Source organism: Echinicola rosea (assembly GCF_005281475.1).
Lineage (GTDB): Bacteria > Bacteroidota > Bacteroidia > Cytophagales > Cyclobacteriaceae > Echinicola > Echinicola rosea.
The window spans coordinates 4,721,667-4,779,337 of record NZ_CP040106.1; the positions used below are offsets into that span (position 1 = coordinate 4,721,667).

The following is a 57,671-nucleotide window of genomic DNA, read 5'->3' on the forward strand; positions in this document are numbered from 1 at the left end:
TGAAAAAGAAACCATCGAAATAGGCGTAACCGAAGCAGAAAAAAATTACTATGCTTCCCGTGGTGATATCGATGAAATGGAAAAAGGCGTCCGCGCACTTTCCAAGCAAAAAGAAGGTATCGACACCATCATCATGGAACTGCAAAATGCCCTAAACGAGGTCAAGCTTAAGCTTTCAAGCATGAAGGAGAGGTTGAGTGTGGAATTTGAAATCGACTTGGATGCCTTAATGGAAGAAGACCCTGAAGTGGCTGAAGACTATCAAGACAAATCCACCGACCAGATACGTGAAGAAGTAAGCAAAGCGAAGCAAAAACTCGAAAAAATGGGCCCCATCAACCCAATGGCCATGGAAGCCTATGATGAGATCAAGGAACGTCATGTCTTCATCAGCAGCCAAAAAGAGGACTTGGAGAAAGCCAAAAACTCCCTGATGGACACCATTAAGGAAATCGACACCGTAGCCAAGGAAACTTTCCTTGATGCCTTTGATCAGATCAAAACCAATTTCATAAAGGTATTCCGAAGCCTCTTTACGGCCGAGGATGACTGTGACCTGAAGCTCACCGATCCCGACAATCCATTGGAAAGTACCATTGAGATCATGGCCAAACCGAAAGGTAAGCGACCGCTGACCATTAACCAGCTTTCGGGTGGAGAGAAGACCCTAACGGCCACTTCCCTACTCTTCTCCATCTATCTATTGAAGCCTGCACCCTTCTGTATCTTTGATGAGGTAGATGCCCCGCTGGATGATGCCAACATCGACAAATTTAACCAGATCATCCAAAAATTCTCTCACGAGTCCCAGTTTATCATCGTGACACACAACAAGCGCACCATGGCCAGCACAGATATCATCTACGGCATCACCATGATCGAAGCCGGTGTATCACGTGTCGTTCCGGTGGATTTGAGGGAGCTGGAGGATATTATTGAGGATTAATTTTTTTGGCAAAAAAACAACTTTGGCAACTGCCCCTCGTTTGCAACGAGGCGCATAAGAGCATGGCATTTGCAATGCCCGCATAAAACATCAAAAAACCAACAAGCCCTGCTCCCTTAAAATCTCCCAAACTTCAGATTCTACCAATTCTTCAAAATCACCCATCCTGGCCTCATAGTCCTCCCAAATCACCTGCAGGCGGTTAAGCGGCTGTTCATACGACACCCGTGCCAAAAGGCCCATGACCCACTCCCCAAACTCTAGAGGCAATTCCATGGCAAAATCTTCCTTTTTGCCTGAAAACACCAACTCCACAAACCCGTCCTCTTCTGCATCCTGAATATCCGGCTGTGCCCCTATCCAAACGATCCGCAAATGCTTCTTATAAATCAATGGAGGCTCTTCCAATAATTGTTGCTGGATGTAATTTTCGGAAACATTAGTAGAGGGAATTTCAAAATCAAACCATTGGCCCAAAGGCATATCAAAACCAACTCCATGCATATAGTTGAACAAGGATTTGCGAAGCCCCTCCGAAAAAGCTGCATGATCCACACCTAGAGGATCTTCATAATCCACCTCATTATTGGCAAAGGGAGCCAAACTCAAATCAGTACGGTGAACACCAAATGCTGCCGGATCCAGACCTACTGGACTATGGGCAGTCATGGCAAATCGATGCCAAAAACCAGACTGCAATACCCCCTCTTCAAAAAGCTGACGCACCATCTCCAAAGAATCGACCGTTTCCTGTGCCGTCTGGGTGGGATAGCCGTACATCAAATAAGCATGAACCATAATACCCGCTTGGGTGAGGTGATTGGTCACTTGGGCCACCTGTGCCACGGTCACCCCTTTCTTGATCATTCCCAGCAAACGATCCGAGGCCACTTCCAATCCTCCCGAAATGGCAATACACCCCGAAGCACGTAACAGCCTACACAGGTCAGCAGTAAAATTACTTTCAAAACGGATATTCGTCCACCAGACCACCACCAGTCCCCGCCTCAAAATCTCAAGCGCCAAATCACGCATTAAAGCAGGGGGAGCCGCTTCATCCACAAAGTGAAATCCGTTGGTTCCCGTCTTTGCCATGATCTCTTCAATGCGGTCGCAAAGCAGCGAAGCAGTAATCGGCTCATAGCGGCCTATATAATCCAGCGAAATATCACAGAAAGTACATTTTCCCCAGTAGCAACCATGGGCAAGCGTCAGTTTGTTCCATCGTCCATCACTCCATAGACGGTGCATGGGATTGGCCACCTCGATCACCGAAAGGTAATCGCCCAAGGGCAAATCGTCATAGTCTGGCGTTCCCACTTCCCGCTGTGAGACATCCTTGACAGCGGGGTGATCCATCATCTCCACTTCACCATCCTTGCGAACAAAAGTACGCTTCAGCTCCTCCATTGGTCGCAGGCCATCCAAGTGCTCCAACAACAAACGCACTGGAGCCTCTCCATCATCAAGTGTGATATAATCTACATAATCGAATATCCTTGGATCCTTCAGTGTTCGGAGTTCTGTATTCGGATAGCCTCCTCCCATCCAGATTTTGATGGTTGGATGGTGGATTTTAAGGTATTGGCCACATTTGAGGCCACCATAAAGGTTTCCCGGAAAAGGAATGGAAAAAGCTACCGACTGAGGCTGAAATTCTTGGATCTTCTCCTCCAGTATATCCAGCAATATGGAATCAATCAAGGTTTTGGGCATTCCCAAAGCTGCCTCCATCCCATCAAAAGTACTGGCCGACATCCCTAATTGCTCTGCATAACGGCTAAACCCAAAATGAGGATCAATGGCCTCGGTAACCAAATCACCAAGATCCTCCAAATATAAAGTGGACAAATAACGGGCCTTGTCCCTTAGTCCCATACTTCCAAAAGCCCAATCCACATCATCCAGCTGCGCAAAACGGCCTGCTTGCGGCAGAAAGTCCCCTTCGGAAATATGATAGGCCAATGTGGGGTTTTTATCCTGCAAAAAGTCGATCACCGTGTCGATAGTCTGCATATATGCTGCCTTCATCCTGACAATCCGCTGTACATTTTCAGAATAATCCAAGCCCTGCTCCTCTGCCAGACCAAATACCTTTGACAATCCTTCCCTGGAAAACAACCGTAACATTACCTCCAGCCCTAAATCGGCCTGATGGGAAACGATATTCAGTGTATTCAGATATCCCTTCAGGTAAGCTGTTGCCGGATAAGGGGTATTGAGTTGGGTAAATGGTGGAGTGATGAATAAAACTTTTGTGGCCAAAACGGAGCTGTTTGATTTATGGCAAAGGTAGAAATAATAGACGGAATATTCTGATCAAAAAATTCAGACCTTACCCTAAAAAATTAGCCCTCGTTTGATACGAGGGCTATACACTCTTGTGATGCTCAATTTACTTATGCGTGTTAACAATCCCCATCGACATCACATGCCGCCGCGTCACCATTTCCGCTAAGATACTGGACAGTAGGCTTATGCTCGGCATATTCCTTCCAAGAAGTTTCCAATGCTTGGGAAAAAGTCTCCTTGGGCTGTGCTCCCGACACCCCATACTTCTCATTCATCACGAAAAAGGGCACGCCCCTAACACCAAGCTGATGGGATTCGTAGATATCCTGGGTCACCAAAAGGTCCAAATCACGGGATTCAAGCGCTTCTTTTGCCTTATCGGCATCCAGCCCCACTTCCACAGCCAGTCTTGCCAACGTTTCCGGATCAGCTGTATTGGCTCCCTCCGTAAAATAAGCCTTAAACAGCCTTTCCTTCATCGCATCCCCTTTTCCTGCAGACTTGGCAAATTGTAAAAGACGATGCGCCATGCGTCCATTGGCCACGACCACTTTGTCAAAATCATAGTCAAGCCCTTCCTCTTTTGCCATTTCAGTCACTTGATCACCAGCTTCCCTGGCCTGCTCTACGGTCCACCCTTTGGTCTCTGCCAAATATTCGGCAATACTCTTATCAGGATCGGTTTTCATATCAGGATTAAGCAAAAAACTCTTCCAAATCACTTCTACTTCATCCTTATGTGGAAATTCTGCGAGCGCCGCTTCCAATCTCCGCTTTCCGATATAACAAAACGGACACATGATATCCGACCAAACTTCTATTTTCATCTTGTTTTTAATTTTAATTCATAAATCAATTGTAGCACATTTGAGTTCCCAATTTTTGCTTTCTTTTTGGTAATCTTCTCTTCAAAACACCTTCATTAACCAATAACTTACTAACTTAAAGATGGTCAATCGATATCAAAAGAAATCAATAACATAAATTAAGCTAATAACTAAAATGAAAACCAAAGAATGCCCATCATGTGCCATGGAGGTAGATGCCAAAGCCAAAATCTGCCCGATCTGCCAATTTGAATTCCCTCAACGGAGCCCAATTATTCAATGGATTGCCATATTACTGGCCATTTTATTCGTTTTACTGTACGTTTTATGATTCGCTAGACGAGTCCATCAAAAAATCAAGCTACACTGGCTAATACTCCCAATATTTCTGAATTCACTGAAGCCCTACCAACGTTACGATATAAATTAAACCACCCATAAGTGCACACCTGCGAGCCCATGCTTCATAAAAAAGGGAACTCCCAAAAGTCCCCTTTCCATTCCAAACCGCCTATACCATCTCCAAATGCTGCTGAAGGGAATCCCTTACTGCATCACCCACTAAATGATAAAACGGCACCGGATCATTATGGACCTGCACCGCTTCCAGTGCTTTGTAATAAGCCAGCCTAGATGTTTGGTCACCTTTCAGGTTAGCGATAGTATAGCCATTTCCCACCAGCACCAGATTCATAATCAAACGACTAGTACGTCCATTACCATCCACAAATGGATGAATGCTCACCAGTCGTTCATGCATCTCAGCAGCTAAGATCACTGGATGTAACACATTCTTTTGCTCCTGATAATGGACGAAATAATCTTCCATCATCTTATCCACCAGATAAGGCTGAGGAGGAACATGCTCACTGCCTGAAATCCTCACAGGAACGTTACGGTATTTCCCCGCATTTTCCCTGTCAATACCTTTCAGAATAAGATAGTGAAGCTCCAATAAGGACCGGCTATAGATATCGGCCTTTTCCCTGATCAACTCCTCCAAGTAATCTACCGCTTCAGCATGATTGATGGCCTCCAGATGCTCCCGCATGGATTTACCTCCAATCGTGATCCCCTCATTGACCACCAAATGGGTTTCCTGAAGGGTCAGGGTATTTCCTTCGATCCGGTTACTTTCGAAAGTATAGGCCACATTAAAGTACTCTTTCATCTTTTGCAGCTGAGTAGATCCCAGTGGACGTCTTTGCTGCCACTGCTCTTTAAGCTGGTCGATTTCTTCCAGCTTTTCCTGTACACTGGCAGGGATTTTATCCATCACCAGTGCTTTTTCTCCTGCCAGATATTCCACTCGACTCTCTGCCAAAGTCAAAATTTCAGCTGCCCCAACTTCATACCTCACCAAGTCCAACACTTTTTCTGCCAACCATTGTTTCTTAAGCTCAGCAAAAGAAAGTTCATAAGCTTCTGCCAAGGCCATTAAATTGGCAGCTGACGGCATTCGCTTGCCACGCTCAAATTTACTGATAAGCCCGGCATCTACCCCGCTGTGCTTCACGGCATCTTTGAGCGTAAGACCTTTTACCTCTCTGGCATCTTGTAAGATTTGTGCTAGGCTTTTCATTTTTTGACTATTTTTGTTTTGACAAATTTAGTCAATTTTTGCGGTTTTGGAAATGCTTTTTGAATATCACTCGTAAATTTCTTACGAACTACTTTATGGAAGCTATGTTTTTTTCATTATTGTCATAAAAAAAGAACTCACATAGCCAATTGGCAATCAATGAAATAAAATTTTACAAATATAAAAATCACATCAAATACCCTTCTCTGCTTATACCTAGAGACTACCTCCCAAAATAATCATCGGCTAAAAACCACTTCCATATGAATGAAAGACAACAATACCAGAAACCTCACAAACCAAATCATAACGACAAGGCTGATTATATAAAATTTATCAAAAAATATTTTGTATATTTAATTTTTAATTCGAACATTTGTACCGCATTAGAAAAATGAGCAACCTAATCAACATAGCAGCCTTTAACAGTAAAATGGACGTTCTTTCCATTAACAGCATTGCTATGCCTATTTTTTCGCCCAGGAAAAGCTTCAGGAACCTTTTTAGGGCATAGTCCCTGCGATATTATTTGACATCCTACGTGGATGTCTATCTTCAAAATTACCATCAAATTTATTTCTTAGAACATTTAGGAGTCAGTTGTTGACGATTCTGATAGGCCAGACTACCGTCAGGCAAGTTATTGGAATTAGGGGATTTGCGTCAATCAGGACTCTGTCGATAAATACCAAACATGACAAAAAGTCAATTTATCATACACACTGCGGGCGTTCAGCATTGCCAATATGCAGAAACCATCGTGGACGAAATGGCCCTTTCTGCCAAAGCAAGGGGTACTGGTATTGCCAAGCGATCCCCCGATTATATCATCCAAAAGATGATGGAAGGAAAAGCCGTGATTGCACTTTCCAAAGAAGGGGAATGGGCAGGATTCTGCTACATCGAAGCTTGGGGTCATGGCAAATTTGTAGCCAACTCTGGCCTTATCGTATCTCCAAATTTCCGTAAATCCGGCTTGGCCAGGGAAATCAAAAAAGCGGTATTCAAACTCAGCCGCACCAAATTCCCCAATGCCAAAATCTTTGGGCTGACCACTGGGGCTGCTGTCATGAAAATCAACTCAGAACTTGGCTATGTTCCGGTAAGCTACTCTGACCTTACAGATGACGAGGAATTCTGGAAGGGCTGCCAAAGCTGTGTCAACTATGAAATCTTGAAAAGCAAGAACCGTCAAAACTGCCTCTGTACCGCGATGCTTTACGTCCCTAAAGACCAAAAGAAAAAAGACGTGGCCATGAAAAAGGATTTTGGCAAAAACCTCAGCCTCTTTGAACGATTGGTGCGCATGAAGCGAGCGGTCTTCACGGGAATAAAAAAAAAGACAATAAAGACCTTTGAATTAATATAAACTACACATGAAAAAAGTTGTTTTAGCATACAGCGGTGGTTTGGACACTACTTTTTGCGCCATTCACCTATCCCAAGAAAAAGGCTATGAAGTACATGCCGTTTTGGTCAATACCGGTGGATTTATTAAAGAAGAGCTAAAAACCACCGAAGATAGGGCAGGTAAATTGGGCATTGCCTCTTTTGAGGTATTGGACGTCACCCAAACATACTATAACGAAGTGATCAAGTACCTGATCTTCGGCAATGTGCTAAAAAACCAGACTTATCCGCTTTCGGTAAGTGCCGAAAGAATCCTCCAAGCAAAGGCATTGGCCGAATATGCCAAAAAAATTGGCGCTAAGTCAATAGCCCATGGTAGTACCGGCGCAGGAAACGACCAAGTCCGTTTTGACATGATCTTCCAGACGATCCTGCCAGAAGCAGAAATCATCACTCCTATCCGTGACCTCAAGCTCAGCCGTGAAGCGGAGATCGAGTACCTGAAAAAACACGGAGTGGAAATGAATTTCGAAAAGGCAAAGTACTCCATCAACAAAGGCATCTGGGGTACCTCTGTAGGGGGCAAGGAAACGCTTACTTCTGGAGACACACTCCCTGAAGAGGCTTACCCTACCCAACTGACCAAGAAAGAGCCGACCAACATCACCCTTCAGTTTAAGGCAGGAGAATTGGCAGGCGTAAATGGAGAGAAATTCGACAATCCAGTTGATGCTATTCTAAAAGTACAGGAACTGGCAGACCCCTATGCCATTGGTCGTGATATTCACGTGGGAGACACCATTATCGGCATCAAAGGCCGTGTGGGATTCGAAGCTGCTGCCCCTTTGATCATCATCAAAGCACACCAGTTGCTGGAAAAGCACACCCTCACCAAATGGCAAACCTTCTGGAAAAATCAGCTGTCCGAGTTTTACGGAAACCACCTTCATGAAGGACATTACCTGGACCCCGTCATGAGAAACCTGGAAGCCTTCTTGGCCGACACACAGCAATTCGTCTCAGGCGAAGTAAAAGTCGCATTGAAACCATACCAATTCCAATTGATCGGGATCGATTCTCCTCACGACTTGATGTCTGCTAAATTTGGCAGCTATGGAGAAATGAACAAAGGCTACACTGCCGAGGATGTCAAAGGCTTCACCAAAATCCTGGGTAACCAAACCGCCATTTTTCACAAAGTGAACCAAACCTTAGACAATGACTAAAATCAAAACGGCCATCATTGGCGCTGCTGGATACACTGGTGGTGAATTACTGAGAATCTTGGTACATCACCCCAACTGTGAGCTTGTATATATCCATAGTAACAGCCAGAAAGGCAAAAAAATAGATGAAGTACATCCAGACCTTATCGGTGATTCAGACTTGGTCTTTACCGAAGAAGTGCGTACAGAAGGATTGGATGCAGTTTTCCTCGGATTGCCACATGGACAAGCCAAATCCTTTCTAGAAGAAAACAAATTCGATGATAACACGGTTATTATCGATCTGAGTACCGATTTTCGTAACGAGTCCAATGGCTTCCTTTACGGTCTCCCAGAAGTAAATGCTTCCAAAACCAACGGTGCCAAACGCATCGCCAACCCAGGATGCTTTGCTACTGGGATCCAATTAGCATTGGCACCGGCGATCGCAGCGGGACTGGCATCAAATGATATTCACATCACTGGTATAACCGGAAGTACAGGAGCTGGCAAAAAACTAAGCGAGACCACTCATTTCAGTCAGCGAAACCAAAATGTATCGGTATATAAGCTCTTCACACACCAACATCTCAAAGAAATCAACCAAACGTTTGGGCAGTTAAAAGCCGGGTTTGATCAAAACCTGCTGTTTGTCCCGTACAGGGGAAATTTCTCCAGAGGAATCTGGGTGACGGCCTATTTCCCTTTTGAAGGTGCGCTGGAAGAAGCCTATAAAATCTACCATGACTTCTATCAAAATGCAGCCTTTACGCATGTTTCGGAAAAAGACATTGACCTAAAACAAGTAGTCAGCACCAATAAGTGCATTGTCCACCTGAAAAAAGAAGGTGGACAACTGGTAATTTACTCGGCCATTGACAATCTCCTAAAAGGGGCAGCTGGTCAGGCGGTTCAAAATTATAACCTCTCCTTCGGATTAGATGAGAAAGAAGGACTAAGGCTTAAAAGCGTCGCTTTTTGATGCAATCTCCGATGCACGCAACGGCAACCAGCAGCCCGTTGGGCAAATGGTGATCATTCACCGATAACAGAGCAACTAAAGAACATTACAACCTAAGCCATGAAACCATTTGACGTTTACCCTCTGATCAATGTCACGCCTGTAAAAGCAGCAGGAAGCAAAATATGGGACGACCAAGACACTGAATATTTAGACCTATACGGCGGCCACGCCGTAATCAGCATCGGCCACAGCCACCCACACTATACGAAAAGAATCAAAGACCAGTTGGACAATATCGCCTTTTACTCCAACTCCGTTCAGATTCCGATCCAAAAAGAACTGGCAACCAAACTTGGGGATGTTTCCGGCTATCCCGATTACGATCTATTCCTTTGTAATTCGGGTGCAGAAGCCAACGAAAACGCCCTGAAGCTAGCCTCTTTTGAAACGGGCAAAAAAGGATTCATTGCTTTTACCAAAGGCTTTCATGGCAGGACCTCTGGAGCGGTAGCCCTCACCGATAACCCCAAAATCCTAGCACCATTCAATACCCATGAAAGCGTGCACATATTGCCTTTCAATGACTTGGAAGCAGTAGAAAAGCAATTGGCAGAAGGATCCATCGCCGGGGTGATCGTGGAAGGCATCCAAGGAGTTGGGGGGATCCAAGTTCCTGACCCTGCTTTCTTATTAGGCCTTTCGGAATTGACCAAGAAATATGGCGCAAAACTGATCCTAGACGAGGTACAGTCGGGATATGCCCGCACCGGAAAGTTCTTTGCCCACCAGTGGGTAGAAGGCCTTAAGCCCGACCTGATCACTGTGGCCAAAGGCATGGGCAATGGCTTCCCGATCGGCGGAGTCCTCATCAGCCCCGAATTCCAGGCTTCACATGGCCTGCTGGGCACCACCTTTGGCGGAAACCATTTGGCATGTGCAGCAGCATTGGCGGTGCTGGAAGTCATCGAAGAAGAAAACTTGATCGCCGCAGCAGCAGAAAGCGGAAAAGCCATTATCGCGGCTCTCGAAAAAGTAGAAGGCGTAACAGAAGTAAGAGGAAAAGGCCTGATGATCGGCTTTGACCTGGCAACAGAAGCTGCTCCCGTACGCTCGGCACTGATCCATGAACATAAAATCTTCACAGGAAGCTCCGGAGGCAAACACACCATCCGATTGCTCCCTCCGCTTAATATTGAACCAAAAGCCTTAACTTTATTCGTGGAGAAACTAGAAGAAGTACTGAAGGTCAAACAAGCTTAATTCGTCGCGTTTGCTTTCCAGTTTTTTTCAACGCCAAAGTACTCATTTTCTTATCTTTGTATAGGAGTTAAAAAATAAATAAAAACCATGAAGTATTACACCCAATTTGAAAACAAATCCCTTGCCGACCAGCTTATTCAAAAAGCTTTGGAATATAAAAAAGCGCCACTTTCTGATAACAACCTGGGCAGGGGAAAACGAATTGGACTATTATTTCTAAATCCCAGCCTGCGGACACGCGTCAGCACTCAAATCGCGGCATCTAACTTAGGCATGGAGTCCATCGTCCTGAACATGGACAAGGAGAGCTGGGCCTTGGAAATGGAAGATGGGGTTATCATGAACCAAGGCAAAGCGGAACATATCAGAGATGCCGCAGGTGTATTGGGAAGCTACTTTGACATCTTGGCATTGCGAGCATTCCCTTCGCTTACCAATAAAGACGAAGACAGTGAGGACTTCATTCTCCATCAATTTGCAAAGCACAGTGGTTTGCCCCTGATCAGCTTGGAAAGTGCCATCCGCCATCCATTACAGAGTTTGGCAGACATGGTCACCATCCAAGAGCTCAAGCAAAAAGAAAAACCAAAAGTAGTCCTCACTTGGGCGCCACACATCAAGGCCATCCCCCATGCAGTGGCCAATTCCTTTGCGGAGTGGTCCATCGGATGCGGGCACGATGTGACCATCACCCATCCTGAAGGCTACGAACTGGACGAAAGATTTACCAATGGCGCCACCATCGAGCATGATCAGGACAAAGCCTTGGCAGACGCCGATTTTGTCTATGTCAAAAACTGGAGCGCATTTAACGATTACGGCAAAATCCTTTGCACCGACGAATCATGGATGCTCAATGAACAAAAACTTGCGCAAGCACCAAACGCCAAAGTAATGCACTGCTTACCTGTAAGGAGAAATGTAGAACTTTCGGATGAAATCCTTGATGGACAAAGAAGCCTTGTCCAGCACCAAGCCAAAAACAGGATTTTCGCTGCACAAGCGGCCATTAGCGAGCTCTTGAAATAACCCCACGACCATAACAACCTATTTAACCAAATATGAAAATAAGCATTGTCAAAATCGGTGGCAACGTCATAGACGACCCTGCAAAACTGGAGGAATTCCTGATGCTCTTTGCCCGACTGGAAGGTAAAAAAATCCTTGTCCATGGCGGAGGGGTCATGGCTTCCAAATTTGGTCTACAACTGGGAATCGAACCTAAAATGGTAGAGGGCAGGCGTATAACCGATGAAGCCACCTTGGATGTAGTCACCATGGTCTATGCAGGAATGATCAACAAGAAAATAGTCGCTAAGTTGCAATATTTGGAGCAAAATGCCATGGGATTCACCGGTGCTGATGGCAATCTCATCCGTTCTGTAAAACGTCCCGTAAAGGTAATTGACTATGGTTTTGTGGGAGATGTAAAAGAAATCGACACCGAACTATTAGATGTATTATTGGAAAAAGATGTAGTCCCTGTCTTTTCTGCCATTACCCATGACCGAAAAGGCAACCTGCTCAATACCAATGCCGACACTATCGCCTCAGAGATCGCCACTTCTATGGCCATCAAGCATAACGTGAGGCTTTATTTCTGCTTTAACAAAGCGGGTGTACTGATCGATGAAAACAATGACGATTCCTTGGTGCCCAAAATAAATGAGGACATTTATGATGAACTCAAAAGGGACCGCGTCATCCATAGCGGCATGATTCCAAAGCTGGACAATGCCTTCAGTGCCCTGCAAAAAGGCGTCAGCAATGTGTGGCTGGGCAAAGCCGAAAACTTACTTTTGGCCTCCAAAGGGAAAAAATCTGGCACCAATATCGAACGGCACAGGTACGACCTTTATTAATCCAAAGCTAACCAAAGGACAAAAGCTAGATGTGTCAGGTTGTTGAAGCCTGACATGGCTTATTAAAATACCTTCCATTTTCATGCAGCAATTAAAGGCAGAAGCAAGACAACTTCTACAACAACTGATCGAAACCCCTTCACTAAGTAGGGAAGAAGATAAAACTGCGCAACTACTGGCAGATTACCTGACCCAAAAAGGTGTGCAGGTAAAACGTTCCCAGAATAACATTTGGGCCACCAATAAGCATTTTGACCCTAATTTGCCCAATATTCTTCTCAATTCTCACCATGACACGGTAAAGCCCAATAATGGCTACACCAAGGATCCTTTTAAGGCTATTGTCGAAGACGGAAAACTATATGGGCTTGGAAGTAATGACGCAGGCGGTTGTCTGGTTAGTCTTGTCGCGGCATTTGTCCATTTTTATGACCGTAAATTACCTTTCAACCTGATATTGGCAGCCACTGCTGAAGAAGAAGTCAGTGGAAAAAACGGCATTTCCTTCCTACTGGAGGAATTGCCCACAATAGAACTGGCCATCGTGGGTGAGCCAACCTTGCTAGATGTAGCTGTGGCAGAAAAAGGGCTCATGGTCATCGACGCCACCGTCACGGGTAAAGCTGGTCATGCTGCCCGAAACGAAGGTATCAATGCCCTTTACGAAACACTTCCCGACCTCAATGCCCTAAAGGATTATAAATTCAAAAAAATATCAGATTATTTGGGAGAAAGTAAGGTCACCGCCACCATCATCCAAGCCGGATCACAACATAATGTGGTCCCCGATAAATGTGTCTATACCTTGGACGTCAGGGTAACGGACAGTTATACACTCCAAGAAGCCTTGGACGAGCTCAAAGAATTCCTCAAGGCAGACCTAAAGCCAAGATCCATGCGGCTCAACTCTTCGGCATTGCCAAAAGATCACCGCATATGGGAAGTGATCGACCAATTATCACTCAAATGCTATGGCAGCCCTACACTTTCAGACCAAGCATTGATCCCCTACCCCTCGATCAAAATCGGCCCCGGTGATTCTGCCCGTTCACATACACCGGACGAATTCATCCATTTGGAAGAAATAGACCAAGGAATCGAGCGGTATGTGGCTATTTTGGATGCATATGCGAACTTGAAATAAAACAACTTGCTACCAAGGGACACAATAGTGGTCGGTAATTAGTAGTCAGTGACTGGTGTTCTGAAAGCAATCGATTTTCAAATGGTGTATCTTAAAATGAAATCAAAATATATTCTTTAAATTCATACATGGATTATGTAGAGCGTTTTAAGGATCTTAAAGTTTATAAAGCATCCAGACAATTGTCATGGGAGATTTTTAAGGTTATCAAATATTTTCCAAATGAAGAAACCTATTCACTCACTGACCAAGTAAGGAGATCTTCCCGCTCCTTAAAAGCCCAAATAGCAGAAGCATGGGAAAAAAGAAACTATGAAAAGCACTTTATAAGCAAATTGATAGACGCTGATGTAGAGCAACTAGAAACGCAACATTGTATAGAAACTGCATTGGACTGCAAGTACCCTTCGGGAGCCACCTCTGATTACTTGAGGGAACTTTATAAATCCATCGGCAAAATGCATAACGCCATGTGATGACCAAATCGGCATCATTCTGTAGCAAGCTGCCGAATGTATTCGATTGATTACCGATAATTGAATAAACTATATATAATTACCGACAATAATTACCTCATGAAACTTTGGCAAAAAAATACCACGAGCACCAAGGAAGTAGAACAGTTCACCATTGGGCGTGACCCGGAGTTTGACATTGTGCTGGCTCCATTTGATGTGCTTGGCTCATTGGCACATGCGACCATGCTCGAGAGCATTGACCTGCTCACCAAAGAGGAACTGGCCACCCTTAGAAAAGGACTAAAAGAAATCTATCAGGAAATTCAGGAAGGCACTTTTAAAATTGATCCGGGGGTAGAAGATGTCCATTCACAAGTGGAGTTTTTGCTGACCGAGCGTTATGGTGACGTGGGCAAAAAGCTGCACAGTGGCCGCTCCAGAAACGACCAAGTAGCAGTTGACCTGAAATTGTACTATCGTGCGGTCATCCAGGAAGTGTTGGATGACGCCAGAGCACTCTTTGACCTGTTGATCAGTCTGGCCGAAAAACACAAAAGTGACCTCATGCCGGGCTATACCCATACCCAGTTGGCCATGCCCTCCTCTTTTGGGCTTTGGTTTGGTGCCATGGCGGAGTCACTGGCAGAAGACATGGAGCTCTGGCTGGCGGCCTACAACCTGGCCGATAGAAACCCGCTTGGTTCTGCAGCAGGCTACGGTTCATCGTTTCCATTGAACAGGACCATGACCACCCAGCTCTTGGGCTTCAAGGACATGCACTATAACGTCATCAACGCCCAAAACAACCGGGGTAAAACCGAAAAAGCCATTGCCTTCGCCATGGCGGGGATGGCCGGTACGCTGAACAGGCTTTCGGCAGACATCATCATTTTTATGAACCAGCATTTTGGTTTTGTCAAGTTCCCGGACAGCCTCACCACTGGATCCAGCATTATGCCGCACAAAAAGAACCCGGATGTATTCGAACTGATTCGTGCCAAATCCAACCAGATCCAAAGTGGTCCCCAAAATCTGATGATGCAGATGACCAATACCACCACAGGCTACCACCGTGACCTGCAATTGCTGAAAGAAACGACTTTCCCGGATTTTGAGAAGCTTAAGGATTGTCTGCAGATCACCAAGTTTATGCTGGAGCATGTCGAGATCAAATCAGGCATTCTGGAGGATAAATTCTACAAACACCTCTTCAGTGTAGAAGTGGTCAATGACCTAGTACTGCAGGGAATGCCCTTCCGTGACGCTTATAAAAAAGTAGGGTTGGACATCGAAAGTGATGATTTTGCGCCCAGCCATTCTGTCAACCACAGCCATGAAGGTAGCATCGGACAGCTGTGCCTTGACGAAATCAAAACTAAAATGGAAACGGCTTTGGCGAAATTTGATTTTAGTGCCATCGAAGCGAGTTATCAGAAATTACTGGAAGCATAACCAATGGGGTTTGAGCGGAGCAAGTTTATCAGCCTCCGCTTCGCTCATCCTACTTCTTCTTTTCTCTTTACACTAGTATTGCTACTAAATTCACACTTTCCATTGTCATCTTTATCCAAAATTCGTTATTTTGAGTTTTAAAACATTTTTGAAAAGTGCCGTACAAGGAAAGAGAAATCGAAAAAAAATACTACTCCATTGGTGAAGTAGCCGATAAATTTGGTGTAGCCACATCCCTGATCCGCTACTGGGAAGGGGAATTTGACATCATCAAACCCAAAAAGGACAAAAAAGGCAATAGGAGGTTCACCAAAGAAGACATTGAAAAGATCGGCCTGATTTTTCACTTGGTAAAGGAAAAAGGCTATACGCTCCAAGGTGCCCAAGAAATCATAAAAAAAGACCAATACGAGGTTTCTGACAAAGCAGGAATGGTCAACCGCCTAAAAGAAATCAGGGATTTTTTGTCAGAAATCCGAAACAATATCCATGCAGAAGACAACACATGAAACACTCCTTTACACCATAGCATTAAGTCTGATTCCCAAACTGGGACCCTATGCATTTAAAAATATCATCAGTTATTGTGGGTCAGCAGCTAATTTTTTTACCATGCCAAAAGGGAAAGCCGCAAAAATCCCCGGAATTGGCAGCAAGCTACTGGCTATTCGAAACCAAAAAGAAAGCTACCTAAAAGAGGCCGAAAAAGTATTAGAGGATTGTAAAAAACACCAGATTACGGTTCACACTTACCTTGACCACTCTTACCCCAACCGACTAAAGTCTTTCATGGATGCCCCTGTCCTGTTGTTCACGAAAGGTCATATTGACCTCAATCCCAAAAGAAGCATCGGCATCGTGGGCACGCGGAATGCTTCAGATTATGGAAAAAATACTACCCGAAAGATCGTAGAAGGACTGGCTCCTTTCCAGCCAACAGTCATCAGTGGCCTGGCTTATGGTATCGACATTACCGCACACAGGACAGCACTGGAATTTGAACTCCCTACGATTGCGGTACTGGGCAATTCACTGGATAGCCTCTACCCCGCCGCCCATAGAAGCACCGCCGAAACCATGACCGAAAATGGCGGATTAGTTTCCGAATATCCGGTGGGCACCGCCATGCACCCAAACAATTTTCCCGCCCGCAACCGGATCATCGCTGCGCTATCAGATGCTCTGATCGTGGTGGAAGCGGCCAAAAAGGGTGGCGCATTGATCACTGCTGAAATTGCCTACAGCTATAACCGCGAAGTATTTGCAGTGCCCGGCAACCTCCAAAACACCTATAGCGAAGGCTGTAATAACCTGATCCGATCGATGAAATCCAGCATCTATACGGGCCCTCGTGACATCCAAGAAGCACTTTCATGGACAACAAACGACCCCGAGTCGGCCGCATCAACCAAGCAAGCCCTGGACCTCAAAAAGTTTTCCGAAGAAGAACAACAAATACTCTTGATCCTTCAAGAAACAAGCCCCATCCAAATTGACCAACTGAGCTGGCAAAGCCAATTCCCTATAGCACAGGTAGCCTCCCTATTGCTCAGCTTGGAATTTCAAGGGGTGGTAAAAGCACTTCCTGGCAAAAAATACCAGCTAGTTTAAAATCGGAATCAATGCCGTTTAGTTAAGGGGATTTCCTTCTTTTCATATACCTAAAAGTTTTTTTTTGATTGACTTTGGCTGGGGAAACCTGATCATCCTGGTGGATTTTATCCTTTTCCTTTTTTCCATTGCTGAAAAAAGAAAGAAAAAAATCTAGGCCTGTGGTATTCCTTTTAAAATGGAACATGGATTTCCCCTGCGACGGGGATCCGTCACCCATTTTAATTTCCACCCGATGGCTACGGCCTAAAAGCGAGTGGGTCTCGCTGTTCCACGACGCGAGCCAACTCCCTTTCTTAACGGCCTCCACCATCGGCTGGAAAACAGGCATACCAAGGGCCGTAATAAGGAAGCGATACATTTTTGGGACTTATTAACCTCAGTTCGATTTTAAAATCGTCACTGCGAGGCTTAGAGGGAGATATGAGGGGTGGAAGCCGTGGCAGTCTCAGTATTTCAGGATTGCCACCCCCTTTTCCAACCCACATCTTCCTTAAAAGGGTTCGCAACGATTTTAATACAAAAATTAAGTCGAGCTCAGGTTATTAACTGAATCCGCCTTGCAGGTATTGGGCGTTAAGAAATTAAAAAGCGGGCGGGCAAAAAGGCAGGCTTGTTTGACGAAATGCTGCCCAAAAAGAATGTTGGCAGCTAAAGAAGGTTTACCTGGCTTTAGACAGGAGGAGTTTGCCTGCGTGAGGGAAGGTTTTAATTTTAGGCCAATAGATGCACACCTGTGCGCCGTGGCGTAGCGCCGTTTTTTTTGGTTACTTTTTTGAACTGAAGCAAAAAAGTAACAAAGGTAAAGGGATACAAACTATCTTGGAATTTAGCTAGAAAAAAAATTAAACCAATATTTCCAGACACATACTAACTAAACGACATTGATAAGCAGGATTAAAATCGGAAAATTCTAAGATTATAAAAAATCCGGTTCCTCGTGGAAAACCTTACTGGAAAACAAAATTAGCCAGCTTCATAGCCTCTCCCAACTCCTCCTTGTTCAGCCCAAGGTCTCCGTGGTTTTTCTCCAACACATCTATCAATGTTTCCGTGGCCACATTGCCTACCAGCTCATCATTGGCCATCGGACATCCACCAAATCCTTTGATCGCTCCATCAAACCTTTTGCAACCTCCCCTGAGACTCGCTTCTACTTTCTCGGCTATGCCTTCAGGTCGGCTGTGAAAGTGGGCACCAAACTCTATATGCGGAAAGGCTTCGATATTGGTCGTGAAAATTCTTTCAATCATGGTAGGCTCAGCCACTCCAATGGTATCGGACAAAGCGATGACCTTAACGCCGCGTTCATCGAGTTTACCGACAAATTGGGCAACAATATCAGCAGAAAAGGGCTCCTCATATGGATTTCCAAACCCCATGCTTAAATAGGTCACCAATGTCCTCCCCTTCACCTCACACAGATTTTGAAGGTTTTCGACGAACTCAAGTGCCTCGGTTATGCTCTTGTTGGTATTTCGCTGCTGAAAAGTCTCTGATATGGACAAGGGGAAGCCCAAGTAATCGATCTCTTCGAATTGCAAGGCATCCTGCGCACCACGGACATTGGCCACGATAGCCAGCAGTTTGGACTTCGAATGGAACAAATCCAACAGGTCGAGTACTTCAGCGGTGTCGCGCATCTGCGGCACGGCCTTAGGACTTACAAAACTCCCAAAATCCACCGTGTCAAATCCTACTTCCAACAGCTGGTTGATATAGGCTGCCTTGATGGCCGTATCAATAAACACTTCTCGCCCTTGCATGGCATCCCGTGGACATTCGATAATTTTCATATTGGTAAGGTAATACTTTTGTAAAAATCGAAGGTATAAAATTTAAAAAAGCTATGAAACACTGTCCCATAGCTTTAGTCAATTAACAATAAACCCATAAGTTAAATTTCGGACGTTACCTCTGAGCTTTGACGAAGTACTTCAACTACCTTCATCTTCGCCAAAACCCAAATAAGACGCCAATCCTAACGTCCACACATTCAACTACGTCAGTAATTCAAATTTATAATAATTACGCATACCAATCGATAATTATTAAAATTATTTTCAATCAATATGTTTAATTCATAAATTTTTTACATAAGTGGAGTGAAAACTTTAGAAATAGTGCTGCCACTTCATAAAAACCAAACGATAAAATGGGGCGCATGCCACCAACCACTTCGCACCACAAAAAAATTATCCGTACAAATCAGATCAACGCGGTCCCTGATCTCCAGCCAACATCTCACTCATTTTAACTATTAGAAATCACCATTAATTTTTAATTTGCACATCGTTTTGATATTAATGCTAACCAAACTAGCCAGCATGCAAGTCAACTTTAAGCAGCAAGTCCTGCCACATCTTCTAGGGATCGTTTCATTTTACGTTTTGATCGTATTATATTTTTCCCCGATCGTTTTTGATGGAAAAATGATCTTCCAGAACGACATCCTTCAATGGGAAGGATCAGCCAAGGAAATGATTGATTTCCGCGAGGAAACCGGTGAAGAGGCTTTATGGACCAACAGCATGTTCGGTGGCATGCCTGCCTATCTGGTAAACACCGAGTACCCTGGAGACATCAGCAGGACAGTGATCAGCGCGATCACCTTAGGACTGCCCCATCCCATCAATGGACTATTCTTTGGCATGGTCAGCATGTACATTCTACTACTGACGTTTCGGGTAAGGTCGGAGATTTCGGTCATGGGTGCTTGGGCATTTGCTTTTAATACCTTCCATATGCTCAGTCTGGAAGCCGGTCACAATGCCAAAATATGGGCCATTTGCCTCGTTCCGTTGATCTTGGCAGGGATAAACATGGCCTTTAACGGCAAAAGACTCTTGGGGTTTGCCGTTACGGCAGTGGCCTTGATGCTGCAGATTCGCTTTAACCACCTCCAGATCACCTACTACACCCTGATCGTTGTACTGATCTATGCCATTGGCCAATTAACGTATTATATCAAAGAAAAAAGGTTACCTGAATTTGGCAAAATAGCTGGAATCCTCATCGTAGGGGGGCTTATTGCGGTGGGCGCCAATGCCAACCGTCTAATATCTGTGCTGGAATACGGAAAATACTCCATACGTGGTGAAAAGCTTCTGGAATCCGCAGGAGACAATGAAGCAGGATTAAGCAAGGAATATGCCTTTAGTTGGTCACAGGGCAAACTCGAATCCTTTACCTTGCTCATTCCAAACTTTTCAGGAGGCGCCAGTCAGGAGGGTCTTCCAAGCGATTCCAATGCCGCTGAAGCCCTTCAGCAAAACGGTGTCTCGGGCGCTCAGCTCACCAATTTTCTTCAAGGAGCCCCTACTTACTGGGGAGATCAACCCTTTACAGGTGGCCCCATATATGGCAGTATTATTATGGTATTCCTATTTGTGATCGGCATTATCTATGCACCAAAGCGATTTAGGAATATTTTTGTCGCGGTCACCATCATATCCCTCATGCTTGCTTGGGGCAAAAACTTAGCTTGGTTCAATTTTACGCTGTTCGACATCCTTCCCGGTTACAATAAATTCCGTGCCGTATCGATGGCATTGGGGATCACCTTATTTGCGGTACCGGTCCTGGGATGTATCGGCTTGGAACATTTATACGCAGACCAAAATAAACAAAAGAAAACCAAAGCGCTATTGCTTTCCATTGGCATTGTAGGTGGTTTTGTGGTATTGCTGATCTTATTGGCAGGGGCTTTTGGATTCAAAGGCGCGGCAGACGCCAGCTTCCCCGGTTGGCTGACCGATGCATTGCGAGAAGACCGAAAAAGCATGCTCCGAAAAGACGCCCTCAGAAGCCTGGCTTTTATCCTCCCTAGTGCCTTGCTGATATTCTTTGCTATCAAAGGCAAGGTAAAATACCTTTATGCCACAATGGGAATTGCGGTACTGGTGGTAGCTGATGTATGGACGATCAACAAACGCTACTTGAATGATGATTCCCTGAAGAAAAGTCCAAGTGAAAGTTACTTTGCTCCTACTCCTGCGGATAAAAAAGTCATGCAGGATGATGGTTATTTCAGGGTACTCAATCTCCAAAACACCTTCAAAGAAGCAAGGACCAGTTATCGCTTCCAGAGTATCGGAGGATACCATGGTGCCAAAATGAGGCGTTATCAGGACTTGATCGACAGGGTACTACAAACAGAAATTTCCGGCTTTGTAAAAAAAGCCCAAGAAGGAAATTTTGACTATGCCAACCTCCCTGCACTCAACATGCTCAACACCAAATACATTCTGGCCGGCAATAGCGAAAAGGCAGTTTTCCAAAACCCCGAAGCCAATGGCCCAGCATGGTTTCCCCAAGAAATCGTAGCAGTAGGTAGCAATGATGAGGAAATAAGTAAAATCCCCCAAATCAACACCAAATCCCAAGCCACGGTCAATACCAATGAATTCGAGGTGGAAGCTGGTGCAGGAACGGTTTCTATCAAAAACCACCAACCCAACAAGCTGGAGTACACCGTCAATGCATCCAAGGCGGGACTAGTGGTATTTTCTGAAATCTATTATCCTGAAGGATGGACAGCCACCATCAATGGTGAAAAAACAGAGATAATACGTACTGATTACCTATTGAGAGGACTATTAGTACCGGAAGGTCCGTCAGAAGTGGTATTTAAATTTGAACCAACCAGCTATTATCGTGGTTCATTTATTTCGGTATCATGCCAATATTTTATTATATTACTTCTGATTATTGGGCTAATCTTACCGTTTACCAAATTTGCTGACTATGGAAGAAAAGGATAAATACATCAGTTTTTATGATCAATTTTCTACTGATTCCAGAAAAAAGGAAATCAGTGAACTGAATGGAAGTATTCTGGAGAAATTGATGGTAGAAGGATTAAAATCCAACCACAAGATCGTCGAAGGCGGCTGTGGACTGGGTGAGCTGAGCCATATTTTGGCAAATAAAGTAAAAAACGGAAAAGTCCTTGGTGTTGATATCAATGAAGACACCGTCCAAAGGGCATCTGAACTTTGGAAAAAGCAGAAAAACCTGACTTTCATAAAAGCAGAAATGAAGGCGTTTGAAAACCGGGGCGAGACGTACGATTTTTTTGTATTGACTGATATTCTTCAGCAAGTATCCACGGACAAACACCTCAAGTTATTTGAGGCGGTCAGAAGGCACTCTCATGAGGATACCACCATATTCATTAACCTTCCCACCCCGCGGTTTTCTGAGTGGAAAGCTCACAATGACCCGGAAAGCCTTCAGTTTGTCGAGCCATCCGTAAACATCGCCGGACTGGTCGAAAGCCTGACCTTAAATGATTTTTACTTGGAAAAAGCAGTGCCCTATAATGTCTTCTATGAAGAAAATGACTTTCAATATTTTATTTTCAAACCATTGACAAGAATCACCGTTCCTACGCCAAAGAAAAAGTGGGCAAACCTAAAAGAAAAACTGCCAACCAACTTATTGGGCTTGCTTTAGTACACAAGCTCCCCTACATATGATGTTAGACTATTGTGTAATCATTCCTGCGCACAATGAAGCGCAGTATGTATCATTATTGCTCGATTCCCTTACCCAACAATCACTCCTTCCCAGACAAGTGGTTATCGTCAACGATAATTCTACGGACCACACCGCAACCATCATCGATCGGTATGCGAATGATTTCCCTTGGATCACGGCAGTTCATAGCCAAACGGAAGCCTCCCGCCTACCCGGCAGCAAAGTAGTGGCGGCATTTGAGAAGGGGTTGGAGGCAGTCAATCACCCCTTTGATTTTATTGTAAAGCTGGATGCAGACTTGATTCTCCCCAAAAATTATTTCCAAGAAATTGCGACCATCTTCCAACAGCAGCCCAAGGCAGGAATCGTCGGCGGGTTTGCTTACGAAAAAGTAGGGGCTAAATGGACGCTTAACCACCCAATGGGAAAAGACCACGTTAGAGGCGCTTTCAAGGCATATCGTAAGGATTGTTTTGACCAAATGAATGGCCTGCGGTGCACCATTGGCTGGGATACCATCGACGAGCTGCTGGCGAGGTACCATGGCTTTGCGGTCATCACTGTTCCTGAACTGAAAGTAAAACATTTGCGTCCCACAGGTTCAGCCTATTCCAAAAAAGCCAAGTACTTACAAGGCCAAGCCATGTACAAGATGCGTTATGGGCTGGGAATTGCTTTTTTATCCATGGCCAAGGTCACATGGAAACAGCAAAAACCACGGTATTTATGGGACAGCATGATAGGATACATCGCTTCGTTTTTTGATAAGACCGAAAGAGCTGTCACAAAAGAAGAAGGAAAGTTTATTCGATCTTATCGTTGGAAAAACATCTTTCAAAAGATCAGCGGTAAATAACACGATTTTTTTATAAGTTTGACCACCAAAAGCTAAAGTTCCCCAATCAAACATGGCAAATCCCCTCATCGAACAATTAAAAATAGCCCAAAAAAAGAGTATCCTCCCTAACACTAACTGGAAAAGGGAAAGAGGTGCCGGGCTGGAATACCTTCGCTACAGGATTTGCCGGCCACTAATCAAGGGAGTATTTTACACCTACAGGTGGTGGAATAAACCTGCTCCTTGGTTTGCCCCTTCCGCTGTCAACTTCCTTAAATCGTGGCTGGACAAAGACATGGTTGGGTTGGAATTTGGAAGTGGATCCAGCAGCAAGTTCTTTGCTTCCCGGGTCAATAAACTGGTGAGCGTAGAGCACCATGAAGGCTGGTACACCCATGTACACCGGTGGATGGATGAAAATGGTCTGGAAAACATCGATTACCGATTAATTACTGAAAAAGAAATCGATGAACCCAAAAACCTCCCCGCCTTCTTCAAAACGCATCAATTAACCAAAAAAGACTATCCCTACAAAACAGAGTTTTGGGACTATTTTCATGTGGCAGATGAATTTGAAGAGGGGTATTTTGATTTCGTTTTGGTGGATGGACGCGCCAGAGTGGCCTGCTTGCTCAATTCACTTCCCAAACTCAAATCCGGCGGGCTGATGATTCTGGACAATTCCGATCGGCCTAGCTATCAGCTGGCCTTTAGGGTATTGAAGGATTGGGAGCATTTCACCTGTACCACGGGACTATCGGACACCACTTTTTGGATCAAACCATAACCTATGGGCACCATCAGGACGCAGTCTTCACAAACGACCATCATCGCCTATGCGGGTATCCTGATCGGCTTTGTCGGTTCTGCTTTACTGCGTCCTAAAATCCTCTCAGAGGGTGAAATTGGCCTGCTCCAACTGGTGCTAAATACTACAGCTCTTTTTGCTTCCATCTTTACCTTGGGCACCAACCTCACCACCCTCAAGATGGTGCCAGAGTTCAAAACCAAGCCTGAAAAGAAAAGAAGTTTCATTACCTTTTCACTATTGGTGGGAATGGTGGGTTTACTCTTGGCGGTACCCGTTTTTCTACTTACAAAGACATTTATCTTCCAAACCCAAGATGGAGGATTTGAGGGATTTGCCTACAACAATGAATTTTACCTTGGTATGCTAGTGGTCATTGGCTTTAGGATTTTCCAATACATATTGGACGCCTATTTACGCACCAACCACCAGCCGCTTCCTGGTGTGATCGCCGAGAGCATCATACAAAAGGCCCTGCCCATCCTTGGTTTAGTGTTTTTTTATTTTCGCTTGATCAATTTCCAGCAACTCATTTACCTTAACCTGGCCATTTTCATCCTTCCAGTCACCATCTCCTTCGTCATGCTAAAGCGTGCCAAGGTATTTACTCTTGGAAAGCCGGGGCCTTTTACGCCGGATGAAAAAAAGACCATTGCCGGAATCTCCTCCTCGGGAATTCTGGAAATCCTAAGTGGTGGTTTGATCCTGTACATTGATACCTATATGGTACAGTGGCTGATGGGGGAAGATGCGGTGGGCGTCTATACCACCCTGTTCTTTTTTGGCGTGGTCATCAGTGTCCCGGCCAAAGCCATCCGAAGGGTATCTATCGTGACCATTTCAGAATCCATGGCGCAAGGTGACTATTCCACGATCCAGTCGATCTACAAGAAAAGCAGCCAGACCTTGTTGGTAGTCGGTGGCTTGTTGTTTCTGGGCATTTGGTGCAACCGCTACAGTGTTGGTGGCTACCTGGGTGAAAGTTATGCTGCTGCCATCCCTGTCCTGCTTTATACCGCACTGGCCCAACTGGTGGATTGTATCACTTCTGTCAATTACCAAATCATCGCGGTTTCAAAACACTATTATTACAACCTCTTTATGGGTTTTTTGACACTTGCCTTGCTGATTGCCACCAATTACTTTCTAATTCCTATCATGGGCGTCACTGGTGCGGCAGTGGCTTCCCTGATCAGCATGGCCTTGATCAATGCGCTTCGCTACTTCTTTCTTCGTCAAAAGTACCAGCTAAGTCCATTCACCTCCGAAAACCTAAAAACCACTCTGATCATAGCGGGAGTTTGGGCTGTTACGGACTGGATTCCGAATGTCGAAAATATTTACCTCAATTTGATCCTAAAAGGAGCCATCGTACTGCTCCTGTACATCCCCGCAGTATATTTCACCAAATGCTCCCCAGACTTCAATGTCGTGGTCAATAAGTACTTGAGAAAAATCGGCATCGATCCGTAAACGCTGGCCAAGGACTCCTTATTTAGATCAAAACTCCAAAAAATCTCCCTACTTTAGACCTTACCTTACTGAAAAAATCGTTGTACCTCCTCACAGACTCTCCTCACATCATCTTCGTGAAGATATGGATGCAAGGGAAGGGAGAGGGTGAGATTGGAAAGTCTGGAGGCTACAGGAAATTCCTTGTTCACTTTAAAAGCCCTCATAGCAGTAACAGGAAGCGGATAATGAACAGCAGTACCAATTCCCTTTTCTGCCAAATAAGCCTTCAAGGCATCACGTTGCACTGTCTGAATGGTAAAAAGATGGGCGTTATGATCTTCCTCCACTATACTTGATGGCACAGTGATCCCCTTAAGATGCTGCAAATGATCAAGATAGCTCTTTGCCAGCCCTTTACGTTTTTGCTGCCAGGCCTCGAAATAAGGAAATTTCACATTTAAAAATGCTGCTTGTAGGGTATCGACCCGGCCATTCCTCCCGACGATTTCATGCCTATCCCTACGTGATTGCCCATGGTTCAACAGCAACCGTAACTTTTCTGCCAACGCAGCATCCTGGACAACCAATAGCCCCGCTTCTCCAAGTGCACCCAGGTTTTTGGTTGGATAAAAACTAAAACAGCCGATCGCTCCATACGTCCCTGCACTCCTGCCCCTTTGTACTGCCCCAAAAGCTTGTGCGGCATCTTCTATGACGTGAATTCCAGTATTTACCGTTAGTTTGAGCAACCGCTCCATGTTTACCATTTTTCCATAAAGATGCACGGGGATGATGGCCCTTGTGCGAGCAGTCAACAAGGAAGGAAGCTGCAATAGATCCATCAGGCCATGACCATCCACATCGCAAAAAACCACCTTTGCGCCCACCATGCTGACCACTTCCGCTGTGGATACCCAAGTCAACGCCGGCACGATCACCTCATCATCGGGACCAATCTCCAACGCTCGCAATGCCAGCTCCAATGCGTCCGTTCCATTGGCGCAGGGGATTGCGTGAGGTACGTTTAAATACTCCCGCATCGTTTTCTCCAGCGCATCAACTTCCTCGCCGCCAGAAAACAGGCCTTTTTCCAGCAGTTTGGCAAACTTCACCTTCAGCTCATCGGCCAAGTCGGCGTGCATGGGCGCTAGTTCAAGAAATGGAATCGATCTGCTCATCGAGCAATTGGGCTAGTTTTTTGGTCAATGTTTTACGTTCAAAGCGCGTAATGTCACGATCAGCCGAAGTCTCTTCTTCCATCAAAGCCTGATCAGTGAGGTATTGCCTTACTCCCGGCACATCTTCATGGGAAAATACACTACCCGCTCCGGCTTCGTTGATAATCGTGGCAGCATCCCCTTTTGGATCTCCCAAGGCTACGATATTTCTCCCCGTGGCAATGTACTCAAACAATTTTCCGGGGATATTTCCCTTTGCATTCTTGGTGTTCGTCAGGATCAATAGCAGCATGTTTGAACGTTCGTAAAAAGCAAAAACCTCCTCATGAGGCACGTATCCTGCAAATTCCACTCGCTCCGAAAGCCACGGATCACCTTCGATATAGTGCGTGACTTTTTCACTTACGCGCCCCACAAAGGTCAGCTTCACCTCTCTGGCACCCGCTTCGAATGCAGCTTTAAATGCTTCCAAAAAGGGTAATGGATTGCGTATCGCATCAATGATCCCCGTATAGACGACCTCAAACACACCATTACCTTCCTTTTCCTTCTTGAATCCTTTAGGTAAATCTGCCGAATCAAAACCATTGGTGATCAAATCGATGCTACGGCCTGCTATCTTTTCCAACTCTCCTTTAAAGGTAGGAGAAATAGTCACCACCTTTTCGGCTTCTTCGAACACCGACTTTTCCAGTTTCTCGTGTCTTCTACGGATACTTTTCATCATCGGGAGGGTATCCAAAAATTCCCAAGTGGACCAAGGATCCCTAAAATCTGCTACCCAAAGTAGTCCTGTCTTTCGTTTAAGGTTACGCCCTATCAAATGCATGCTGTGAGGTGGGCCGGTGGTGATGATGGCTTTGATATTGTTTCTCCTGACGATGTCTTCCAAAAATTCCACGGATGGCTTCACCCAAAACACCCTTGGATCCGGGACAATGGCATTGGCACGGAGCCAAATGGCGGTCTGGTCAAACCAGTTTTTCTTCCGCTTTTCAATCAATTTGGAAGGGTCTGCAATTTTGCCTCCTTTTTTTTTCTTCAAAAACCGGAACACCCCATATGGCTCCCAAATGGGAAATTTGATGATCTCCCATTGCGGGGAGACCTCCTTGTTCATCGTCTCATCTTTCAGCTCAAAATCAGGGTTTTCGGGAGTAAAAATCACCGGTTCCCAGCCAAAATCAGGCAAAAATTTGGCGAATTTTAGCCAGCGCTGTACGCCAGATCCAGCGCTTGGCGGCCAATAATAAGTGATGATCAATACCTTCTTGGTGTCTTTCATAGGGTAAAGATAGAAGGTTATTGGAAGAATGTAGATTCCAAAATTGTAAAATTAAGAATGACTTTGCAGCCCGCAATCTATAGATTACTGAATCCTTGGTTACTGATGCCCGGTCAATCTGTGGTATTTTTCCAAAATCAATGCATGCATCCTTCTTCTGTCGTACTTTTCGACCACTTCCTTAAACAATACATCCGCCAATACCTGCATCGATTCTCTCTTGACATAGGCAAATTCCAAGGCATCCTTCAGCACCGACACGCTCTTTACCGGAAATACCAACCCGGTTTTCTTGTTGCGAACAATGTCGGTATTGCCCGGGATATCAGAACAGATCACCGGTACCTGCATGGCTCCTGCTTCCAAAATAACATTTGGAAAACCCTCCCTGTGGGAAGCATGGACCAGCACATCGGAAATGGCCAAGTAGTGCTCCACGTGGTCTGACCAACTCACCTGCACAATTCTGGGGTGATCTTCAATTTTCCGAATGACATCTTCATCCAAGGGATCCAAGTGCTGCTCATAGTCGCCCAGCAGTACCAGTTTGGACTTATTTACAATCTTGGATTTTAGAAATGCCTCCACTAATTCCTGAATACCTTTGTCCTTCACCAGCCTTCCTACAGCCAAAATGATAAAATCATTCTCCCCGGGCATCACCCGCATCGTAGCTGCTACCAAGTGGTTTTCTTTCAAATTTTCTCGACTAAAACGAACGAGATCTACACCATTGGAAGAGCCATTCCCCAGCACTTCCAATTTCTCTGGTCGGGCGAGTTTTTCTTTCTCAATAAAGGATTTTAATGAATGGGCATTTGGCCAAATATGGGTGGCGTATCTAAACGTCCAGCGCTCTGCATTTTCCAGCATCTTCCGCTTGCTGTCTTTGGTCACCACATAGGGCAATCCGGCGACCGTATGAATCCGGATCTTCACCCCTGCCAGCTTTGCCGCCAGCATCCCCAAAAGCCCGGCCTTAGGTGTGTGCGTATGGACAATGTCCGGCTTTTCGGTTTTTAGTAATTGGTACAGCTTCCAGAGACTTACTAAATCCTGTAAAGGCGTAATTTGTCGGGTAAAGGGAATGCTTTGGTGCTCGCAGCCCTCTTTTGAAATGATTTCATTGACTTCTTTCCCTCCTGCACTCACCATCTGCACGTCCCAGCCAGCAGCTTTCATGTACTTCATTTGACCCGAAAGCAACAACTTTAATGAGAGGGGTACAGTGGTAATCCGTATCAGCTTTGGCATGAAATTTTACTTTAAAAGCACAAATATATACCTAAAAAGTGAAGGAATATATTTTATTAGGTGAATAATAACAACTACAAAAAGGACACCCTCAAATATGCTACCAAAGAACAAAAAACAAGTATAAAAGATGGGCAGGTGTAAAAAACCTGCCCATCAAATGCTTATAAACCTGCAGCATCAAACAAGACTTCCACGGGATGCAGGGCTTTTCTCCCCGTTCCATCGGCAATCTGATGCCTACAACTTGTACCAGGTGCAGCCACAATGGTAGCTTCATCGGCTTTCCGAACCGCCGGAAACAACACCAGTTCTCCGACATTCATACTGACCTCGTAGTGTTCCTCCTCATACCCAAAAGACCCCGCCATACCACAGCAGCCGGAAGGAATGGTTTCCAGCGTGTAATTTTCAGGCAGTGTCAACAGCTTTTGTGTAAAGGATACTGAAGAAAGGGACTTCTGATGACAGTGGCCGTGAAGCAGAACTTTCTTACTGGCTTTGGTAAACTGTTCAGCGGAAATATTGCCACGCATGACTTCCTTGGCCAAAAACTCATCCACCATCATGCTATGGCGCTTCAGCTTTTTGGCATCCTCAACCAAGCTTTGGTTTACCAGGCGAGGATATTCGTCCTTGAATGTCAGAATGGCTGATGGCTCCACTCCTATCAAGGGCTCATCCAAAGTCACCTTATCTTTAAAAAGACTGACATTTTGATTGGCCAGCTTTTTAGCCCTGTCCAAAAGGCCTTTGGAAATCGCTCCCCTTCCACTTTCCGGATGGTCAGCCATCTTTACTTCATACCCCAAATAATTCAAGAGTTTGATGGCTTTGATGCCGATTTCAGTATCGTTGAAATTGGTAAACTCATCACAGAAAAAATTAACTGACCCCACTTTTTTTGCAGGCGTTGGCAAGTTACCATAGTGCTTTTTGTACCATTTCCTGAGGTTGACTTTGGAAATCGTGGGCAAGTTTCGCTTTTCGGCCACACGAAGCACTTTCTTCATCATGTTTCCTGTGGACTTGTTGGTCATCAGGAAATTGGTCATCCCCGGCACCAAGCTGCCCAATTCATTCAGGTTATTGATGAAAGCAAAGGCCTTGCTCCGAAGCGGTATGCCGTGTGTTTTGTGGTATTGGTGAAGAAACTCCGCTTTGAGACTCGACATGTCCACATTGGAAGGGCACTCCGAGGTGCAGCCTTTGCAAGACAGGCAAAGGTCCATCACTTCCTTGATCTCCGGATGGTCAAATGGGTTAGGTTGGGTATTTTTTGTCAAAAACTCCCTTAGGGTATTGGCACGACCGCGGGTGGTGTCCTTTTCGTTCTTGGTGGCCATATAGCTCGGACACATGGTACCACCGGAAACAGGTAGTTTTCGACAATCCCCGGATCCGTTACATTTTTCAGCTGCCCGCAAAATTCCTCCCACATGCCCAAAATCCATCGTGGTCTCGAATTCCGGTGTTTTCATGTCACGCTCATAGCGTAAAAAACTATTCATGGGAGCCGTGTCCACGATTTTTCCAGGGTTGAATATATTATGGGGATCCCAGGTTTTCTTGATCCTGCGGAAAAGCTGATAGTTTTCTTCCCCGACCATGATAGGGATAAATGCCGCCCTCACTCGTCCATCACCATGCTCCCCACTGAGAGAGCCGTCGTATTTTTTCACCAACTTGGCCACGGCCTCGGTGATTTTATAAAAATCCTCCACATCTTCGGATTTTTTTAAATCTAAGATGGGACGCAAGTGAATTTCACCAGCTCCGGCATGGGCATAATGCACCGGTTTTTGGCCAAAGCCTTTCATGATTTCACCAAATTCATCAATAAAATCGGCAAGGTCATCGATATCCACAGCCGTATCCTCAATACAGGCCACGGCTTTTCTATCTCCAGGGATATTAGCGAGTAGGCCAAGCCCTGCACTTCGTAATGTCCACACATTTTTGGTTCGTTCGCCTGTGATGATCGGGTAGGCATAGCCTAACCCGGCCATCTTCATGGCATCGATCATCTTTTGTGCCTGTTGGAGTGCTCCTTCTTCTATCTCGTCCCTAAACTCCACCATCAGAATTCCTTCCGGATCCCCTTCCACAAAATAACGGTTCTTACTTTGCTCGATATTCTCTTTGGTGCAGTCCAATATGATTTTGTCCATCAGCTCACAAGCCGTCGGATGGTGCTTCATCGCCAGCTGGGTCGCCTTCATGGACTCATGGATCGTCCCAAAATGAGCAGCTACCACCACATCCCTGGGTGCTGGAAGCGGATCCAAGTGGATTTTGATTTCGGTAGTGAATGCCAGCGTTCCTTCCGATCCACACAGTAATTTACAAAAATCAAAAGCCGTATCCTTCTCCGAAAACACCGCGGTCTCCAACAAATAATCCACCGCATACCCCGTGTTTCGGCGCTGAATAGAGGGTTTGGGAAATTGCTTCCTGATATTTTCCTGATGAACTGGCTGACTGAGCTCTTCATAAATCCCTTGATATAGCTTTCCCTCCAGATCATTCTGCTTCCTTTTCTCCTCAAACTCCTCGTTAGAAAGCTGGGTAAAAGTCACCTCAGATCCATCGCTCAAGATGGTCTGCAATTCCAAGGTATGCTCACGGGTAGATCCGTAGATAATGGAGGTGGTGCCACAGGAATTATTTCCCACCATCCCTCCGATCATCGCCCTATTGGCAGTCGATGTCACGGGACTGAAGAAATACCCATGGGGCTTTAGAAATGCATTTAGCTCGTCACGGACCACGCCAGGCTGCACGCGCACCCAGCCTTCTTCTTTGTTAAACTCCAGAATTTGGGTAAAATACGTTGACACGTCCACCACGATGCCATCCCCTACACACTGTCCTGCCAGTGAAGTTCCCGCAGTTCGGGGGATCAGGGAGGTCTTATGGGTATTGGCAAAATGGATGAGCTTTTTGATATCGTCTTTGGTCTTGGGTAAAGCTACCGCCAAAGGTAATTCCCTATATACCGATGCATCCGTCGCATACAGGGTTCTCATGAGTTGATCGTAATATAAATCACCCTCCAATTCTTTGGCTAATTCAGCCAAAAAGGGTGACAAATTCGCTGGTTCGTTAGACATGCCATAAAATTAAAACAGTTCGCGCAACTAATAAATAATAAAATGAAATATCTGAGGAAAAAGTCGATTGTCTGCCGTCCTTCTACCAAGGTAAGCCTTGGACAGTCCTGCTGATTTGACTAACTGCCAACTGAATATGGATTATCAATTAAGCCCACCTGGGAAATTTATACTTTATCTTTTTGTAAGGTATTGTCCGAAATATCCAACTGTTGATAGCGCTCTTCCAAGTCTCTGTAGTCATTGCGCTCACCAAAGTGCTCCTTCCCTGCCTGAAGGATCATTTTAGCGTGTTTTAAAATCACCTGTTTATGTTCAGACCGTTCGGACAATTTATAGATGGTCACCATAGCACCCATCAAATGGATGAGGACCGCAGGACTGCTCTGACCAAATTGACGGATTTGGTTAAAAGCCACACTTACGACTCCATCGAAACTCATGGTATTCAGGATCAATCGGAGTTTTTTATCCTCATCAAAACGATAAGGGCCCGGCAAGTCCACGGCAGTAAGGTAACAAATAGAATCGGTCAACTTATCGATGCAGGTAATGGCAGTATAGGGATCATTCACGCCTGGAGACAGTGCCCGGGAAGCTACTTCCACCATTTGCCGTACGGCAAATTCACTATCTTGGGTCGAATTCCGCTTGTTTCCTGCGATGAGCGCAGATAAAAGCCGGCTTTCAAATCCTTCTTCCAACTCCTTCTCACCATACACCGTGAAAACTTCCTGCCCCTCCACTAGAAAATGACCGGCATGCTTTTTCACTTCGATAAAACCTTCTATTTCCTTCGCAAGATTAATCAACCGTTCCCTGTTGACTACTTGGAGGTAACCGCTCCTCTTTACCTTATAGACCTCCTTATAGCGGGCATTTTGCTTTAATTTTTCGATTTTTGAATCAGCAATTTCCAGTACCTCTTCCTCCTCTTCTGCCTTGGGAAACAACCTCCGAAAGTGATGGTTCAAACTGCTATTGACATTGGATACCACTTGGTCAGCTTGGATACTAATGGAAATATGGTGGATAAAAATCACCAATAGGAAAATATTGACCAATGCCAAAATGATGGAAAAACCTACCGAAATAGTCGGCAAAAATTGCAAACTATCGCTGGACTTAACAGTACTTAGCACTACCAAGCAATACGTAAAAGTGGCAATGTATGAGCCCAAAACCACCTGATTGAGCTTATCATGCATGAAATTCTGCAATAGTCTCGGGCCAAACTGGGAAGATGCCAAAGTCAAGGCTACCAATGTGATGGAAAATACCGTACCCGCCACTCCTATCATCGCGCCTGCTATGGTGGACAATACACTTCTGGCAGAATCTGCACTCCCGATAAGAAAATAGCTAAAAATCCCAGAAGGCTCTACTTTTACTGCATCATCCAGAAAAACCAATCCAAATGCTGCCAAAATAGCACAGAGGATAAGAATTAAAGGCACAAACCAAAAGCTGGATTGAATGTTGGACCAAAAATAAATGAGTTTTGCTTTCAATTGTTGATCATTTTACGGTTTCTAATGGTGCAGGTTCTCTGGTCTGGATTGCTCCTGTCAACTAACCTTGAGAAAGGTGGGCGAGTAAATTGAGTGTCGCTCCACAGGGTGCTTTCACAAAAAAACGCCTGACACCCCAGCTTTCGTCCCGAATATCATAAACAATGGGGTAGTTCATTTCCTTTGCCCGTTGGTACATGGAATCCACATCCTGAACTTCTACGGACATAAAGACCGGTTCATTATTGACAGGAACACCACCTTCATGCTTGAAGAGATTGATTTGGGCAGTGGGGTTTTCTGTTGAAACAAATGTCAACACCCACCCCATGTCCATCGCCAGTTCCATCCCCAAATACTTTAAAAAGAACGCTTTCGATGCTTCTATTTGATCAGTATAGATGTTAGGGACAATTCTTCGAATGCCCACACTACCTTCTTTCATGATTTATGTACGTTTTGGTCATTAAATTTAAGCTGAAATCCTTCTTGTCTATCCCCTTAATGGGCTGCTGAGTAATGTTCAAAATCAAACTAGCAAAAAAATCTCAATTCCCCCTCCAAAACCTGTCTAAAAGTCCGCCGCCATTTTTCCAGCCCCTATCCTCCTTAACAGCAAACCTGTTTACTCTAGTTTTTTAAAAATTTACATTAACAATGCTATACAAACAACCATTTATCACAAAATGATATGTATTTATCTAATTTTTTCATTATTTTTATACCTACCCTCAAAGACTACACATTTATTATTAACCTACACAAGACCTATGAAAACTACCTTACAGATCGTAAAAATCTGTTTGTTCTCGCTTCTATTTGTTCAATTGGGGGCAGCTCAGCAGCGATATGAACTTAAAACGGACTGGTATTGCAATCCAGTAAACGAAACGCAAGCAGAAGGCCAGGCCCTATCCAAGGTCTCATTCCCAATTCAAGATTGGATGCCAGCCACTGTTCCCGGTACAGTGCTTACCACTCTGCTGAACAACGGAAAAGTACCTGATCCCTTTTATGGCCTAAACAATGAAAAAATAAAGGATATTTACGATACGGGAAGGGAATACTATACGTATTGGTTTGTCACCGATTTTTCGGAAACAGCCAAATCGGGAGAACAGGTATGGCTAAACTTTAGAGGCATCAACTATAGCGTGGATATTTTTCTCAATGGCCAAAAAGTAAACCCAACTCCGTACAAAGGCATGTACCTTCGAAAGCAGTTTAACGTCACTAAGTTTCTCAGCAAGGAGGGCAATAACCGGCTGGCGGTACTGGTACACCCTGCTGACCACGTAGGAAATCCCAATGGAGGCCAAGGTGGTGATGGCACCATTGCTAAAGGCGTGGCCCTCCAATATACTGCTGGCTGGGACTGGATCCAACCTGTGCGTGACAGAAACACGGGCATTTGGGACAAGGTCTTCATCGAAAAGACCAAAGCTGTCAATCTCAAAAATCCCCATATCGTCACCTTGGTGGACGGTAAGCGGATGCCCGGTACCAAACAGGCTCCTGCTACCATCAAAGTAACTACCGAATTGCAAAACACACAAGATCATCCCCTCAGCGGCACCCTTCAGTACACCCTCGACGGAAAAACTGTCCGCAAAGACGTCACCCTACCAGCACAGCAAACAACGGAAGTCGCATTGCCCGACCTCCAAGTGCAAAATCCGAAGCTCTGGTGGCCGAATGGTTATGGAGCGCAGCCCCTTTACGGTATTGACCTTCAATTCATCACGGGTGCGGAGATTTCCGACCACGAAAAAGTCACCTTTGGCATTCGGGAAATCCAGACCGAATGGAACGAGCATACCCGCAGTCAACAGATCGCTGTCAACGGCCAAAAGATTTTCATCAAGGGAGGAAACTGGATCATCTCGGATGCCATGCTGCGATTTTCGGAGGAACGGTACGATGCCGAAATCCGCTTCCACAGGGACATGAACCTTAACCTGATCCGCATTTGGGGCGGGGCATTGCCTGAACGGCCTGAATTTTACGAAGCATGTGACAAGTACGGCATGCTGGTCATTCAGGACTTCTGGATGTCTGGTGACTGCAACGGAAGGTGGTTGGATCCAAAGAAAAAAGACGACCAATGGACGCGTCGGCAATACCCCGATGACCACGGGCTGTTTATAGAATCTGCTGCAGACGTCGTGAAAATGCTTCGAAACCACCCGTCACTGGCCATGTGGTGTGGTGGAAATGAGATCACCCCGCCTGCGGACATTCTCAAGGCCCTAAAAGAAGACGTATTGCCCCAGCTGGACGGCACGCGTTGGTTCATCGATTATTCCAATAGCGATGAGATGTCTTATAACTTCAAAGGTGGCAATGGCGATGGTCCCTATGGCATTCAGGACATCTCCACCTTCTGGGCTGAAAAAACCTGGCCGTTCAATTCAGAAGTAGGCTCGGTAGGTACTGGAGATGCCGCATCCTTGAAGCGATTCATTCCAGAAGAAAATCAGGTCATCCCAATCGAAATGGACGGCACTGAAAAGGTGCGGGACGAAGTCTGGAGCTATCATAAATACATCGATTATGGCGATGCCATGGAGCCATATGGCACTCCTACCGACATGGAGGATTTTGCCGCGAAAGCACAACTGGTAAATTACAATCAATACCGTGGGCTCATAGAAGGGTTTTCGGCCCATATGTGGGACTGGTACACGGGGGTGATCATCTGGAAAACACAAAACCCTTGGACTTCCCTCCGTGGCCAAATGTATGATTACTACCTGGATCCCAATGCCTGCCTTTACGGCCTGCGCACCGGCAGTGAAGCGCTTCATGGGATGTACGATCCCGTTAAGGGAAATATCATGATCGCCAACAACACCTTCGAACAGCAACACGACATCATGCTTCGCGTGACGGCTTATGACATGGAAGGCAACGATCAGCAACTTACACAGGTATTTTGCTATATCGAACCATCCAGCATCCGGCTGATCATGTCGCTACAAAGGCGCATTCAAGAACTCAGTGCTGAAAAAGGTATGTTCCTTTCTGTCCAGTTACTGAATACTGAACAGGAAGTCCTCAGCGACAATTTCTACTGGCTGCCAGATGCTGCGGGCAATTACTCCGGCCTACAAAGCATGGCAAAAGCTCCTGTCCAAGCACAGACCACCAGAATAGCCAAGGATAAAATAAGACTGCAACTGACCAACCCGTCTGGAAATACGGTTTCTTTCTTTAACCGTATTTCCCTTATTGACGCCGCTACCGGAGAAAGGTTACTGCCTACATTCTATAGCGATAATTATGTTTCTTTGGTACCTGGGGAAGAAAAATCCATCACCCTCACCTATGCTGAGTTGGAAAAGATCAATGCCAAAATTGAAATTGGAGGGTGGAATGCCCCAAAGCAGGTCGTCCAGATTGAATAGATGATTGATCAATCAAGGAGGGGCAGGAAATGATGGATATCCCCTGCCCTTCCTTGATGCTAGATTTCATCAAAAAGCCGCTTCACTTGCAAATCACCAAACCCATAAATACTCTCTCGCTTGTGGAATTCCTTAAAAACAGGCACAAACTCCTTCGTCCCCAATTCCTTCATGATTTCCAGTAATGCCTCTTTAGGCCTTCCAAGGTAATCGCCTCGCGGAATCCTGGCCAGATGGGCCTCCACCGCAGTAAGCATAAAAGGAAAAAATTCTTCCAATTCCCGGGCACCTTGCCATAGCAAATCACCATCATTAGCTTGGTACCTGTCCCAGAGCTGGGCTATCTTGGCCACCTGCGTGATTTCCACCCGATCCTCAAAAGCCTTCTGGAGCCCCTTTTGATCAAGCCCCGCAAAACCGAGTAAAAGACTCGTCTTTGGCCTGACCAAATACACCTTGCATGGTTCTTTATGATTGCTATGGAGTAAATTTACGACAAACCAAAAATTGACCTGGCAAAACAGGTCATCCTCAAACCAAAGATAAATGGAGGACCCGGGGACGATTTTGGTGATCTTCTCCAATTCTAAAACCGTTTGGCTGAAATAATCCTCTTCCGAGAAATCCCCATAAGCATTGGCGATAAATGCTGCCCTTTTGGCGAAAAAATCTTTTAAATTTTCACTTTTCACCTCACCATCTACCAAGCATTCGCGCATAACAATCACTTCACCAGTGATTTCCTTGGGAAAGCGGTCTTTGAGTGCATCGCCATTAAGAATGTGATATGGACTCATCTTTGTGAATGTTGGGCAGTAGAATCGGCCGTTGCTTCTCTCTTTCTAAAAGTCCACTTTACCTTTTTCCAATCGGTAAACAGGGCTGCAAATATCATTTCTAACAATATGGCCATAATTGAAGTGTTTTTAATTTAATAGTGGCGATAGAGCAAAGACTTTGCTTTTGAAGGAATTTCGTTAAAATTCACCCCTAAATCCCCTAAAGGGGACTTTTTGAAAACCTCTTCAGCGTAGGGGCTAGTTTTAGGAAATAGAAAAAATCTTTCCTCTTATCGTTTAAATCTACTTTTTCAGTGTATGTGAAATTTAGTCGGACGATAGTAATTTATTATATGTATAAGTTAAGAATAATTGTTCATTTTATCGGCCACTCTGGGCAAATGCGTTTAGTGTTTCGAAAGGAAATAATTTTCATGTAGGCATTACTATCATCCGAGCCGCTGGCACTCCTTCTGAAGGTTGGGGAGATGTCAAACCTCCTGCGGATAAATCCGCAGGTTATAGCATTCATCGTGCCGCTGGCACTTTGCCTTGATTTGTGCATTGGGAATCGCAGTTGCCTAGCTTGCTGGATGTCGGGATAGGTTGAAAGATTGATTAGTTGATTTGGATGCTAAACCGGGTTAATGAATTTTATGCGTTGGCAACGGAGCATCCTGTTTAATCCGCCTTTCGCGGAGGGGCATATAGAAGGTGCAGGTCGTCTCCTGCACCAAAAATGGTTACGCACATAAGGACAAGTTCCATAGGAACGGCAGATATAAGTGCAAAATGCAACAATTTTTTACCGTATCGGAAACCTCATTTATATGAATTTTTGGTCAAAATTGACGCCCTATCGTGATGAACATTATCAATTCAATCGATCTCCTGATGACCTTTTTTCAAGTTTATTAAGCTGATGAGTCTAAAATATAATATATTCAAATGTTACAGGCCTTATTTACAAGGCAAAAATGAATCCTTTCAATGCTTCTGATTTATAATAATTGTGGAAAGGGAGTGACTAAAATTCTCTATTCGGACAGTCCCAAGTTAGTGGTTACGATATTCAACACATTTATTAAAGAGATTCTTTCCAAAAATTCATGAACTTAAAGGTATCTAACCAAGGATTAAAAATTATAAATTGGGTTTAAAGGTTCTCAAATATTTCAACTGGGTAAAATTCTATGGTAATGGGAATTCCGCAATTCCTGGATTCTTGTCAGTAGTAACACCTAAAATTCTATCACCTTCTGAATCGATAGTTATATTTCTTATTGAAATATCTAGTTTATATTCTCTCAGTATATTCCCTGCTACATCAAAAACGAAAATGCGATTCCCATACTCTCCTTTTTTATTGATTTCTTTTTCATTTCTTCCGCAATAAAGTCCATATATTAGATTATTATCAATAGCAACATCCAAATATGACAATGGCTCATTATAATCTACAACAATACTAGATGATGCACCATTATTCCCACTTACAATATCAAATTGGGGAGGGGATAATGTAGGGCCATCAATTGTAACAATAGTTCCTTTATTTCGGTTTAGTAGTTCTATTCGATCTCTATAAAATCCAGCCGCTGCAAAAAAACCTGATGATGCATCTCCATCGAATTGTCCCATATGAAGATCACACATCATATAGTCATTTAAATCTTTACCCAATTGATAATTGTCCCAATCACCAAAGTTTTTAATTCGATTTCCTGATATGTTAAATTCTACAAACTGATGCGGGTCATTTACCATCCTACAGATTATAGTCGAATCAGAGGACCATTGCATTAATCCGGCCATATATAAATCTTCACCTTGCTTAATTTGATTGCTAGCCAGCAATGTTGTGTCTTCTAAATTAAATTCATAAAATGTTTTTGACATACCGCTAACCACCCAAAATGAATTTTCACTTAAACCTGATGTCAAATTAAGTATATCGGGAGTTTCACCAGGCCCAAATCCAACTACTCCTTTACTTTGCTTATATTGTTTGGATTTTATATTGACTATATGAATTAGGGGGTTTTCAGGACTAATTCTTCTACTTTCACCAATAATTAAATTGTCTCCTTTTTTCATTATAAAGATTGGAGAAATTATTTGCTCGAAAATATGTTTGTTGCCTTTTAGATTTATTGTCTCTGAGATATCCTCATTTTTGAATTTTTTATGAAATTTAGTTGATTTAGTCTGATCAGAACATCCTATACTAAAAAGGAAAATGGAAATTATTAGAAATTTATATTTAAGCATTTGGTTTCTGCTAAATAAACCTCTGTGCACTAGAAGTGCATAGGTTAGTTCAAGAATGAAATTCTGATACTTACTCTAGGATAAAATTATCCTGATCGTCAGTATTCGAGATGTCTCGATGGTGCTCTAAATACTCCTCAACCATCGTATCGGTTATATTTCCTGTACTCCAAGCACCATAACCAATAGCCCAAAAAGGCGACCTCAATAGCGTTTGTTTAATTCAGGACACTCCGATTGAAGACGTCGTGAAGTCCGGCCTTTCATACGCTTTACCAAGTCGCAAATGGAATGCTTCGGGCTATATTGAATATGCATGTGAACATGGTCCTTACTTATTACACTCTGAAGAATCCTAACGTCTTATGCATCACATATTTGTTTCAGCAAATCCCTACAGCAGCGTTGATCATGTCCTCGTAGTACCAGATAATGATACTTGGTAACCCAAAATATGTGGACTGTCAACCAACTCACTGTATGGTTTCCTCGGAGCTTGCTTGATCCCATTTTTTCAATTTAAAAAATTTATCCTAAACTGAAAGTCTTGCACTGAAAGCGCATCATTTTCACTAGCGATTGAGACCAATAAATAAAAAAGGTTATGGTAAAACATATGATTGAGCATCTCCAAAATCAATCGTAATCCGATCAATTGATACGGAAGGATCTGTTCCCCATAGTTTTAGCTGATACGTACCAGGCTCCAGTTTCATCTCTACTTCACCCATCATGCGACTTTCCAGTACATTGTCAATCCAAGGCTGCCCTTTGGACTTACTTCCCATTTCAAAATCCACCCACTGTGGGGAGTCGTCCCCAATGCTAATGGCACATCGCAATTGCTTTGATGGAATCAGTGGAAAGCCCGGTACAGCCTCTACCCGAACCTTGCCTTGTCCACCGCGGGTAACCACCACATCATATACCAGCACGGGGCTATTTCGCGGTACATCAGACAGCTTCTCAACATACCAACCATTCATCGGTGACAACAACATGGCTGAACCACTGCGCCCCAATCCCGTTAATGGCTGAAAAGCGCCCTGCGCTCCTGCCTCTTTTCTGCTAAAGTCACTTGCCTGCATCGAAATGACCCCGTTGGCTTCCACAAAATCTCCGGGCTGGAAGCCCACCTGTGGGCTGTTTACGGCAAGGGCTACCTCATAGTCTTGGTGACCGTTAGTGATCGAAACGTGGCCATGTAGGGCACCTTCGGAAGGCATTTCGTCATTATTGAGGCTGACCCAAATACGGTCTTGTCCACCGTGCAATTCACCTTTCTCTTTGCTCAAAATGATCCAGGGTTCGCTGGCATCGGCAGCCCACGCTTCCTTGGTCTCTCCCCTGCTGTAAACGTCGATAAAATATTGCTGATCCCTATACCGGTCAAAATTAGGCAAGTAATGTTCATTGCTATACCGGGGTGGCATATCCTGTGATGTTTGGACAAACTCCACTCCATACAATTTGGCACCATCTTCCCCGGGGTGGATGGTCAGTTTATTCACGCCAGGTTTAAGGACGAAATCATGGGCTTTCAGTTTCTTGTTTCGCCCAACGGCCTCTTCCGAACGGTAAGGCGGTTTGTCATTGAGTGTAACCCACCATGAATCACTGTCGGTGTCTGGATGATCAACCGATAAATAAAGCGTATGCACCCCTCCAGGCTTATCTCCCAGGTCAAATTCAAATTCGGCCTTGGTATCACTTCCGATTTCATAAGGGATCACGTCATAATACGGCTCTTCAATTTTCCGCTGTGTCCCATCATCCGGCCAGCTGATATAGGTTCCTTCCGCATCCGTACCTTTCACCAACTCTCCAGACAACTGCGCCTCAGTTACACTCATGGTAATTTCATCGCCCCTGGTAGTCACGGTTGGCTGGCTGCCCTGAACAGGCCGAATCGGTGCTGATTGTCCCTCAATGGCGACTCCAAGCCCCCTTTTTTCTTCTGTGGCGACACGCTCCGTGATCGGTTCCCAAAAGACCAAAGAACCCTTCTTATAGCTAGGACTTTTATCCACCACATGTTCCCATTTGCCATTGGCCACTTCTTGGTTATAATACGCTGTCAGCTGGCTTATTTCAGCATGTGCAGCAAAAGCCGAATCACTGAAAGCATTTGCTACAGCCCTACCTTGCTTGGCATATTCCCGGCTTTTAAAGGCGTACAGCCACTTCTCATTCATCGCTGCAGCGCCTGCTATTGGGTAATATACCAATTGGAAATATGTATCCTTTGCAGCTTGGGGGATTTCTGCCATGATTTTTTGGGCTTTGGACCGTAACTCCTGGTAGCGGTGAATGCGCTTTTCTACCTCATCGCCATCATCCCACAGACTCCACGAAGGATCACGGATAGGCGTCCATCCGTTCCATTGGGATTTGTTGAATCCCATAAACTCAGGTTTTCGCTCAGTGGCCAGCCGATGGTATTCCCACATCAGGTCAGCAATCTCCTTGCTATGCTTTTCAGCAATGTCCCTTGAGGCCACCTGTTCAAAAAACCGATGGATATTGTCCGGATTCCAAGTATCGGTATTCCAGGCCAAGTCCATAAAAAACTCCATGCCCCACTCGCGGCGCTTCAGCCCTCCCACATTGGCAATCCATATTTGGTTCATCTGCTGCAGTGATGCCCTGGTCAGTTCCCGCCATACCAAAGCTGGGCTCATCGGAGAAAGCCATATATACGGATGCGGTGCCCCCAAATAGGACAAGTGGTAATAAAATCCCGCACCGCCGGAGCGTTGTTGCTCCGCGGCTGTGGAAAAACGCTTGAGGTAGCCGTGATTATCATCAGGCCACATGATGGTGATATCATCGGGGAGCTCCAAGCCGTTTTCATAGATCTCCAGTACTTCCTTATAAGCAGCAAAGGACTGGGGCACCTTGGTAACCTCCTCATTGATGTACTTGCCGAGTAGTTTCCGCTGATCGGAAATCACCCTCTCGAGGCCTTCCACCTTCTCCTCTAAGGAGCCAAAACCTTCCATTCCCGAATCGTGAACACCGCGCATTCCCACGGAATATATCGCATCCATCCCTGCACTCTCCTTCACCCGCTCCTCCCAATAGCGATAAACTGAAGCCGCATTGCTCCGATAATTAAACCTCCCCATTGTTTTGGAATCCCATTCTCCTACGTTGTTTCGTAGCATGGGCTCAGCATGGGAGGTGCCCACCACCATCTCCCATAGCTCGGCCGTCTCAGCATTGCCCGGCACGGTAAAAAACGCTCGGGTGTTTGGATGCATCCCTGGCCATATCGCATTGCCTTTTAGCCGAAGGAGCAGCTCATAAATCTTGCCGTAGGTCTTGGGGCCCATATTACCCACTGACGGCTCAAATGTCTTCGATGCCCAAGGTTCCAGCCCCCAGCCTTCGTCATTGATAAAAATGCCCCGGAATTTTACAGACGGAGAATTGGAAAAACTATCCTCGGCATTTACCAATAATGCTTCCTTGTGCTCAATCGGGGCATCGGCCCACCAATACCAAGGGGAAATCCCGATCTCTTTCGAAAGGTCAAAGACGCCATAGGCAGCGCCACGCGGATCACTTCCCACGATATACATGGCTTGGTCAATCCCCGGTGCAGGAGCATCCCCGAATACACGGCCGTACATCTCCCACTGGTCAGCGAAGGTGGATACATCAATAGCCTCGGCCACCAATGGAGACTTGCTGTCTGCGATGATGATCACATTGCCCTCTACATCCTCCAAATGCGTGTGGACTTTTGGCTGCTTGCCGGTTATGGCCTCGATATCCTTTGCCAACAGGTGGGCCACAATGGAGTCCAGGGCTGAGTTTTCGATGTCATACACAATGGATGCGACGCGCCCTTCAGCCACAATGGCAAATTGGGCTTGAACATCGTAAAAACTTAAAAAAGTGATCCAAAAGGTCAGCAGTAGCTTGATGATTTTGTGCATATTATTTGTTCTTCTTCTATTTTTAGTGGTGATTTTGGAGGAATGTATTATTTTTTTTCTGCCAATGGTGCTCATACATTAAATGGACGAAAATCCCGCCTATCCCGAAGGCAAGGCATAATGATGAAAAGAGCCTAATGTCCCATTTCGCAAATCTGTAAGTTTCACTCGCTTAAAAAACCCAATATAGTTAAATTCCACCATTGCTCTCAAAAGAAATAGTGACGGAATATTCCAACTGGCATATTGCATGACCCCATCAGGTAAATCGACAGCTAAAAGGCTAGCTTTTCTTTCGAATGATTTTAACAATTCGGTTAATTATAATTTCAGATAAATTCCATTCATAACCATTAAAATCTGTCGTACTGATAAACTGAACCACTACCGTGTCTATATCTTTGTGGTATTCGGCAAGGCTTTGATACCCCACCACCAGACCTCCATGGTTATATTCATAGGGGTAGATTTCTTGTTCTCCTTCGTCAAAAACCGAACCGTCGTTTAAGGCCCGCAAGAATACCCCCACATCTTTTGCTGTTGCTAACATTCCATTGTCACGGGCTTTAAAATCCTCCTCAACTCCCATATAATATCCACTCATGACATCATCTAAATCGACTTCAGAAATTGAAAAAAAGGTGTCTTGGAGGTTCAGTGGCATCAATATCCTCTCCTTGATATATTCATTATGGTCATACCCCAAAACATCATCCATAATCTTGCGAAGCAATAAATAATTGGTATTTGAATATTCATATCCCTGATCCGGTTTAAAACTGGCTGGTAGGTCTAGGGCAAACGCTAAGGCATTTTTGCCATTTTCCGTTTCATTTTCCCAATAAGCTGGGTTATCCGTGAAGTTTGGAATACCTGACCGGTGTTGGATCATCATTTTTAGGGTGATTTCTTCCGCATTTTCAATGCTACCTTTGAGCTCTGGAAGATAATCAGTGAGCGTTTTATCAAAAGACAGGCGCCCTTCTTTTACCATTTTAGTGGCCGCTACAGCCGTATATAACTTGCTAATACTCGCAATTTTGAAGAGTGATTTTGGGTCACAAGGTATTTCATTTTCTCTGTCCTTCCAGCCACCCGTATAATATTGTGGTGGCTTTCCTGCTTGGTCCACATAAACAATCATTCCATCAAATCCATGTCCAATGGCTTCATCTACTTGTTCCTGAACCGTATCAGGTAATGGTAATACCCACGCCTTTACTAAAATCCATGGTACAAAAAACATAGAAATGGCTGTTCCAACGAATAACAACAACCTGACAATCCACTTAGCTTTTTTGTTTTTTATCATTTTTACGTTGAGCGTTGAGCATTCCCAGCACCACTCGTTTAATACCGCATTGCGGTTTGCCCGTTCCTGCCACACGAATGCTTAGTTATCGTTTACTGGCTTTATTTTATTATTCATTTTTAGTTTCTCAAGAATAAAAGTCATCAATTCACGAGGTTTTGTCAATTGCTCAAGTTCTTGAGGTTGATATTTTGATTCAATCATTAAAACTGTTTGTCCAAAAGGAATTTGTTCGTTTTGGTATCTATCAAACTCCTTAATTGATAATTTTAGGTCAGGTAGATATGAAGTGACTTTCTCAATTTTTTCAAGAGGTATAATACCAATTACAGACCTATCTGTAGATTCAACCATAAGCTTGTCAGTTGAATTAAATATTCTTTTCCAAAGAGATTTTCGTTCAACAGTCATCCTCCATTTTTTATCGAGTTTAATGAGTGAGACCATTGTTAATCGGTGTCCAACACGAAAAGATAAACCAAGTTCAGCAGATTTATTGAATTTATTCTCGTAATAGACTCGAAATCCTTGAAAGTCTTCTGTAGCCTTATATAATTCTTGCTTTCCATAAAAGTAGTTGTTCTCACCACTTTCCTCTTTCAAGTCATAATCCCCTACAAAGGATTTCCAATTATCATCTATTTTTCTCCAATTCATTATTTGTCGTTGTTCAGCTTACTCATAACGGCCGTAGCTATGGCAAGTGCGGGATTAGAAGGCACTTACCTTTCCGTTTAGCAGTTAATTTACTTTTTGTAATTACTGTATTGCCACTGTACATCATGCCTGATCTGCCTATGGCAAATCAGCATATAGCAAGTACCGCCTGCTAGCTGCCCCATTAATTCTACTCTTATACGGTGCCCGATGTTCAGTAAACCGTGGTCAATACAACTACCTTCACCTCCGGATTGATTTCTAAATTTTTGAATTTCCCGGGGTTAAGCAGGAGTTTTTCATCATTTTTATGGCTTTGATTGTCGTGGTAAATCCCCAGTGCGATTTCCCCAAATTCTGCGGCCTTATTTTCGAGCTCAGAAAAGGTTATAATTCCGGCTTCCAATCCATATTCTTCGATGTTCCTGAAGATGATTTCCGCTCCCCCAGCGGTAAAAAGCTCTTTGCAAATGCTGTGTACTTCTCTTTGCAGGGCAATTCCTGCCAGGAGGTTACTCAAAATCAAGGGACTAATAATCACCTCTGCCTTATATTTTCTCAGCAAGGCTTCATTGTCCGGATCAGAAAGTTCTAGAACAACATTGGGCTTTTTACGCCCACTTCCCAGCAGCTCCTCAAGCAACACATAGCCTACAATCGTCCGGGCATCCGCCTCTTCCTTCTCCAAAACCCGCTCGCTACTCATCAGCAACACATTGTCGTATGCGGTGGGGTTTAGGTTTTTGAGCACGGATCCATTCACATAATCTTCCTCAATGTGCTCTAATGTCACCCTATCGGTAAGGTTTTCTATCTTACGAAGCTCCACCTCACGCTTTGCTGCCGGGTAAACCGCAACCATCGTAATATCATAAAATTCATCTTCATAGGTACAAAGCTCTCTCACCAAAGCAGGGATGTGGTGATTCCAGCCCAGGATCAGAATCTTCACTACTCCCTCCTGCTCCTCCACTTTTAGCTTATGCCTTATTTGGATAGGTGGTTTTTGCTGGATGGAGACATTTGGATTTAATTCAATATCCGATGAATTTCGGGTAATAAACACCAGACGGTCTTCTTTTTCGATGGTAAAATCGGGTGCGACATTGAGCATGGGAGTCAGTCTATCGGCCACCCGCCGGACTACCCCCAGTAATATCGCTTTGGGAAAGGCTTGTTTCAGGTCATGCACCGTCTCGCCGACTGCCCCCGGATATTCACGACAAAATATATTATTGTTTACACTGTGGTTCAGCAGTTCGTTATAGACAGCAGACAGGCCTTGATGCCGTATGTTTTGCGCGAGCAAGCGACTGATGATGGTATTGCTCCCAATCACCTCCATTGGCCCATTATAGGCCCGATAAGCCGCTTTGATTTTACTTTTATCCTGTATCTCGGCGACGACATAGGGAAACCGGCCTTTGACCGGAGAATCTTCCGCTTCGGCATTCAAGGACAATAGGGTCTTTATTGTTTCCACGTCCGGAGTGATTAGTTCCTTGCCCGTGTAGGCCGAACTAGGGATAATGATCGCTGCTGCGTTCAGGCTATCCACCCTCTTGAGGTGTTCGCGGTCAATGGGAATTCCGGTGCGAAGGATAATTTCATCTGCCCCTTTTCCGATCAGGGGATTATCGCGCAGTTCTTGCAGGAGCTCGGGCGTCACGTCTTCCGCCAGGATAATCAAGTTGAGCCTTTTGGCTCCATAAAACCTTAAAAACCTGCGCAACCGGCCGACGGATTGGAAAATCTCCCCAGCGGTATGTATGGTCTTGGCATTCCAGCCTAAAATCAGAATGTGGTTTTTTGCGGATACAGGAGTGAAGCCCTGTTCGAGGCTTCTTATTTTTATGTTTAGCCAAGTGGTAATGATGGCTACCATAGAGCCTAAAAAAACCACGTATCCAAGCACAGTTAGAATGGTCGAAATAAACCTCCTCCAGCTCCCTTCATCATCTCCCAGATACCCCGGGTCTGACAAGCGCAAAAAAGCCCACCAAACTTCCTCACCGAGAGACCTGGTCGATTCATCTGAAGGCATCACCAGCAACCCACCCACCAAAGAAATCAGGCCAATCAGCAATGCCACAAACAGCAACTGAACATGAGCCCCCTTCACAAACTGCCGTTCCAAAAAAAATTTAAACCTTTCTTTGATTCTAAATCTTTTCATTCATTTGGTTCCTTTCAGTTTAAAATCAATGCCATCTTCGCTCAAATAGAGTGACTGCAGCATTTTGGTAACTTCCAATTTGATTATACGCTTTCTTGCCAGTAGATTTTATTTCTCACAGAACACCCGGAATGAAATAAGGCATTTTTGTGGTTTCTGTGAAAACTTATTTAATATTTCTGTGATTACTGGTGTCGAGCTCGGCTATGAGTAGTTGCGTGGGTTAGCACTTAACTTTGCAAGTATGTACCAAACTGAAAATCCGCGAGGATTTTCAGAAGTAAGCGAGAACAAGCAATTACTTATAGCCATCAGCTGTAGACAGTTTTTATTCAGTTCAATTTCCACCATTTTGGTTTTTTTGATTTTTCCCAACTTTTAAATCGTTTGTTCAAAATTGGTTTTAATTTTTCATAATTCTCCCAATTATCTTGAATATGATAAAGTGTTGGTAAGTCAGAACCTAAAGTTTTGGAATAATCCTCTAAAAATTTCCCTTTCTCGTAGTATTTGTAGGTAAATTCATTTCCTAATTCAGTCAAATCATCGTCCATTAAAACACCGTCACGATTACGTTCAAAAAATTCAGCTCCAGTTAGTTCCTTTTTTTGGACTTTTGAAATTTCAGAATTTAAAAAGTCATCTCCATTCGTGTCGAAAAGTCCTTTTTCAATTATCCAAGTCAAATAAAATCCTGTGTGTACATATCCTTGAAAAATATCCAATTCTTCTGGGAATTCTCCTCTAAAATGCCATTTCGCTTTATCATAAACTCCATTAAAATCAGTAGGTCTTTGTTTTGAATTAACTTCTAAATATTTTTTATCAAGAAATTCCTGTTTCAATTTATTCGCTTCATTAATAGCATTTTCATTTGTTCCGCAATGTTTCCCCCATTTTGGTCCACCTGTCTTTTTAACTTTTCCTTCTCGAACATTCAGAATTTCTTTGTCAACTTCTATTTCGACAAAGTCAGTTGTGACTCGATTTTTCTTTTCTAAACGGATTCTCATCTCAAATTGGCTACAACGTTCAATATAAAATGCGTTTTAATGCATTTTTATACAGTGTTGAACGAATCCTGCTAAGGCAGGAAGCCAGCAGTTATTGCCGTTTCTTCCTACATTAGACTTATCGTAAATTTTAAACATTTTAAGCTATGAAAAAAAAAAGCAATCTTTCATTGAAAAAGCCTGTGAAAATGTGCCAGGCTATGATTTACAGCTCAAAAGGCTCAGAAGGTCGATAACCATTTCCGGTAAAAGTCAAAGCTCCCTGACCAACTATGCCCGATGTTTGGCCCATATGGGATTGCATCTCAACTCTAACCTGCTTGAACTTGACGACGAAACCATTCAGGACTATCTCCATTTCCTCAAGCGTAAGCACCATACTCCCTCCGACAGTTTCTTCAAGCACACCGTTTACGGACTCCGCTACCTTTTTCGAATCTTTGGCCGAAAAGAAAGTAGCGTCATTCTGCCCTCCATCGAAAGACCCAAAAAACTCCCTGTCGTCCTTAGCCAGCAAGAGGTCAAGGAGCTATTAAAAGCCCCAAAGCTACTCAAACACCGCCTAATCCTTGCTTTACTTTATGGCTGTGGATTACGGAACTTTGAATGCTGCAAGCTCAGGATAACCGATATCGATCTTGACCGAAAAATGCTACATATCCGGGAAGGGAAAGGCCGAAAAGACCGATATGTCCCCCTCTGCGATCTTCTGACGAGAGGGATTAAAACTTATTTGGAAGCAGAAAGACCTGTCCAATATCTTTTTAACGGCAAGAACAGTGCCGGTGAACCTGTACCGCTTAGTACTAGGGGCGTACAATGGGCCGCACGGGAGGCGAGAAGGGCCAGTGGCATCCGCAAACAGGTCACTGCACATTGCCTTCGCCACAGCTATGCCACCCACCTGCTCGAGATGGGCACCGATATCATCACGCTCAAGGAACTCCTCGGGCACGTGGACATCAACACCACACTGGTCTACCTCCATGTGGCAAGGGTCGGCAGGAAGGCCCCGTTCAGCCCACTGGAAAAACTCTATGGGGCCTAGGCCTGATGCCGTCCAGCTTGCCGATATCATCAGGGCCTACCGGAACGGGATTCCTGCCATCACTTCCAATACCTGGAAGGCCCGTACACTCTATGCGCTGATGCGCTGCAGGACCGCCGAAATGGGCGGGCATATTGACCGATGTGACAACCCAACATGCAACAGGCTCCACATCAGCTATAACAGCTGCCGCAACCGCCACTGCCCCCGCTGCCAGGGACACCTGCGCGAACGTTGGATACAGGACAGGGAAAAAGACCTATTAAATACACCTTACTTTCATCTCGTGTTCACCCTGCCCGATACCCTGAACCCCTTGGCCCTGCAAAGGCCCGCCATGCTCTACCAGCTGCTCTTCCGTACCGCATGGTCAGTGCTCAGGGATTTTGCCGCAAACCCCAAGTTGGCAGGTGCAAAGACAGGAATGGTAAGTGTTTTACATACATGGGGCCAGAACCTCAGCCTCCATCCCCATCTGCACTGTATCGTCCCGGCCGGCGGGCTGACCCCATCGGGAAAATGGAAGGCTTCCCTCTCCAAGGGACGTTTCCTTTTTCCGGTAAAGAAAATGTCTATGGTCTTCAGGGCAAGAATGGTGCAGGCACTAAGGGAAAAGAAGTTGTTGGGCCCGGACACTGCAAGGCTATTGTTCTCCAAAAAATGGGTCATCTACTGCAAAAGGCCATTCTTCGGACCCAAACAGGTCATCGAATACCTGGGCAGGTACTCCCACAAGATCGCCATCAGCAACCACCGCATCCTGGGCTTACAGAACGGAAAGGCCCGCTTCTCGGTAAAGGACTACAGGCAACAGGGGAAAAGGAAAAACTGTGAGCTGGAAGCAGGAGAGTTCCTCAGGAGGTTCTCCCTCCATATCCTGCCCAAGGGATTTACCCGCATCCGGCATTACGGCATCCTGGCCTCGGCATTCAAGAAAGACCACAAGGCCACTATAGACTGCCTGATCGGCGAAGTGCTCCTGAATAAAAACGAAGAGCCCCTTTCCCCATTCAGGAAATGTCCATGCTGCAGGACCGGTACCCTGCATACAGTCGCTTGTTTCGACCAAAGGGGGCCACCAGCCTTTTGGGTGAACAAAATCAGAAAACAACAGTCGGTACACCAAACGGTGTAAGGGGAAACCTATGCCCAAAAACCAAAAAACAGCCCGTAAAGCTGCCCAAAGGGCTATAAGCCATGCAAAGAAAAACCTAAAATCCAACAAAAAGCAGGCAAAAAAGCCGCTCAGGTACCAGATTTTTTAAGCTCCAACTCCAAAAACACAAAAGGGGAAGAAGCTTTCCCCATAATTACCCCTTTCCCATCACCACTCGTTCAACACTGCATTCAGACTAGGCTGTTCCAGCCGTCAGAATGCTTAGTTATTACCTGCTGGCTTTATTCCTTTAGTTTTTTTAATCTCTCAATTGCATTTTGATTATTTGGATTTAATTCCAATGACTTTTCGTAATTCAAAATAGCTTTTTGATAATCCTTATTGTAAAAATATGCCTCGGCTAAACTGTCGTATAAATTTGCTGATTTTGGATAAATATGTAAGGCTAACAAAATGACATTATATCCTTGTTCTTTCTTTTTAGGATTAAATGACAATCGTAATCCTAAAGTGTTCAACATTCCTTCTTGAAGTTCAAGACTTGGATGATTGATAATTGTTTTCTCATATAGTGGAATTAAATCTTGATAGTCTTGCTTGAATGCTAAATCATTGAAATCTTGATATGTAAAATCTTTTTCGATAGCTTTTTTTGTTTGTTTAGAAATCAAAATATCGGAAAATCCGTTTACAGTAGGATTATTTTCAATAAAATTAATCGACTTTTTCTCATTTTTTAGTGTCGCATTCAAAAACTGTAAGGTATGTTGGCACAGCAAATTATAGGAAGCCATAATTTTCTCATCACTTTTATCTTGTCTTTTATCACGATTAGCGAATAAGATACCAAAGGAACTAAAATAAGAATGCGTAAGGTTGTGAAATCTATATCTGTGAATATTGCTATATTTTAAAGAATCATACAGTTGAAATTTGTAATTCAACTCTTCAGGTATTTTGTCCGTAGTAAGAACTTCCTTCGGAATCTCTTTTTGAGCAAAATGGACATAAGGAATGTCAAACCTATCTAAATTGAAATAGGGTGATTTTTCCAAGACTGGATAATTGTATCTTTCTGCTCCGTCCAAACTTACAACTGCACTTATATTCCTGTTTTTCATAACGGTTATTGCGTTAGACAGTCCACCAAAACTAAATCCCATTAGTGCCACTTTTTTGAAATCGATATTCTTGAAGCTGTGAATTTCTTTGAGAAGGAACTCTACATCTCTTGACTGTGTTTCCATATCTTTTGTGGTTGCTCCTTCTAACCAACGTGTGTCTGTTCCTCTTGAAGGGCTTGATATGACAACGAAGCCGTTACTTGCTAAATATTCGAATAGCGCAAAATTCTCAATTGACGAGGCTTGATAACTTGGTGCATAAACTACTACTGGAAATTTTCCGATTAATAATGTTGGATTAGAATAAGCATTTACCCTTTCAGAAAGATGAGCCTTATTTTCTGGCGTGTTCCATAAATAAGGAAACCAATCCAACAGAAAGTAATTTGGTAGATTTTTCCATTCTTCCTCTTCTTTTAAGACCTGCAAATAATTTAAAACCGTTAATTGTTTAGACTTACTATTCGCTATTGTTGCTGGATACCAAATACTTACTGGGATTGGTCTTTCAATAAGTTGGTTGTTAAACTCATTGTGAATTCGATAGGTTCTCGTACTATCATTGACTGTATAATGCTTAAAGCCTACTTTATATTTTCCAGCTTTAAGTCCGATTTCCTTTAAGGATGTCTGTCCGTAAGATATTGTGGATAGTAATAAACCTGTAATGAATATTATTAATCGCATTGTTTTTGAATTAGTGTCCATCATAAAGATGCTTTATTTTGATTATTGTTACAGGTCTTTTTTCAGCTTGCAGGTAACGGTCTCGTGTATGAGCAGTAGCGGATTTCAACTCACTAAACTGCCAGTTAGCACCGACCTTTGATTTATAGCTTTATGTTTCAAATTAGTACTTGACCCGCTATTGCTTATACACAATGTTGTATGCCCGTGCTTTTTCATTTTGTTTTCTGTCAGCGTTGGAGCAGCCATACTCTTTGGTAAGTTTTGGCTTGGACGGCTGCTTTGAGCAACTTGCCAATGTGTATGGATGCGAAGATTCGGCTGTATGGTCATTTTCAATTTAATAGTCTAAACCTAGCAATTGTTCCAAAATGGTTTTTTCAATGTGACTGTATTCATCCAGCTTAAGGGTACTGTCTCGGTTGCCCCTGTAATTATTTTTGTTGCTTAATATCATGGTTCTATTTCCTTAATTGGATATCTATTGCAGTAGCTCCTGCTTTTATAAAATAGCTCATTTCTACTTGACCAAAAACGTTGATATTATCATGACCTGTTAGGTAGGTGTTTTGTATTATGTAATCTTTCCTTTCGAACAGGTAATTCTCAAGATCATCTGCTTGAACCAAAGTTTTATTATTCCCTGCGACTTCCATGAGTTTGTTTACGTGCCAGTTATTTTTGATTGCGTTGAAAGGACAAATTATCCATAGGTGGTCTTTAGCTCTACTTATTGCCACATTGTAGATGTATTCCTTTGAAAGTAATGAATTTGGATGGCCGGTATAATAGGTATTATTTGGATTTACAACAAAAAGAACAATATCACATTCATCGCCCTGAAAACCATGAACTGTATCACAGAAGACAGTTATGTTGTTTGATATTCCAGAAGACGTAAGAAGCTTATTCATTAACATCGCTTGTGCCTTATAAGGGCTTATAATGCCCACAGTATATTTCTCGTTGTTATCAATACATTTATCCAGGTTTGAAATTAACTCTGAAGCAATTATTCCAGCGTAGACATGGTAAGGACTGTATAATAACTTCTTAGGTTCCATAATTGAATTACTTACATCAATTGGTAAATCAATAAATGAAATCTTTGACTTAATCGGGGCATAGAAATTATTAGGGAGTTCTTTAATAGGTCTTTCTTCAAAATCCCGACCGTGCTTTAAAAGTGATTTATATGAAATGGTACTAAACAGATTTCCTATTACCTCAACACTTCTATATTGGATTTGTAAATTATCAATACTATCAGTGCTCCTTAAGTGTTGTTCATTGGGATCAAAACTTTCAATACCTAGCATTTTATAAATGCTTTCATCTCCCATAGCCAGTTCTTCCAATTTTTTATCCGACACATCCACAACTGCCGGTATTTGTTTTGGATCACCTGCAATGATAATTTTCTCTTTAGCAATAAGGGCATGTAAAGCGAAAGCAAAATATGTGAGCCCAATCATTGACGATTCGTCAAAAATTACTAAGTCCCATTTGGCTTTATCTTGGTCGAAAAGCTTAAAATTTGCACCATGTTCTGCAGACACTTGATAATATGGCAAGCGATGAATGGTTGTGATAATTACATTACATGAGTCGAAAATATTTTCATCAACCGAAATCTGGTAGATATCCTCATCCATTTGTTCAAGTTCAGGATCTGTTGGTCCTCCAATGCGTAAGACTCCAATTTGTGAATTCTGTTGAACCAACCTTTTTGCAAGGACATCACCAGCTTTATTTGTTGGCACCAGTATCAATGCTTTAAAGCTAAAATCTTTCTCAAACTTATCGACAAGGGTGTTTACCAACTTTGTCGTTTTACCTGTTCCTGGAGGGCCATAAATGAAATGTAGCGGGGGTAATGAGTCTTCAATACTTACCCATGGGGTAATTATTTCATTATTCGAAAATGCGGTGGCTAACCTTTGTAATAAATCAAGAACTGGAGTAAAGTTGATTGAAATATTGACTACTCTATCAAAGTTTGTAACCAATTTGTCTTCAATTCCTTTTGGCACATAAACCAGTAAATCTTGTCCTTTTTTGGAAACCCCTTCTACTAAAACATTCTCACGAAGTTTATTGGAAAAAACTAGCGTAATGCTAAAATTTTCAAATGCTTCTATGTTCAGAGGAATTAAGCTATTTGCACCTTTTAGTTTGAAGTATTTCTTTGATGGTATCCCATCATTATAGAATCTTTCAATACGTTGGAATGAGATTGATTTCTGTGAAATTGTATCCGATAGTTCCTCAAATGTTAGTAAATATTCAAGGTAGCTAATAAACCACTTGTATGAGTATTTTTCGTTAGATTTTATCTCTTCAATTATTTCATTTCTCTTTTCATCTAAACTTCTTTCATTTAGAACGTCAAGAATTTTCTTCGAATCATCAGAGTCAAAATCATCTCTCCCGCTGGAGGTTAGTGCATGATAAAATGCAGATAGCATTTTGTCTTTTGAGTGTATTAACTCATCAATTAATGTGGAATCATCATTAAAACCAAGCTTATTTAATTCTTCGGACAGGTTTTCAAGTGATAGGCTTCTTTCATAATAAATTATGGTTTGCCCATCTTCATCCTCTTGGACTTCAACATTCCTATATTCAATAATGCCAATTGTTGCTTTACTTCCATCTGAATCGATGCTAAATTCAAATAATAACTTATCGCACCGAAATAGTTTGACGTTATTGTCTCGTAACCAAGAAATATAAAAAGGCTCATTATGTTCGACTGGTTCTTCACAATCATAAAAATCAATCTGATAATCAAGTTTAGTATGATTGGATTCAGCAAAATCGTAATAGACCTCAGATGGATAAATAACTCTATACTTCTTTATTAATTGACTAAAGGTGTTTTTATTTTCTCCCCTTAACAGTAAAGCAAAGCTTTCACTATCAAAATGAAATGGCCACATTTCTGTTTCGTCTCCTAAAGAAATGCTTGTTTCACTATGCCATATCGGTAGTCTTATTTCAAGCGATTTCTCACTTTCCAAGAGTTTTCCAATTAGTTTTTCAATAGTTTGATGTTTGATGGATTTTATATCACAAACGAATTTTGCGTTTAACTCAAAAAATCCATCAGCAAGACCCACTAGTGTATTTGAAATTAAGTTCAGATTAATTTCGTCAACCGAAATTGGATTTGGGAGGCTGTCTGGTGCATTCAAAAGCCATTTACGAAACTTTACAATTTTACTGTCACTCACATGAAGACCCACATAACTCAGAAACCGTTCTTTCTCAATTCTTTCATTTTTTGCCCACTCTAAAATTGCATCATCAACTAACTCTGATTCTATAATTTCGTTAGCAACAACCTTTAATGAAGGATTGAAGCCCAGTACATTCTCCCAAGAAATTTTATCCAGTTTTATCCTTTTGTTTGTCGGGGTCCTTTGCCATTGCAAGAAAAGAAACTCAATTAGGTCAATCGCATTCTCACCTTTTCTAAGTATAACTGAGTTTACGCCATTTTGAAATGTAAACTCACAGCATATCAAGTTATTGACTTGCCCGTTACCATTTTCTTCTTCAATATTTGAATAAACATAAACATCACTGGCACGAAGGTTGAGTTTCCTAGTCAAATCACTATATCTACTCGACAAAAGACCCTGATCGTTGTAAAACTCCAATTTGTCTTCTTTATCCAGTAAAACATAGTTGCCTGTAAGCGGCAGCCATTCGTTGGATAGAGTTTCCACATTGTAATCATTCAAGTAACACTTTCCTTCAGAAGCTGTATGAATCAAAAGAATCAGTTGATCTGTATTATTAATTTTATGGTCTTGATCCTCAACTAGATTCATCACACGAGCGATTAGTTCATCGGTGATGTTTTCACTTGATATCTTGAATATTCTTTTAGCGGCTTTTTCTGTTAATAAAGAGTTCTGTACTGCTAATTCTACAAAAGACAAAATGGTTGGAATTGACTTTTCATTTTCCAAATTCAAAAGTTTACTTCTGGACAGTTGAATTTCAAGATCTTCATGATGAATTATAATTTGATCATTTGAAATATCTATGTCTGCTAGGGCGATTTTATAGGTGGCAGTCTCTATGGAGATTTTATCTTGAACGTCTTTGAGTTCCAAACCGTCATTACCAATTAATTCAGATAAAAATTCAAGTTTTACCTTATTCTCAGAAATTTCATCGGTTCGATAGCTGAGAACTACCTCATTTAGTTTATTGAATAGTTGGATTTTAATATCCAAACTAGCAGTG

40 protein-coding genes and 1 pseudogene (2 of these 41 cut by a window edge) are annotated in these 57,671 nt (G+C 43.6%); 20 read left to right on the top strand and 21 right to left on the bottom strand.

Annotation, left to right across the window (positions count from 1 at the left end):
* Positions 1-946: the 3' end of a chromosome segregation protein SMC gene (smc, locus tag FDP09_RS18500; protein WP_137404078.1), read on the top strand. It extends 2,609 nt beyond the left edge of the window; the window shows 946 of its 3,555 coding nt (coding positions 2,610-3,555); the start codon falls outside the window, past its left edge; its stop codon occupies positions 944-946.
* Positions 947-1,036: 90 nt separating this feature from the next.
* On the opposite strand, the gene FDP09_RS18505 is transcribed toward smc, so the two are convergent.
* The 3 genes from FDP09_RS18505 to FDP09_RS18515 form a co-directional block, all read right to left on the bottom strand.
* Positions 1,037-3,211: a B12-binding domain-containing radical SAM protein gene (locus FDP09_RS18505; RefSeq protein WP_137404079.1), complete on the bottom strand. Its 2,175-nt coding sequence runs from the start codon at positions 3,209-3,211 to the stop codon at positions 1,037-1,039.
* A 143-nt stretch (positions 3,212-3,354) separates the two neighbouring features.
* Positions 3,355-4,065 carry a DsbA family oxidoreductase gene (locus FDP09_RS18510; RefSeq protein ID WP_137404080.1) on the bottom strand — a complete coding sequence of 237 codons (711 nt, stop codon included), beginning with the start codon at positions 4,063-4,065 and terminating at the stop codon, positions 3,355-3,357.
* Positions 4,066-4,576: 511 nt separating this feature from the next.
* Positions 4,577-5,647 (bottom strand): Fic family protein, encoded by a 1,071-nt coding sequence (locus tag FDP09_RS18515; protein ID WP_137404081.1) that lies wholly within the window; start codon positions 5,645-5,647, stop codon positions 4,577-4,579.
* Positions 5,648-6,341: 694 nt separating this feature from the next.
* On the opposite strand from FDP09_RS18515, the gene FDP09_RS18520 reads away from it, so the two are divergent.
* The 11 genes from FDP09_RS18520 (at position 6,342) to dprA (ending at position 16,953) form a co-directional block, all read left to right on the top strand.
* Entirely contained in the window at positions 6,342-7,016 is a 675-nt protein-coding gene (locus FDP09_RS18520) for a GNAT family N-acetyltransferase (protein ID WP_137404082.1), read from the top strand.
* Between the two features lie 7 nt (positions 7,017-7,023).
* On the top strand, positions 7,024-8,223 hold the full coding sequence (locus tag FDP09_RS18525) for an argininosuccinate synthase (protein WP_137404083.1): 1,200 nt from the start codon (positions 7,024-7,026) through the stop codon (positions 8,221-8,223).
* Positions 8,216-9,184, top strand: coding sequence for an N-acetyl-gamma-glutamyl-phosphate reductase (gene argC / locus FDP09_RS18530; RefSeq protein ID WP_137404084.1), 969 nt, complete (start codon positions 8,216-8,218; stop codon positions 9,182-9,184). The genes FDP09_RS18525 and argC overlap by 8 nt, the downstream gene beginning before the upstream one ends.
* Before the next feature lie 99 nt (positions 9,185-9,283).
* Entirely contained in the window at positions 9,284-10,426 is a 1,143-nt protein-coding gene (locus tag FDP09_RS18535; protein ID WP_137404085.1) for an aspartate aminotransferase family protein, read from the top strand.
* An 87-nt stretch (positions 10,427-10,513) separates the two neighbouring features.
* Positions 10,514-11,455, top strand: a complete 942-nt coding sequence (locus tag FDP09_RS18540; protein ID WP_137404086.1) for an N-acetylornithine carbamoyltransferase — start codon at positions 10,514-10,516, stop codon at positions 11,453-11,455.
* A 32-nt stretch (positions 11,456-11,487) separates the two neighbouring features.
* Entirely contained in the window at positions 11,488-12,288 is an 801-nt protein-coding gene (gene argB / locus FDP09_RS18545) for an acetylglutamate kinase (protein WP_137404087.1), read from the top strand.
* Positions 12,289-12,370: 82 nt separating this feature from the next.
* On the top strand, positions 12,371-13,432 hold the full coding sequence (locus FDP09_RS18550; RefSeq protein ID WP_137404088.1) for a M20 family metallo-hydrolase: 1,062 nt from the start codon (positions 12,371-12,373) through the stop codon (positions 13,430-13,432).
* 128 nt (positions 13,433-13,560) lie between these two features.
* The gene (locus FDP09_RS18555) at positions 13,561-13,908 is read left to right on the top strand and encodes a four helix bundle protein (RefSeq protein ID WP_222840298.1); all 348 of its coding nucleotides are present in this window, start codon (positions 13,561-13,563) and stop codon (positions 13,906-13,908) included.
* A 99-nt stretch (positions 13,909-14,007) separates the two neighbouring features.
* Positions 14,008-15,342 (top strand): argininosuccinate lyase, encoded by a 1,335-nt coding sequence (gene argH, locus FDP09_RS18560; RefSeq protein WP_137404089.1) that lies wholly within the window; start codon positions 14,008-14,010, stop codon positions 15,340-15,342.
* Positions 15,343-15,497: 155 nt separating this feature from the next.
* Positions 15,498-15,851, top strand: coding sequence for a MerR family transcriptional regulator (locus FDP09_RS18565; RefSeq protein ID WP_041738885.1), 354 nt, complete (start codon positions 15,498-15,500; stop codon positions 15,849-15,851).
* On the top strand, positions 15,832-16,953 hold the full coding sequence (dprA, locus tag FDP09_RS18570) for a DNA-processing protein DprA (protein ID WP_137404090.1): 1,122 nt from the start codon (positions 15,832-15,834) through the stop codon (positions 16,951-16,953). Before FDP09_RS18565 ends, dprA begins: the two co-directional genes overlap by 20 nt.
* A 22-nt stretch (positions 16,954-16,975) precedes the next feature.
* Here dprA and FDP09_RS18575 read toward each other — a convergent pair whose 3' ends face one another.
* On the bottom strand, positions 16,976-17,314 hold the full coding sequence (locus FDP09_RS18575; RefSeq protein WP_137404091.1) for a hypothetical protein: 339 nt from the start codon (positions 17,312-17,314) through the stop codon (positions 16,976-16,978).
* A 589-nt stretch (positions 17,315-17,903) separates the two neighbouring features.
* Positions 17,904-18,749, bottom strand: a complete 846-nt coding sequence (locus FDP09_RS18580; RefSeq protein ID WP_137404092.1) for a hydroxymethylglutaryl-CoA lyase — start codon at positions 18,747-18,749, stop codon at positions 17,904-17,906.
* A gap of 531 nt (positions 18,750-19,280) precedes the next feature.
* On the opposite strand from FDP09_RS18580, the gene FDP09_RS18585 reads away from it, so the two are divergent.
* From FDP09_RS18585 to FDP09_RS18605, 5 genes are read left to right on the top strand one after another with little or no spacing between them, the layout of a single operon-like run.
* On the top strand, positions 19,281-21,716 hold the full coding sequence (locus FDP09_RS18585) for a YfhO family protein (RefSeq protein WP_137404093.1): 2,436 nt from the start codon (positions 19,281-19,283) through the stop codon (positions 21,714-21,716).
* Positions 21,700-22,410 (top strand): class I SAM-dependent methyltransferase, encoded by a 711-nt coding sequence (locus tag FDP09_RS18590; protein WP_137404094.1) that lies wholly within the window; start codon positions 21,700-21,702, stop codon positions 22,408-22,410. The genes FDP09_RS18585 and FDP09_RS18590 overlap by 17 nt, the downstream gene beginning before the upstream one ends.
* A 19-nt stretch (positions 22,411-22,429) precedes the next feature.
* The gene (locus FDP09_RS18595; protein WP_229683529.1) at positions 22,430-23,290 is read left to right on the top strand and encodes a glycosyltransferase family 2 protein; all 861 of its coding nucleotides are present in this window, start codon (positions 22,430-22,432) and stop codon (positions 23,288-23,290) included.
* Between the two features lie 52 nt (positions 23,291-23,342).
* Positions 23,343-24,059 carry a class I SAM-dependent methyltransferase gene (locus tag FDP09_RS18600; RefSeq protein WP_137404095.1) on the top strand — a complete coding sequence of 239 codons (717 nt, stop codon included), beginning with the start codon at positions 23,343-23,345 and terminating at the stop codon, positions 24,057-24,059.
* Positions 24,060-24,062: 3 nt separating this feature from the next.
* Positions 24,063-25,553: a lipopolysaccharide biosynthesis protein gene (locus FDP09_RS18605; protein WP_137404096.1), complete on the top strand. Its 1,491-nt coding sequence runs from the start codon at positions 24,063-24,065 to the stop codon at positions 25,551-25,553.
* Between the two features lie 65 nt (positions 25,554-25,618).
* Here FDP09_RS18605 and FDP09_RS18610 read toward each other — a convergent pair whose 3' ends face one another.
* The 6 genes from FDP09_RS18610 to FDP09_RS18635 all read right to left on the bottom strand — a co-directional run bounded on the left by FDP09_RS18610 (position 25,619) and on the right by FDP09_RS18635 (position 34,321).
* Complete coding sequence (locus FDP09_RS18610) at positions 25,619-26,713, bottom strand: DegT/DnrJ/EryC1/StrS family aminotransferase (RefSeq protein ID WP_137404097.1); 1,095 nt, start codon at positions 26,711-26,713, stop codon at positions 25,619-25,621.
* Positions 26,688-27,998 carry a glycosyltransferase family 4 protein gene (locus FDP09_RS18615; protein WP_137404098.1) on the bottom strand — a complete coding sequence of 437 codons (1,311 nt, stop codon included), beginning with the start codon at positions 27,996-27,998 and terminating at the stop codon, positions 26,688-26,690. Before FDP09_RS18615 ends, FDP09_RS18610 begins: the two co-directional genes overlap by 26 nt.
* Positions 27,999-28,097: 99 nt before the next feature.
* On the bottom strand, positions 28,098-29,252 hold the full coding sequence (locus FDP09_RS18620) for a glycosyltransferase family 4 protein (RefSeq protein WP_137404099.1): 1,155 nt from the start codon (positions 29,250-29,252) through the stop codon (positions 28,098-28,100).
* A gap of 164 nt (positions 29,253-29,416) precedes the next feature.
* Positions 29,417-32,365: an FAD-binding and (Fe-S)-binding domain-containing protein gene (locus tag FDP09_RS18625; protein WP_137404100.1), complete on the bottom strand. Its 2,949-nt coding sequence runs from the start codon at positions 32,363-32,365 to the stop codon at positions 29,417-29,419.
* Positions 32,366-32,532: 167 nt separating this feature from the next.
* Positions 32,533-33,876, bottom strand: a complete 1,344-nt coding sequence (locus tag FDP09_RS18630; protein WP_137404101.1) for a DUF2254 domain-containing protein — start codon at positions 33,874-33,876, stop codon at positions 32,533-32,535.
* A gap of 61 nt (positions 33,877-33,937) precedes the next feature.
* A complete protein-coding gene (locus FDP09_RS18635) occupies positions 33,938-34,321 on the bottom strand; it encodes a VOC family protein (protein WP_137404102.1) in 384 nt (127 codons plus the stop codon).
* Positions 34,322-34,646: 325 nt separating this feature from the next.
* On the opposite strand from FDP09_RS18635, the gene FDP09_RS18640 reads away from it, so the two are divergent.
* Positions 34,647-37,283 (top strand): glycoside hydrolase family 2 protein, encoded by a 2,637-nt coding sequence (locus FDP09_RS18640; RefSeq protein WP_137404103.1) that lies wholly within the window; start codon positions 34,647-34,649, stop codon positions 37,281-37,283.
* A 59-nt stretch (positions 37,284-37,342) separates the two neighbouring features.
* On the opposite strand, the gene FDP09_RS18645 is transcribed toward FDP09_RS18640, so the two are convergent.
* The 8 genes and pseudogenes from FDP09_RS18645 to FDP09_RS18685 all read right to left on the bottom strand — a co-directional run bounded on the left by FDP09_RS18645 (position 37,343) and on the right by FDP09_RS18685 (position 49,435).
* Positions 37,343-38,080, bottom strand: coding sequence for a DUF1835 domain-containing protein (locus tag FDP09_RS18645; RefSeq protein WP_137404104.1), 738 nt, complete (start codon positions 38,078-38,080; stop codon positions 37,343-37,345).
* Between the two features lie 1,173 nt (positions 38,081-39,253).
* On the bottom strand, positions 39,254-40,333 hold the full coding sequence (locus FDP09_RS18650) for a BF3164 family lipoprotein (protein ID WP_137404105.1): 1,080 nt from the start codon (positions 40,331-40,333) through the stop codon (positions 39,254-39,256).
* A 70-nt stretch (positions 40,334-40,403) separates the two neighbouring features.
* Positions 40,404-40,843: pseudogene (tnpA, locus tag FDP09_RS18655) on the bottom strand (IS200/IS605 family transposase).
* A 92-nt stretch (positions 40,844-40,935) separates the two neighbouring features.
* On the bottom strand, positions 40,936-44,277 hold the full coding sequence (locus tag FDP09_RS18660; RefSeq protein ID WP_187328710.1) for a glycosyl hydrolase 115 family protein: 3,342 nt from the start codon (positions 44,275-44,277) through the stop codon (positions 40,936-40,938).
* Between the two features lie 283 nt (positions 44,278-44,560).
* On the bottom strand, positions 44,561-45,589 hold the full coding sequence (locus FDP09_RS18670) for a serine hydrolase domain-containing protein (protein ID WP_137404108.1): 1,029 nt from the start codon (positions 45,587-45,589) through the stop codon (positions 44,561-44,563).
* An 81-nt stretch (positions 45,590-45,670) separates the two neighbouring features.
* Positions 45,671-46,246, bottom strand: coding sequence for a hypothetical protein (locus FDP09_RS18675; protein WP_137404109.1), 576 nt, complete (start codon positions 46,244-46,246; stop codon positions 45,671-45,673).
* 214 nt (positions 46,247-46,460) lie between these two features.
* Positions 46,461-48,422 (bottom strand): CASTOR/POLLUX-related putative ion channel, encoded by a 1,962-nt coding sequence (locus FDP09_RS18680; protein ID WP_137404110.1) that lies wholly within the window; start codon positions 48,420-48,422, stop codon positions 46,461-46,463.
* 332 nt (positions 48,423-48,754) lie between these two features.
* Complete coding sequence (locus FDP09_RS18685; protein ID WP_137404111.1) at positions 48,755-49,435, bottom strand: DUF7832 domain-containing protein; 681 nt, start codon at positions 49,433-49,435, stop codon at positions 48,755-48,757.
* A gap of 190 nt (positions 49,436-49,625) precedes the next feature.
* On the opposite strand from FDP09_RS18685, the gene FDP09_RS18690 reads away from it, so the two are divergent.
* Together FDP09_RS18690 and FDP09_RS18695 are read left to right on the top strand one after the other, a co-directional pair.
* On the top strand, positions 49,626-50,483 hold the full coding sequence (locus FDP09_RS18690) for a tyrosine-type recombinase/integrase (RefSeq protein ID WP_222840299.1): 858 nt from the start codon (positions 49,626-49,628) through the stop codon (positions 50,481-50,483).
* Entirely contained in the window at positions 50,473-51,618 is a 1,146-nt protein-coding gene (locus FDP09_RS18695; RefSeq protein WP_137404112.1) for an IS91 family transposase, read from the top strand. Before FDP09_RS18690 ends, FDP09_RS18695 begins: the two co-directional genes overlap by 11 nt.
* A 263-nt stretch (positions 51,619-51,881) precedes the next feature.
* On the opposite strand, the gene FDP09_RS18700 is transcribed toward FDP09_RS18695, so the two are convergent.
* The gene (locus FDP09_RS18700) at positions 51,882-53,435 is read right to left on the bottom strand and encodes a tetratricopeptide repeat protein (RefSeq protein WP_229683530.1); all 1,554 of its coding nucleotides are present in this window, start codon (positions 53,433-53,435) and stop codon (positions 51,882-51,884) included.
* A 437-nt stretch (positions 53,436-53,872) separates the two neighbouring features.
* Positions 53,873-57,671: the 3' portion of an AAA domain-containing protein gene (locus tag FDP09_RS18705; RefSeq protein ID WP_137404113.1), read on the bottom strand. The gene runs 3,047 nt beyond the window's last position; the window shows 3,799 of its 6,846 coding nt (coding positions 3,048-6,846); its start codon lies beyond the right edge, outside the window; the stop codon is at positions 53,873-53,875.

Excerpts from the sequence above, each read along its gene's own strand:
- FDP09_RS18535 (WP_137404085.1), top strand. The coding sequence starts at position 9,284 with ATGAAACCATTTGACGTTTACCCTCTGATCAATGTCACGCCTGTAAAA.
- FDP09_RS18510 (WP_137404080.1), bottom strand. The coding sequence starts at position 4,065 with ATGAAAATAGAAGTTTGGTCGGATATCATGTGTCCGTTTTGTTATATC.
- FDP09_RS18610 (WP_137404097.1), bottom strand. The coding sequence starts at position 26,713 with ATGAGCAGATCGATTCCATTTCTTGAACTAGCGCCCATGCACGCCGAC.
- argB (WP_137404087.1), top strand. The coding sequence starts at position 11,488 with ATGAAAATAAGCATTGTCAAAATCGGTGGCAACGTCATAGACGACCCT.
- FDP09_RS18650 (WP_137404105.1), bottom strand. The coding sequence starts at position 40,333 with ATGCTTAAATATAAATTTCTAATAATTTCCATTTTCCTTTTTAGTATA.
- FDP09_RS18540 (WP_137404086.1), top strand. The coding sequence starts at position 10,514 with ATGAAGTATTACACCCAATTTGAAAACAAATCCCTTGCCGACCAGCTT.
- FDP09_RS18550 (WP_137404088.1), top strand. The coding sequence starts at position 12,371 with ATGCAGCAATTAAAGGCAGAAGCAAGACAACTTCTACAACAACTGATC.
- FDP09_RS18620 (WP_137404099.1), bottom strand. The coding sequence starts at position 29,252 with ATGCCAAAGCTGATACGGATTACCACTGTACCCCTCTCATTAAAGTTG.
- FDP09_RS18645 (WP_137404104.1), bottom strand. The coding sequence starts at position 38,080 with ATGAGTCCATATCACATTCTTAATGGCGATGCACTCAAAGACCGCTTT.
- argC (WP_137404084.1), top strand. The coding sequence starts at position 8,216 with ATGACTAAAATCAAAACGGCCATCATTGGCGCTGCTGGATACACTGGT.
- FDP09_RS18525 (WP_137404083.1), top strand. The coding sequence starts at position 7,024 with ATGAAAAAAGTTGTTTTAGCATACAGCGGTGGTTTGGACACTACTTTT.
- FDP09_RS18575 (WP_137404091.1), bottom strand. The coding sequence starts at position 17,314 with ATGTATCGCTTCCTTATTACGGCCCTTGGTATGCCTGTTTTCCAGCCG.
- FDP09_RS18640 (WP_137404103.1), top strand. The coding sequence starts at position 34,647 with ATGAAAACTACCTTACAGATCGTAAAAATCTGTTTGTTCTCGCTTCTA.
- FDP09_RS18700 (WP_229683530.1), bottom strand. The coding sequence starts at position 53,435 with ATGATGGACACTAATTCAAAAACAATGCGATTAATAATATTCATTACA.
- FDP09_RS18675 (WP_137404109.1), bottom strand. The coding sequence starts at position 46,246 with ATGAATTGGAGAAAAATAGATGATAATTGGAAATCCTTTGTAGGGGAT.
- FDP09_RS18595 (WP_229683529.1), top strand. The coding sequence starts at position 22,430 with ATGATGTTAGACTATTGTGTAATCATTCCTGCGCACAATGAAGCGCAG.
- FDP09_RS18670 (WP_137404108.1), bottom strand. The coding sequence starts at position 45,589 with ATGATAAAAAACAAAAAAGCTAAGTGGATTGTCAGGTTGTTGTTATTC.
- FDP09_RS18580 (WP_137404092.1), bottom strand. The coding sequence starts at position 18,749 with ATGAAAATTATCGAATGTCCACGGGATGCCATGCAAGGGCGAGAAGTG.
- FDP09_RS18515 (WP_137404081.1), bottom strand. The coding sequence starts at position 5,647 with ATGAAAAGCCTAGCACAAATCTTACAAGATGCCAGAGAGGTAAAAGGT.
- FDP09_RS18685 (WP_137404111.1), bottom strand. The coding sequence starts at position 49,435 with ATGAGAATCCGTTTAGAAAAGAAAAATCGAGTCACAACTGACTTTGTC.
- FDP09_RS18520 (WP_137404082.1), top strand. The coding sequence starts at position 6,342 with ATGACAAAAAGTCAATTTATCATACACACTGCGGGCGTTCAGCATTGC.
- FDP09_RS18585 (WP_137404093.1), top strand. The coding sequence starts at position 19,281 with ATGCAAGTCAACTTTAAGCAGCAAGTCCTGCCACATCTTCTAGGGATC.
- FDP09_RS18600 (WP_137404095.1), top strand. The coding sequence starts at position 23,343 with ATGGCAAATCCCCTCATCGAACAATTAAAAATAGCCCAAAAAAAGAGT.
- FDP09_RS18660 (WP_187328710.1), bottom strand. The coding sequence starts at position 44,277 with ATGCACAAAATCATCAAGCTACTGCTGACCTTTTGGATCACTTTTTTA.
- FDP09_RS18680 (WP_137404110.1), bottom strand. The coding sequence starts at position 48,422 with ATGAAAAGATTTAGAATCAAAGAAAGGTTTAAATTTTTTTTGGAACGG.
- FDP09_RS18555 (WP_222840298.1), top strand. The coding sequence starts at position 13,561 with ATGGATTATGTAGAGCGTTTTAAGGATCTTAAAGTTTATAAAGCATCC.
- argH (WP_137404089.1), top strand. The coding sequence starts at position 14,008 with ATGAAACTTTGGCAAAAAAATACCACGAGCACCAAGGAAGTAGAACAG.
- FDP09_RS18625 (WP_137404100.1), bottom strand. The coding sequence starts at position 32,365 with ATGTCTAACGAACCAGCGAATTTGTCACCCTTTTTGGCTGAATTAGCC.
- FDP09_RS18635 (WP_137404102.1), bottom strand. The coding sequence starts at position 34,321 with ATGAAAGAAGGTAGTGTGGGCATTCGAAGAATTGTCCCTAACATCTAT.
- FDP09_RS18615 (WP_137404098.1), bottom strand. The coding sequence starts at position 27,998 with ATGAAAGACACCAAGAAGGTATTGATCATCACTTATTATTGGCCGCCA.
- FDP09_RS18605 (WP_137404096.1), top strand. The coding sequence starts at position 24,063 with ATGGGCACCATCAGGACGCAGTCTTCACAAACGACCATCATCGCCTAT.
- FDP09_RS18695 (WP_137404112.1), top strand. The coding sequence starts at position 50,473 with ATGGGGCCTAGGCCTGATGCCGTCCAGCTTGCCGATATCATCAGGGCC.
- FDP09_RS18590 (WP_137404094.1), top strand. The coding sequence starts at position 21,700 with ATGGAAGAAAAGGATAAATACATCAGTTTTTATGATCAATTTTCTACT.
- dprA (WP_137404090.1), top strand. The coding sequence starts at position 15,832 with ATGCAGAAGACAACACATGAAACACTCCTTTACACCATAGCATTAAGT.